Consider the following 56,290-nt stretch of genomic DNA (forward strand, 5'->3'; position numbering starts at 1 on the left):
GGTCGGGGGAGTGGTACGGCTGGCGTCGACGGCAGGTGCGTCCTCCTTGTGCTGCGGCCGTACGAGGCTCGTTGCCGTGGCGGTGCGATCCTGTCCGGATCTGCGGGTCCTGGCGGCTCCGTCGCTGTGTGGGTCCGGTGGGCCGGCGGGAGCCGGTCGGGGGAGTGGTACGGCTGGCGTCGACGGCAGGTGCGTCCTCCTTGTGCTGCGGCCGTACGAGGCTCGTTGCCGTGGCGGTGCGATCCTGTCCGGGATCTGCGGGTCCTGGCGGCTCCGTCGCTGTGTGGGTCCGGTGGGCCAGTGGGAAACGGTCGGGGGAGTGGCATGCCTGGTGCCGACAGCGCGGCACTCTCCCTGCGCCCGGCCGGACAGGGCTGGCGTGCCGGAGGTAGGCCCTGTCCGGGACCTGGCGGTCCGCGTGAGGGGAACTTCACGGGCCGGGACGCCGAGCCGAGGTCGTCGGCGCACTGGGCACCGGGGCCTTCCGGGACCGAGGATGTCAGCGCGCGCCGTCCCCGGTCCCGCCTCAGGGGAGACCGCCGCGGGCCGGGGACGTCAGCCGGGGAAGCGGCCCGTCGATCGCAGATGCCAGCGGCGCTCGGCGTAGGCCAGGTCGTCGCGCCACAGGCGTCCGGCGGCCGTCCGCATGACCAGCCGCAGCAACGGCGCCGCCGTACGGGCCACGACGAATCCCGGACGGTCCGAGGCGGCCACGATCGCCTCCACGACCGCCGTCCGCGGCCGGCCCCGGTCGTCGGGGCCGAGAGGGGTCGCGTGCGTCTCGACGACCGACCCGCGGCCCTCGCCCTCCACGATGCGCATGACGACGGTGCGCGGTTCTGGCGCGGTGAACACCGCCCGAACCGGCACGACCAGCCGCCCGGCGAGCCGGAAGGAGACATCCACGGTGAATCCGTCCGCGTCCGCCGACGCACCCGCACCCTCGTTCGCCGACGCACCCGCAGTCATACCCGCGCCCGCGTCCGCCGACGCACCCACCCCCGCACCCGCCGACGCGCCCGCGCCCTCGTCGACCACGGTCAGGTCGACGAACGAGTACGGGTGGAACCAGGCCCCGTGCCACGGGTCCAGCCGGTTGGCGACGACGTCCTCCGGCTCGCAGGTGCCGACGCCCACGTAGACCGCCGACACCGCGCCCGACAAGGCCGGCCTGACCGGCACCACCGGCTCCGCCAGCGGCGGTTCGCCGCCCACGTCGTCCAGCCGCACCCACACCAGCACGCCGTCGTCGTGCACGGGCAGCGGTTCCCAGCCGGCGAACGGGCCGCCCCGCAGGGAGAGCCCGTGCCAGTGGCAGACCAGGGTGCCGCAGCGCACCGGACTGTCCCGCAGGGGCGCGCCCAGGTGGGGGCAGACGCCGGGCCCGGCGACCGGCCGGCCCTCGGCGTCGCGCCAGACGACCACCTCCGCTCCGGCGACCGTGCGCGCGAGGGGGCGGTCGTCGCGGAGGTCCCGGGTGGCGCCCACGACGAACCAGTTGCCGGACGGGCGGGCCTGCGCGCGCTTCAGCGCCCGCGCGATCACGGCGGGCCGAGCCTCGCGCCACGTCGGGCGCTGCCGCTCCCAGGACACCGGGTTCCTGCGCAGTGACAGCGGATACCGTCCGCGTCGGCCGGAACGGGCGGGATTCATGCGACCTCCTCGTGCTCGCGTTCGCGTGGGGCGGGCGTACCGGGCGGGCCGGGCGGCACGGCGGGCGACCGCGGGGGACCGGGCCGACCCTTCCGCCGGGCGGCGGCACGGCAGGCGGCCAGGCGGGCCAGACCGTCGAGGGCCACCGCGGCACGCCGGCGGCGGGGCACCACGGCACGGCGGTGGACGACCGCGTACCCGTCGTCGGCGATGGCGTCCAGGATCCCCCCGTACAGGACGAACGCCGTGCGGATGCACGGACGGGCCAGCGGATCGAGCATCGCGAGTCCCGGCGCCGCCTCGCGGTACACGCCACGGGTCAGATCCTCGGCCGCCCTGAGCGCCTTCGTGATCCGGCGGTCCCGCAACCCGGTGCGCCGGCTCCAGCGGAGCAGGTCCCGGTCGACGCCGTGCGCCCGCAGCAGGTCGGCGGGCAGGTAGACGCGCCCCCGGTCCAGGTCCTCACCCACGTCGCGCAGGAAGTTGGTCAGCTGGAAGGCCACGCCGAGAGCGGCCGCGTGCGGGGCCGCCTCCTCGCGCGGGGCGACGGTTCCCAGCACCGGCAGCATCTGCAGCCCGATCACGGCGGCCGATCCGTGCATGTACGCGCGCAGGTCGTCGTAGGCCGGATAGTCGGTGACCGTGAGGTCGCTGCGCATGGCGGCCATGAAGTCGCGGAAGTGCTGGTGGGGGATGCCGTACCGGCGTGCCGTGTCGGCCAGGGCGACCACCACCGGATCGCTGCCGCCGCCGCGCAGGCCCCGCTCCAGCTGCTCCTGGAGAGCGGCGAGAGCGGTCGCGCGGCGGTGCGGCGGTACGCCGGCCTCCGTGGAGTCGACGATGTCGTCCGCCCAGCGGGCGAAGCCGTACAGGGCGTGGACGGCCGGACGCCGCTCCACCGGGAGCAGCCGGGTGGCCAGGAAGTACGTCCTGCCGTGCCGGGCGTTGAGCCGTCGGCACCGTGTGTAGGCGGCGCGCAGACCCAGCTCGGTGATGCCGGCCGCATCCAGTTCGCGGGCGGTCACGACGGAGTTCCTTCCGGGGTGACGCGCGCGGCGCGCCCGCGCCGGGAGGGCGCGGTCGCAGCCACGCGCCCTGTGATGCGGGCCGCGGCGAGCTTGCCCGAGAGCAGGACGGTCGGCACGCCGACGCCCGGCGTGGTGCCGCAGCCCGCGAGCACGACGTTCTCGGCGGAGCGGACGAGGTTGCGCGGGCGGAACGGGCCGGTCTGCGCGAAGGTGTGGGCGGCCGAGAAGGGGGTGCCGGCCGCGTGCCCCTGGGCGTGCCAGTCGGCCGGCGTCACGAGGGTCTCCTCCTCGACGGCCGCCGCGATGCCGTCGAACCCGCGCCGCTCCAGCTCCCGCAGCAGGCTGTCGCGGTAGCGCGGGGCCAGCTCCCCCCAGGACGCGGCGTCCGGTCCGACGTCCGTGTTCGGGCACGGGGCGAGGACGTAGTGCAGGTGGCGGCCCGGCGGGGCGAGCGCCGGGTCGGTGGCGGTGGGCCGGGTGATCAGCAGCGACGGGTCGCTCATCAGCCTGCCCGCTCGGGTGAGTTCGTCGAAGGTGCGGTGCCACGCGGCTCCGAAGGAGAGCGTGTGGTGGGCGAGCACCGGCCAGGTCCGGTCGGTCCCGGCGTGCAGCACGACGGCCGACGGCGCGTGCCTGAGCCGCAGGGCGCGGCGCGGCGCGCGGCCGAGGAGGCGGTGGGCGACCGGCAGGTCCGGGGTGAGGACCACGGCGTCGCAGGCGATGCGCTCCCCGGCGGTGACGACGGCGCTGACGCGGTCGCCGCGACGCTCCAGCCGGGTGACCTCCTGTCCGAACCGCAGGTCGGCGCCCGCCCGCGCGGCGGCGTCCGCCATGGCGCGCGGCAGCGCGTGCATGCCGCCGCGCGGGAAGTACACGCCGGCGACGGTGTCCATGTAGGCGATGACCGCGTACGCGGCGAGAGCGCGGGCCGGCGGGACGCCCGCGTACAGCGCCTGGAAGGAGAAGACCCGGCGCAGGCGTTCGTCGCGCAGATGGCGGCCGATCCGCGCGTCCAGCCGCCCGAAACCGCCGAGGGCGGCGAGGCGGGCCAGGTCGGGCGTCAGCAGCTGGAGGGGCGAGTCGAAGTTGGTGTCGATGAACCGGCGCATCTGCGCCCGGTAGAGCTGCTCCAGCCAGTGGCGCAGCCGGCGGTATCCCGCTGCCTCCTCGGCACCGGCGAAGCGCTCGACCTCCGCTTCCATCGCGTCCGCGTCGGTGTGTACGTCGATCCTGCTGCCGTCGGCGAAGAGGGCGCGGTACGCGGGGTGCAGCGGGACGAGGTCGACGTGGTCGCGCAGGTTCTCGCCGACCGCCGCGAAGGCCTCGTCGGCCAGGTGGGGCATGGTCAGGACGGTCGGACCGGTGTCGATGCGGTAGCCGCCGCGTACCAGCAGCCCCGCCCGCCCGCCCGGCACCGCGTCGCGTTCGACGATCGTGACCCGGCGGCCGGCGCCCAGCAGATGCAGCGCGGCGGACAGGCCGGACAGGCCGGCTCCGACCACGACCACATGGTCGGTGCGCCCGGGTACGGTTCTCATCGCGGCGCCCCTTCGGTCAGCAGCAGCGGGACGGGCCCGGCGCCGTCCGGGGGAGGCGGGACCTCGCTCGCCGGAGCGGGCAGACCGTCCCGCGGCCCCGCCGCACCGCCCGTGGCGTCCGGCTCCCACGCGACGCCGGCGGTGGCGTGGAACAGCCGCACCAGGGGTAGTCGGCCCGCGGTGTCCAGGACGACCGAGTCCAGATGGCGCATGCCCTGGGCCACCAGCCGTTCGATCTTCGCCTCGACGACGGCGCGTGCCCCGGTGGTGACGAGGACGTCGCGCACCTCGGCCAGACCGCTGTCGGACAGGTCCGCCCGGCCGAGGGAGCGCCGCAGCACCGTGAGGGCACGCCGGTCGCCGGTCGCCTCGGCCCTGGCCCGGGCCACGGCCGCGAGATAGGTGGGCCGGCCGGTCCGGATGTCGCCGCCGGTCGGCTTGCCGGTCGGTCGGTGGCCGCCGAACACGTCGACGAGGTCGTCGCGCAGTTGGAAGGCGATGCCGACGCAGCGGCCCGCCGAGCACAGCGCCTCGGTCCGGGCGGCGTCGGCGCCCGCCAAAGCGGCGCCGAGGGCCAGCGGACGCTCGACCGAGTACAGGGCGCTCTTGAGACACGCGGCGCGGACCGCGTGGGCCGGAGAACGCGAGGACGTCGCCTGTCCGTGCACGTCGAGGTACTGGCCGGCCACCATCTCGGTCCGCATGGCACTCCACAGTCCACGCACCGCGCGGGCGGTCGCCGGGGACATCTCGGTGGCCGCGACGATGTCGTCCGCCCATGCCAGGGCCAGGTCCCCCGCGAGGATCGCGGCGGCCTCGCCGAACCGGGGGCCGTGCGCCGAGGGCACGGTGCCGGCGTACTGGGCGGTCACGTCCGTGTGCAGGGCGGGCCGCCCGCGGCGCAGGGCCGAACCGTCCATCACGTCGTCGTGGACCAGTGCGCAGGTCTGGATCAGTTCGAGTGCGGCACCGACGCGCAGGGCGGTCTCCGCCACGCCGGGCCCTCCCCCGCAGGCGCGCAGCGCCCACCACACGAACCGGGGCCGCGTCCGTTTGCCGCCGTCCAGGGTGAAGTGCCTGACGCGTTCGGCCAGGTCCCGGGCGAACACGGGGTCCAGCGCGGCGGCGTCCTGCGCGCGCTGGGCCAGGAGGTGGTCCAGGAGCCGCTGCACGGCTCCGGGTACGTCGTCGTCGAGGGCGGACAGGTCGCTGACGTCCAGCGGGATGGGGGCGGGCATGGCGCCTTCCGGTCGGCTGTCGGGGGAGGGGCCGGTAACGGCCGGGGACGGGGACGGCGGGTGGGGCCCCGCCGGACCCGGTCGGGGCGGGCGGGGGGAGCCGGGCGGCGTGTCCGCCGCGGGCCGTCTCTCGCCGCGCTGGGGCGCATACCGGTTCCTCCCGTCGTGATCGAGATGGGGCCCTGACTTCAAGGCATTCCGCGCCGGGGGCGGTCCTGGATGCGCCGGACGAGTGACGGGTCCGCCATGCCTCGCGGCCGGGTGTCCGGGGGGACGGCGGGCCGGCGGCCCGTCCGGGGGAATCGACGCGCGTTCGACGCGAGTTGTTCGAGGACGCGCCGCGCCGCAAGGTGAGGGATCCCGTTTCGCCCGGGCGACTCGGGCAACCGGCTTCCGCGGGCACGGACGGCCACGACCCGCCGTGCCCCGGGACGAGAGGCGAACGACCGCGCGCGCGAGGAGCAGCCACCATGACGGCACCGCAGGTCACCGAGCGGACCCTCCCGAGCACCGCGGCGAGTCCTTCCGGGGAACCACTCGCCGACGACGAACTGGCCACGGGTTTCGTCAGGGGTGACGAAGTTTGTCTGGCCGCCGCCTACCACCGCTGGGGAGCGCTGGTCCACACGCTGGCGTCCCGCGGCCTGGGTGACGCCCGGGAGGCGGAGGACGTGACGCAGACGGTGTTTCTGGCCGCCTGGCGGGGCCGGTCCGGGTATCGGCCCGAACGGGGCCCCCTGTCCGCCTGGTTGGTCGGAATCACCCGGCGCAAGATCGCCGACGCCCTGTCGGCGCGGACCCGGCGGGCCGACCTCGTCGCGGCGGTCGGAGCGCGTCTGTCCGTCGCCGCCGACGACCGGCACGCGCGGCCGGACGCCGTGCTGGACCGCGTCGTGCTCACCCACGAACTCGCGAGGCTGCCCGCCCCGCAGCGCCACGTCCTCACCCTCGCCTTCTACGCCGACCTCACCCAGAACCAGATCGCCGAACTGACGGGCTGGCCCCTGGGCACCGTCAAGAGCCACGCGCGCCGGGGACTGCACCGGCTGAGCAGGCGCGTGCGGGACGAAGGCCCGCGGGCACCCGTCGTCGAGTGACGCGTCGCGCAAGCGACGCGACCGGGCCCGCGTGGCGGGGGACATGCGGATGATCGGGTGCTATCACCCGAGGAGGCGGGTGGTTCGGATCACCCTGACGGGACTGTGCCTGCGTGCCGGGTGAGCACGCGGATCGGGTGCTATCACCCGAGGACGCGGTGGTTCGGATCACCCTGACGGGACTGTGCCTGCGTGCCGGGTGAGCACGCGGATCGGGTGCAATCGCCCCGGGGCCGCCGAAGGTCCGGGCCACCCACGCGATCGTGCCCCCGTGCCGGGCGGGCACGTGGACCGTGCGCCACCGCGCCGGGCCCCCGATGATCCGGGCTCCGATGATCCGCAGTGCGCCGCACGGCTGCGGATCCCGGCCCAGCCTGCATCTCCGGGGCCGCCCGGAGGGGAGTGTTTCCCACGGCCGCACGGCCGACTCCCCGGCCCAGCCTGCACCTCGCGGGCCGCCCGGTGGGGATTGCTTCCCACGGCCGCACGGCCGCACGGCCGACTCCCCGGCCCAGCCTGCACCTCGCGGGCCGCCCGGAGGGGATTGCTTCCCACGGCCGCACGGCCGACTTCCCGGCCCAGCCTGCATCCCCCGAGCCTCCCGGAGGGGAATGCTTCCCACGGCCGCACGGCCGACCTCCCGGCCCAGCCTGCACCTCGCGGGCCGCCCGGAGGGGATTGCTTCCCACGGCCGCACGGCCGCACGGCCGACTCCCCGGCCCAGCCTGCATCCCCCGAGCCTCCCGGAGGGGAATGCTTCCCACGGCCGCACGGCCGACCTCCCGGCCCAGCCTGCACCTCGCGGGCGGCCGGGAGCGGAGTGTTTCTCACGGCCGCCCGCGCGACCTCCCGGCCCAGCCCGCACCTCGCGGCCGGCCGGAGGGGATCGCTTCCCACGGCCGCACGGCCGCACGGCCGCACGGCCGACTCCCCGGCCCAGCCTGCATCCCCCGAGCCCCCCGGAGGGGAATGCTTCCCACAGGGCCGAGCCGGACGGACAGGGAGGGGTGTGACTCGTGCGGGACGTGGACGTCGTCATCGTGGGCGCCGGAGCTGCCGGGCTGTCCCTCGCCCACCGGCTGGCCCGCACCGCCTCGGCCCGCCGGCCGTCGGTGCTGCTGCTCGACGCGCCACCGGGCCCGTTGCGCCCGCCGAGCCGCACCTGGTGCTTCTGGGAGCCGGGGCCGGGCCCCTACGACGCCGCCCTGACCGCCGTATGGCAGCGCCTGCGGGTGCACACCCCCGAAGGGCGGTCCGTCGAGGACGGCATGGCGCCGCTGCGCTACAAGATGATCCGCTCCGAGGACTTCGAGGCGTTCGTCGCGCGCGAACTGAGCCACAGCGGCCATGTGCGCCGCCTGGAGGCGACCGTCGAGTCGGTGGACGGCATCCCCGACGGAGCGGAGATCCGGGCCCGCACGGCGGGAGGGCGCCCCCTGACGGTGCGTGCCCGCTGGGTGTTCGACTCCCGGCCGCTGGGGAGTCTGCCGGCGGCCCGCACCACCCTGTTGCAGCATTTCCACGGCTGGTTCGTCCGCGCGGCACGGCCGGTGTTCGATCCCGATGTCATCGACCTCATGGACTTCCGGATTCCGCAGCCGCCGCACGGACTGGCGTTCGGCTACGTCCTGCCGACCGGTCCTCAGGAGGCCCTCGTCGAGTACACCGAGTTCTCCGGCGCGGCCCTCTCCCGGACGGACTACGAGGCCGCGCTGCACCACTACACCCGGAACGTGCTCGGGCTCGGCCCGTTCGAGGTGACCTCGACGGAGACGGGTGTGATCCCCATGACGGACGCGCCGTTCGCGCGCCGCACCGCGCCCTCGGTCTTCCGGATCGGCGCCGCGGGCGGAGCCACCCGTCCGTCCACCGGCTACACCTTCGCCGCCGTCCAGCGCCAGACACGGGCCGTCGCGGCAGCGCTGGCCGCCGGCCGCCACCCTCTGCCGCCGCCCGCCCATTCGGCCCGCTCCCGTGTCATGGACGCGGTGCTGCTGCGGGCCCTGGACAGCGGACGCGTCGACGGTGCCGCGGTCTTCTCGAGGCTGTTCTCCCACGTGCCGGCGGAGCGGCTGCTGCGCTTCCTGGACGGCCGCACCCGCCTCCACGAGGACCTCTCCATCGGCGTGCGCACCCCCGTGCTGCCGATGCTCCGTTCCGCCGTCGACCTCGCCCGCCTGCCGCGCAGGCCCTTCCCCCGCTGACCGCCGGCCCGCCCGCCGTTCCGTGCCACCGCCCGCCCCAGCCACCGAGGAGACCTCATGACCCTGCTGCGCGACGCGGACCTGGCCGCCGCGTTCGACCACGCCGCCCGCAGCTACGACACGCTGGTGGCCGCCAACCCCGGCTACCACGCCCATCTGCGGCGCTCCGCGCGGCGGCTGGGCCTGCCGCACGGTGGAGCCGGTCTGCGCGTCCTGGACCTGGGCTGCGGCACCGGCGCCTCCACGGCCGCCCTGGCCGCCGTACTCCCGGAGGCCCGGATCACCGCGGTGGACGCCTCCGCCGGCATGCTGGAACGGGCGGCCCGCAAACGGTGGCCCCGCAGCGTGAACTTCGTGCACGCCCCGGCGGAACGTCTGACGGAGGCAGGTGTCCGAGGGCCCTTCGACGCCGTCTTCGCCGCCTACCTCCTGCGCAACGCCACCGACCCGGACGCGGTGCTCGCGGCGGTGCTCCAGGCGCTCGCGCCGCGGGGCCGGCTCGCCGTGCACGAGTACACCCTCAGCGGCCGCACCGCCCACCGCGCGGTCTGGACGGCGGTCTGCCGGGGCATCGTGCTGCCCGTCGCCACCGTCCTCGGCGACGGCGAGCTGTACCGCCACCTCTGGCGCAGCGTCGTCCGGTTCGACACGGCGGACGCCTTCACGGCGAGGCTCCGCTCGGCCGGCTTCGCGCACGTACGGGCCCTGCCCCTGCCCGGATGGCAGACCGGCATCACCCATACCGTCGTCGCCCGCCGACCGGGGCCGGACGCGGGGGCCGGGCGATGACGGCGCCCCGGCGGCCCGAGGCGGCCCGCCGCGGCAGGGACCGCCGGGCCCGGACGATCCGTCCGCGACCCGGCGCACCCGCGCTCACCGGTGACCACCGGCCGACGACCGCCGTCGTGGGCGGCGGCATCGCCGGTCTGGCGGCGGCCACGGCCCTGGCCGAACGAGGCGTACGCGTCACCCTCCACGAGCGCGAACCCGTCCTGGGTGGACGCCTGGCCGGATGGCCGACCGTGCTGGCCGACGGCAGCACCGTCACCATGAGCCGCGGCTTCCACGCCTTCTTCCGTCAGTACTACAACCTGCGCGGGCTGTTGCGGCGCACCGATCCCGGGCTCCACCGTCTGAAGGGGCTCCCCGACTACCCGCTGCGCCACAGCGGCGGGCTGCACGACAGCTTCCGTCACGTGCCTCGCACCCCGCCGTGGAGCGCGCTGGGGTTCGTCGCCCTGAGCCCCACTTTCCGTCCGCGCGACCTGGTCCGCATGAACCCGGCCGCCGCCCTGCCCCTGCTGGACGTGCGGGTCCCGGACGTGTACGCGCACCTCGACCGCGTCAGCGCCCACGACTTCCTGCGGTCGGTCCGCTTCCCCGCCGCCGCGCACCACCTCGCGTTCGAGGTGTTCTCCAGGAGCTTCTTCGCCGATCCCCGTGCCCTGTCCGCGGCGGAGATGGTGCTGATGTTCCACATCTACTTCCTCGGCTCCGCCGAAGGACTGCTGTTCGACGTCCCCGACGAGCCCTTCCCCGCCGCGCTCTGGGATCCCCTGGCCGGTTACCTGGAGAGCCACCGGGCCGAGCTGCGGACCGGCACACCCGTCGACACGGTCGAACCCGCACGGGACGGCGGATTCCTGGTGACGGCGGCGGGTGCGGAGCGGCGGTACGACACCGTGGTCCTGGCACTGGACACAGCCGGTCTGCGTTCCCTCGTCGCCCGTTCCCCGCGGCTGGCCGACGCCGGATGGCGCGAGCGCGTGGCCGGGCTCCGTAACGCCCCGCCGTTCCTGGTCTCACGCCTGTGGCTGGACCGTCCCGTCGCCGCGGACCGGCCCGGCTTCCTCGGCACCAGCGGCTTCGGCCCGCTCGACAACGTCAGCGTGCTGGAGCGCTGGGAGGGCGAGGCGGCGCGCTGGGCCGCCCGCAGCGGGGGCTCCGTGGTGGAGCTGCACGCCTACGCCCTGCCCGAGCGGGCGGCCCGCGAGGCGGAACAGAGCCGCCTGGTCGAGCAGTTGCACCGGGTCTATCCGGAGACGCGGGCGGCGACGGTGGTCGACGCACGCCACGAGTGGCGGGCCGACTGCCCGCTGTTTCCCGTCGGGGGGTACGACGACCGGCCGGCCGTGCGCACCACCGACCCCGGGCTGGTGATCGCCGGTGACCTGGTCCGCACGGATCTGCCGGTGGCCCTCATGGAACGCGCGGCCACGAGCGGCTTCCTCGCCGCCAACGCCCTGCTGGAGCGCTGGGGAGTCGCGGGTCAGACCCTGTGGACGGTGCCCGACCGCGGCCGCGGGGCGCTGCTGCGGGGGCTGGCCCGTGCGGGCGGTGACCGGCGGCGGCAGGCCGAGCGGGCCGTGCCGGCCACGGGACGGTTCGAGAGGGAGGACGTCCTGGAGTTGTAGGGAAGGACCGTGGGCCGCCGCGCACCGGCCGGCCCCCGAGGGCGACGTCCGGCCCGCAGGCGCCGCCGCGAACCCCACCGCCGCCCGGCCGCCTGCCGGGCGGCGCCTGGGGACCACTCGGGCCGGGACCACTCGGGCCGGGACCACTCGGGCCGGGACCGCCGGAAACGACGCGGCGCGGGCATCGCGGCTGCGGGTGACCTCCCGGGCGGCGGCGGGTCACCTCCCAGGACGGGCGGCGGACCGCGCCCCGCCTCCTACGGCACCGCCCCGCCTCCCCGCCTCCTACGGCACCGCCCCGGGGCCGTACGAGCGATCCCGCCGTCCGCGGCTCAGTCCAGTGCGGCGCCCCGCGCCGCGGCCTCCCGCTCGGTTCCGGCCTCGGCCGTCGCCAGCGTGCCGTTCGCGGTCTCGAGGTGGGCCCGGACGAACCACTGGAACTGCTCCAGATCACGCAACTGTTCGATCAACAGGTCCTCGGTGGCGGGATCGAGGTCGCCGACCTCCTTGATGGCGCCTCGCACTCCCTCGATCAGGCCCGTGTAGACCACGTCCAGGGCCCCGAGGTGCGCGATCGCGCTGTCCCGTCCGATGGAGTAGTCCTGCCACTTCCGCTCCTCGACCAGCGCACCCGGCGTCCCCTGCGCGACGCCGCCCAGGGCCGCGATGCGCTCGGCCACGTCGTCGGCCATGTCCCGGACCCGGTCGACCTGGGGGTCGATCATCTCGTGCACGGCGATGAAGTGGGGGCCCACCACGTTCCAGTGCACGTGCTTGAGGGTGAGGTGCAGGTCGTTGAGGGCGTGCAGCCGCAGGCGCAGTACGCCGATGAGACGGCCCGCGGCCTCACGATCGAGGCCCGGAACGGTGTACTTGGGGGTCAGGTCCTTCGCCATCTGCGCAGCTCCTTCAGCTCAGGGGTGTCCGGTGCCCTGATGCCCCGCACCCGGTGCGACAGGCCTGTGATCCGCGTCGCTCAACGATCGGACCACCGGATCGGCCGCGGCGCGGTCCGGAGACCGCCGTACGGGTGGCGGCGCCAGGGGTGTCGGATCCGCCCGGCCCGGTACCCCACCGGATGACCGGCGGGGGCACCGACACCGGTCGGTAAGCTGGAGGGGTGACTGGAGGGAGCTTCGGTGAGAGCGGCGCGTAGCCTGGCGACGCTGGACGAGGTGGAGAGTGGCGACCACGTCTGCCAGCTTCTGGAGCCGGCCGAGAACGCCGTGGAGCGCAGTCGTGCCTTCGTGGCCGACGGCGCGCTGTTCGGCGACAAGCTGGTGATCGTCGGCTCGGACGGCCGGCCCGCTCCGGAGTTCGCCGACGCGCCGGCCCTCGTCGTCCTGGATCCGGCACGGCTGGAGGGCTCATCCCTGCTGGCGGCCGTCCGCCGGGAGGCCGCGAGCGCCGGGCGCGAGGGCTTCCGGTCACTGCGGATCCTGCGGCACGTCACGGCCGACCACCGCGGCCCCCGGCCCGACACCATGCTGCAGAGCGAGCTGGATCTGGAGGAGTTCGCCGCGGACAGCGGTGCGACGGTCCTGTGCACGTATCGGCCCGGAGACTGGGATCCGCCCATTCTCGACCAGGTCAGGTGTGTGCATCCGCACCACGTGGGCAGCCGTCCCGAAGCGCCTGGGTTCCGGGTGTTCAGAACCGGAGAGGGCCGCTGGACGGTGAGCGGAGTGATCGACGCGGAAGGCGCCGCGGCGTTCGGCGCTGTGCTGCGCAGCCTGGTCGCCCACGCCAGGATCCTCCGCCTGACCTGTCACGACCTGGAATTCTTCGACGCGGCGGGCATGAGCGTCCTGGCCGACGCCGCCCGGCTCCTGCCGGAGCGCGTGGTAATCATCGAGGGGGCCAACGACACCGTGCGCCTGTGCTGGGGGCTCTCGGGATTCGCCGTACCGGAGGTGCCGGTGGTGATGGTGCCATGACCATTTCGTCTCCGCGGGGATCCGCGGACACCCTGACGGGATACCGGCACGAGCTGTATCCCTACCGGGGCCGGCAGGAGTTCCTGGACGGCACCCTGGGCTTCATCAAGGAGGCGCTCGACGGCGACGAGGCCGTCGTCGTGGCCGTGCCTCACGACAAGGTGACGCTGCTGCGCGCGGAGCTTCCGGAGCTGTCGGCAGTCCGCTTCGTCGACACCGGGTCCGTCGCTCACCATCCCGGACGTCTCATCGCCGCCTGGCAGCAGTGGATAGGCGAGCACACCGCCAAGGGCCGCCCCGTGCGGGGCATCGGCGAGTCGCCCTGGGACGCCGCCCGCAGCCGCGCCGAGGTGCGCGAGTTGCAGTACTACGAGTGGCTGCTCAACAAGGCCTTCGCCCGGAGTCCGGCCTGGTGGTTGCTGTGCCCGTACGACGCCGACGCCGTGTACGCCGACCTCAAGGCGATGGCACGCTGCCACCCCGAGGTGCGCCGGGACGGCCGCTCGCAGGCGAGCGACGCCTACGACGCGGCAGCCGCCTACCAGTTCGAGCCCCTGGACGATCCCTGCAACCCGTACGAGGAGACGCGCTATGCCGCCGGAGACCTGGCCGCGGTGCGCGGGAGGATCGCCGAGTGCGCCCGTCGGCACGGCATCGGCGGCTCACGGCTGAGGGAACTGACCCTCGCCGCCACGGAGATCGCCGGGAACAGCATCAAGCACGGTGGCGGACACGGGGTGCTCCGGACCTGGGCGGAGGAGGACCGCATGATCTGCGAGTTCCACGACCGCGGCTATCTGGACGACCCCCTCGTGGGACGGACCGGGCCCGACGCCACACAGGTCGGTGGCCGCGGACTCTGGCTGGCTCACCATCTCTGCGACCTCGTGGAGATCCGCTCCACCCGCGAGGAGGGAACGACCGTCCGCCTGCACACCGCGCTGCCCGACTGAGAGCCGCCCCGCCCGCACGCCGCACCCCGCACTCATCGGAGCGGCGGCAGCCGCCCGCGCACCGGGCCCGCCCGACTGAGAGCCGGCCGCGGCCGGTGCGCGTCGGCGGACGACACGGGCGGGGGCCGACCGACGGGGCCGGACCCGAGCGGCACCGGCCGGCCCCGTCGGTCCGTCCCCACGCCGACGCTCACGGCAGGGGTGTGCCGCCGGTCGCGTTGAGGATCTCGGCGGTGATGAAACTGGCTTCCTGCGAGGCCAGATAGACGTAGGCGGGCGCCAGCTCGGCCGGCTGCGCCGGACGTCCCAGCGGGGTCTGCTTGCCGAACTCCGTCGTGTCGGGCATCGTCGCCGGGATCAGCGGCGTCCACACCGGGCCCGGCGCGACCGCGTTGACGCGGATGCCGCGCTCCGCGACCATCTGCGCCAGCCCCTGCGTGAAGGTGACGATCGCGCCCTTCGTCATGGCGTAGTCCAGCAGGTGCGGGCTGGGCTTGTAGGCCTGCACGGACGTGGAGTTGATGACGCAGGCGCCCTGCGGCATGTGCGGCAGGGCGAACTTCGTCAGCCAGAACATGCCGTAGAGGTTGGTCCGCAGGACCCGGTCGAACTGCTCGGTGGTGATCGCCTCGATGCCGTCCGGCTGGGACATCTGATAGGCCGCGTTGTTGACCAGGATGTCGATCGATCCGAACTCCGCGACCGCCCGGTCGATCAGCGCCCGGCACTGGCTCTCCTCGCGGATGTCGCAGGAGACGGCGACGGCCTTGCGCCCGGCGTCCTCGACCAGTCGGCAGGTCTCGCGTGCCTCGTCCTCCTCCTCGGCGAGGTGGGTGAGGAGGACGTCGGCACCCTCGCGGGCGTAGGCGAGGGCCACCGCCCGCCCGATGCCCGAGTCCCCGCCCGTGATGACCGCCTTGCGGCCCTCCAGCCGGCCGGAGCCGCGGTAGGACTCCTCGCCGTGGTCGGGCGGCGGATCCATCGGCCCGGTCCAGCCGGGGTGGGGCTGTTCCTGGGAGGGGAAGTCGGGCCGCGGATGCTGGGTGGTGGGGTCCTGCTGCCTGCTGTGCTCGTCCGTCACGTGGACCTCCTCGGCTCGGGGGCGATGCTCGCAGGGGCGGGTTCCCCACGGTGACCGACCGAAAAGCACCATCCGTCCACCATCCGGAAACACGCCGAATGTTTCGAGAGCAGACAACCACCCTCACGGACCCGTAGGACGATCTTCGCGCGCCACCTCTGCGTGACGAGTCACCAGGTGAGCGCCCCTGGACTGGCACAACCACCCATCACTCGACTCCGTAAAGCATCCGAACGTTTCGAAATGAGTACCGAAACTGTTGACTGTTGACGGGGACAGCTCAACACTTTCGCCATTCCCCGTCCCCGAAGGAGGAGGCGCGAACATGACCGCGTTCGTCCATCCCGCGAGCCGCGGCCGCAGGCGGTTCCGCACGCTCGTCGGCGGTGCCTGGGCCGTCGCCCTGGCGACCGTGCTGGCGATGCTGCTGCCGGGCGCCGCCCACGCCGACACCGTCGTCACCACCAACCAGACCGGCACCAACAACGGCTACCACTACTCGTTCTGGACCGACAGCGCGGGCACCGTGTCCATGAACATGGGCTCCGGCGGCAACTACAGCACCTCATGGCGCAACACCGGCAACTTCGTCGCCGGCAAGGGCTGGAGCACCGGCGGCCGCAGGGCCGTGACGTACTCCGGCACCTTCAACCCGTCCGGCAACGCCTACCTCGCGCTCTACGGGTGGTCGACCAACCCGCTAGTGGAGTACTACATCGTCGACAACTGGGGCACCTACCGGCCCACCGGAACGTTCAAGGGCACCGTCACCAGCGACGGCGGCACGTACGACATCTACCAGACCACGCGGTACAACGCCCCCTCCATCGAGGGCACCCGCACCTTCAACCAGTACTGGAGCGTGCGGCAGTCCAGGCGGACCGGCGGAACCATCACCACCGGCAACCACTTCGACGCCTGGGCCCGTGCCGGAATGAGCCTCGGTACCTTCAACTACATGATCCTCGCCACCGAGGGATACCAGAGCAGCGGCAACTCCAACATCACGCTGGGTGACGCCGGTTCCGGTGGTGGTGGCGGTGGCGGTGGCGGTGGCACCGGCTGTACGGCGACCTTGTCGGCGGGTCAGCAGTGGGGTGACCGGTACAACCTGAACGTGTCGGTGAGCGGGTCGAGCAACTGGACGGTGACGATGAACGTCCCGTCCCCGGCGAAGATCCTCTCCACCTGGAACGTCAGTGCCGGCTATCCCAGCAGTCAGGTGATGACGGCGAAGCCCAACGGCAGCGGCAACAACTGGGGCGTCACCGTGCAACCCAACGGCAACTGGACCTGGCCCACGGTCTCCTGCACACCGAGCTGACGCCGAACCCCCAAGGGGAGGACCGATCCGCATGAGCACCAGACCGCGTCTCTCGACGCGCCGGCCGGGCACCGCTCTGGCAGTCCTCGCACTGGCCGCCGCCGGCACCCTCACCGTCCGGGCCGCCCCGGCGGAGGCCGCCACCTGCAACGGGTACGTGGGACTCACCTTCGACGACGGCCCGTCCGGCAGCACACCGAGCCTGCTCAACGCCCTGAAGCAGAACGGGCTGCGGGCCACCATGTTCAACCAGGGCCAGTACGCCGCCGCCAACCCGGCACAGGTGCGCGCCCAGGTCGACGCCGGTATGTGGGTGGGCAACCACAGCTACACCCACCCGCATCTGCCGCAGCTCTCCCCGTCGCAGATCGACTCGGAGATCTCCCGCACCCAGCAGGCCATCGCGGCCTCGGGCGGCGGCACCCCGAAGCTGTTCCGTCCGCCGTACGGCGAGACCAACGCGACGGTGAAGTCGGTCGAGGCCAGGTACGGCCTCACCGAGATCATCTGGGACGTCGACTCCCAGGACTGGAACGGCGCGAGCACCGACGCGATCGTCCAGGCCGCCGCGCGGCTCACCAACGGCCAGACCATCCTCATGCACGACTGGTCCGCCAACACCCTCGCCGCCATCCCTCGCATCGCGCAGGGACTGGCGGGCCGGGGCCTGTGCGCCGGCATGATCTCCCCCCAGACCGGCCGGGCGGTGGCTCCCGACGGCGGTGGTGGTGGCGGAGGTGGCGGTGGCGGTGGCGGTGGCGGTGGCACCGGCTGTACGGCGACCTTGTCGGCGGGTCAGCAGTGGGGTGACCGGTACAACCTGAACGTGTCGGTGAGCGGGTCGAGCAGCTGGACGGTGACGATGAACGTCCCGTCCCCGGCGAAGATCCTCTCCACCTGGAACGTCAGTGCCGGCTATCCCAGCAGTCAGGTGATGACGGCGAAGCCCAACGGCAGCGGCAACAACTGGGGCGTCACCGTGCAACCCAACGGCAACTGGACCTGGCCGACGGTCTCCTGCGCCACCGGCTGACCGCCCGGCGGACAGGGCGGGCGGCGGGGGCGTCCGGCACACCCGGTGCCGGACGCCCCCGCCGCGGCGCCCGTCCGCCACCGGCTCGCCCCCCGGACTCCGGCGCGCCACCACGGACGGGGGCCGGCCGGTCCGACACCCGGTCGGCGGGAGGCGCCCCTCGCGCGGGGGCACCCGTGGCGTGGGGCGGGGCAGCCGACGTACGGATCGCGGACGCCGGCGCGGGCCCGAGGGCCGCGGCCGCACCCCGTCGACGCGCGGTTCGCTGCCGCGCGTCACCCGGCTCCCGGCCTGCCCGCCCCGTGCGAAGCGACCGGCGTCCAGCAGCGCACCCGCCGGGAGCCGACCCGTACGGCCCGGCGGGGACCCGGCCCGGCGATCGCGCCCCCGACCCTGCCGGGCTCACCCCGCCCGCGGCCGCCCGCCACTGCGCCCGCCCGACATCCCGCGAAGCGCACGGACCCCGTGGCGGCCATGCGGTGCCCAATGCGGTGCCCAATGCGGTGCCTAGTGCGGCGCCGACCCGGCCCGACTCGCCGAGACCGCCGAGAAGGCGGGCGCCGACGGCACCCCTTCCGGCCCGTCGTACGCCGCCGTCCACACCCGCGGGCCGGCGCCCGTCCCGAACTCCGCCGGGGCCGCGACACCACGGCATCGCGACACCGCGACCGAGGCAGCCCGTCCCACCACCCGGACGACCGACCGGCTTCGTCGTCCGCCCCGACGACCGGCTCGGCCTGGCGTGAGCGCACGCCCTCCGCTCCTCCCACGAGAGCGTCACGACGCGCGGACCGCCTCACGACGCTCCCCACCGCATTGGCCCCACGCCACCACCGCCGTCCGGCTCAGCCCGTCGGGCCGGGGGGTTCCGGCGGTTCCCCCCACGGCATCTCCAGCACGGTCCGCAACTCCGCGACCGACCGCGCGCCGATCCGCTGCGTCAGGGTGTGTTCGAGCGCGTCGAGGGCGTCCGTCGCCCGGTCGTGCGCGCGTCGGCCCGCCGGGGTGCGGCGGATGAGCAGCTGCCGTGCCGAGGTGGGATGCGGCACCTGCTCCAGCAGGCCCACGTCCACCAGGGCGTGTACGGCCTTGTGCGCGGTCTGCCGGGTGACGCCCATGCGGCGGGCCAGCTCGGACACCGTCGTGCCCCGCTCGTCGAGAACCGCGAACAACTGGAGCTGGGTCGACGACACCTGCTCGGCGCCGTCCGCCTCGAGAGCCGCCAGCAGGGCGTCGTCGAACCAGCGGCGGGCCTCGCCCAGCAGCTGCGGCAGGCTGCGGCGTCCGGCGTCCATGCGCTCCCCAGGGTCGGGCGGGAAAAAGGTCAGCGAAGTCTTGCACGTTCCGGAACCACTATGTCAGCCTGGCTGACATAACGCCCCGTCGTGATCGCCGTACGATCGCGGACCGGCCGCCGCGACGGGCGGCCGACCGGCCGCCGCACCACCGAGGAGAGCCGTGACCATCGAGTACGCCACCCAGTACCGCCGTGCCTCGCAGATCCCGCCCGACCCGGGCAAGCCGTACTTCATCGAGCGGGGCATGGGGGACCGCGCCCTGCTGTTCACCGACCTGTTCACCGTGTACGCCGGCGGCGAGCAGACGGAGGGCACGTTCAACTTCTTCACCTGCGAGGGCCCCAAGGGCGACACCATCCCGGCCCACCTCCACCCGGACACCTACGAGGTCTTCTTCGTGACGGACGGCGCGGTGCGGCTGTTCGTCGAGGACACCGCGGGGGAGCAGTACGAGAAGCTCCTCACCGGCGGGGACTTCGGCTTCGTCCCGAAGAACTGCCCCCATGCCTACCGCATCGAGCGGCACGGCAGCCGGATCGTCGGGGTGGCCGCCGGCCCCGGCGGCACGTTCGAGCGGTTCTTCGAGAACCTCGGCACGCCCGTCGAGGGCCCCGACCTGCCCCCGTCGCCGTACGTCCCGGAACGCGCCAAGTTCGCCACCGTGCCCCAGCAGTACGACGTACGGTTCCTGCCCGCCCACCAGTGGCGCACCTCGTGAACGCCGACCTGCTCAGCGTCATCGCGGCACCCCACCCGGACCGGGCCCCGCTGCCGCCCGCCGCACACCTGGGCGCCGGGGTCCGCCTCCTGCGAGGCGTCCCCTACACGGACGTACCGGGGACGCGGCCGCCCGAACTCGACCTGTGGCTCCCGGAGCGCCGTCCCGGCGCACCGGCCGTCCCCGTGGTGCTGTTCGCGCACGGCGGGGCCTGGCGGCGCGGCAGGCGCGAGGACATGGGGTACCGGATGCGGGGCTGGGAGCCCGGCCCCTTCGCCCGGCTCGCCGCCGCCGGACTGGCCGTCGCCTCCGTCGACTACCGGCTCTCCGGCGAGGCCGTCTTCCCCGCCCCGCTGGACGACCTGCGTGCCGCCCTGCGCTGGCTCGCCCTGCGCGCGCCCGAACTCGGCACGGACACCGGACGGACTGTCGTATGGGGTGAATCGGCCGGCGGGCATCTCGCCGCCCTGCTCGCGCTCTCCGAAGGGGCCTCCCGCCTCAGGGGCGCGGTCGCCTGGTACGCGCCCAGCGACCTGACCCGGCAGCCCGACGGCCCGGACACCCCGGAGGCGCTGCTCCTCGGAGCGGCGCCCTCGCGCGTGCCCGGACTGGCCCGCGAGGCCAGCCCCGTGGCCCAGGTCCGGCCCGGAGCGCCGCCCTTCCTCCTGGTCCACGGCGAGGACGACTCCATGGTCGACTGCGACCACAGCCGTGCCCTGGCCGCCCGTCTCGACGAGGCCGGTGTCCCGGTCGACCTGTGGACGGTCCCCGGCGCCGACCACGTCTGGCACGGCCTGCCCGAGGAACAGGTCGAGCGCCTCTTCGAGCGGATCCTGGACTGGATCCGGCGGATCACCGGGTAGCGCTCCGGCGCGCGTCTGTGTCCGGGACCTCCCCGTCGGAACTCGTGGCCTGGTCCGAACGCCGGGTCAGGCGCTGTTCACCGGCGAGGGCCTCGTCGTCCGGGCGAGCGCACGCGGCACGTACACCACCCGGCCCGGCCGGGGGCGGACGGTCACCACGACGGTCCCCGCCGTCCCCGCCGCCCCCGCGGGGAGCGTCCCGAGCCGGTGGCGGCTCGACGGCCCGGACCGGCGGCCCGGCACCGGCGCGACCCGCACCCAACACGTCGAGGTCGCCGTGGCCCTGGACGGGCTGCTGCCCTGGTCGTGCGTCCCGGAGCCGGCGGACGGCGCGGGGAGGGCCGCCACCGCACCACCGCGGACCTCCCGCCGGGTGGAACGCCCGCCATGGAGTCCGCCTGGAACTCGGCCGGGTCGGCGACACCGCCGGGTGACGGTCAATGGCCGTCGGCTCCCGCCGGTCGACCGCCCGCGTCCCGTCGTCGATCTCGGCCCCGCCCTGCTGCGGCGCGGTCCCGACGTCGTGCGGGTGGAGGTGGCGACCCCGCTGATCAACCGTCTGCGGGTGGCGCGGCCCGGCGTGTTCGGCGGCGTCAGCCCGCCAGGACCACGGACTGGTGGGACCGGTACGCCTGGTGCCGTACGCGCAGGTGCGCGTGGGCCGACGGCGGCCGGCCTCAGTCGGAGCCGGGCAGCCGGACCAGGTGCACGGCCGTGCTCGACCAGTCGCCCCGCGGCAGGTCGAGCCGGAGGCCGTACTCGGCGAGGACGGTGGCGTGGTGCACGGTGCCGGTGCGGGTGTCCCGGTAGCGGGCGCCGGGCGTGAGCGCCGGCAGCCGCACGGGCAGCCGGGGCGCGCCGTGCCGGGGCCCGCGCTGCCAGGCCAGTACCAGCAGCTCGGCGGCGTCCTCGGCGACGTACTGCACCACCGTCGGACGGTCGCCGAGCGGCTCGGACAGCCGGTACAGCGCACCGTGCTGCACGAGGTGGCGCACCTTCTTGTACTCGGCCACCAGCGCCGCGCCCTCGGCCAGTTCCTCCTCCGACCAGCGGGTGAGGTCGCCGCCGATGCCCAGCAGGCCGGCCATGGCGGAGTGGAAGCGGAACCGCAGCGGAACCGTGCGGCCGGTGAGCTGGTTGGGCACGTCGGTCACCCACGCGGACATCGTGCGGGCCGGATAGATCTGGCCGAAGCCGTGCTGGATGGCCAGGCGGTCGACGGCGTCGGTGTTGTCCGAGGCCCAGGCCTGGTCGGTGCGCGCGAGGATGCCCAGGTCGACGCGCCCGCCGCCCCCGCTGCACGTCTCGATCCGCAGACCGTGATGGTCGACGCGCAGCCGGTCCAGGACGCCGTACAGGTTGGTGACGTACGCGCTCCACAGCCGGTCGCCGCCCTGGCCGGCACCGGGCCAGCCCGCCTCGCTGAAGGCGCGGTTCATGTCCCACTTGAGGAAGTCGACGTCGTGGTCGCCGACCAGCCGGGTGAGCCACCCGTACGCCCAGTCGGCCACGTCCGCGCGGGCGAAGTTGAGGACGAGCTGGTTGCGCAGCTCGCTGCGGGTCCGGCCGGGGATGTGCAGGACCCAGTCCGGGTGTTCGCGGTACAGGTCGCTGTCCGGGTTGACCATCTCCGGCTCCACCCAGATGCCGAACCGCATGCCCAGCCCGTGCACGGCGTCGGACAGCGGACCCAGGCCGTGGGGGAAGCGGTCGGTGGCCGGCGTCCAGTCGCCGAGCCCGGAACGGTCGCTGCGGCGCGAACCGAACCAGCCGTCGTCGACGACGTACAACTCGACGCCCAGTGCGGCGGCCCGCTCGGCGAGGGCCGTCTGGCCGGCCTCGTCGACGTCGAAGCCGGTGGCCTCCCACGAGTTGTAGAGCACCGGCGCCGTCTCGCGGCCGCGCGGCAGGACATGGGCGAGCGTGTACGCGTGCCAGGCGCGGCTCGCCGCGCCGAACCCGCCGTCGGTGCACAGCCCGGCGAACACCGGCGTCGCGTGTTCCTCGCCCGGCTCGAGCGGCACGGTCGTTCCCTCGTGCCCCGCCCCGCCGGTCCACCCGGCCCGCCCGTCGGGCGTGCGCTGCACGGTGACCCGCCAGGTTCCCGACCAGGCGAGGGCGGCGCTCCACACCCGCCCGTGCTCCTCGGTGGCGTCGCCCGCGTCGAGCATCACCCACGGGTTGGCGTGGTGGCTGGTGATGCCGCGCCTGCTGGTCAGCACGGTCTCGCCGTAGGGGAGGGCGTCCCGGCACAGCTGGCTCTCGGCGGACCACTGGCCGGTCGCGTGGCTGAGCCGGTAGTCGGGCAGCGCGGGCAGCGTCCAGGCGGCGGAGTCGGCCCTCAGGAGTTCGACGCGCCGGTCCCCGGCGTTGCGCAGCACGGTCCGGCGCTCGATGACGTCCGTGTCCTCGCGCACCCGGTAGTGGAGCGCCACCCGCAGGGGGTAGAGGCGGTCGCGGAACTCCAGGACGAGTTCGGCGCTGCCGGGCACGGGTTCGTGCACCCGGTGCCCGACCGGCTCCCATTCGAAGGCGCGGGAGCCGTCGGCGTGGCGCACCTGGAGGGAGGGCGGGCCGAAACGGGTGCCTCCGTCGACCGGGAGTTCCTCACCGACCGCGGGCCGTCCCTCGAAGCTGTCGCCCGCCGACTCGACCGGCGCGAGCAGGCTCTCCGCCTCCGGGAGGGTCAGCCTCGGCCCCCACGCCAGGTGACAGGGAGCGCCCGTGTCGTCGATCCGCAGGGCGTACGAGGTGTGCGGCGTGGTCAGCAGCCAGATCCCGGTGTCCGGGGAGAAGGAGATCATCGGTATCGGGCCTCACGGGACGAAAGGAGGAGGGAGTGACGGAGTGACGCAAAGCCAAGCCTGACCTTCGATCGCATGTCAAGCCCCCTCTTGTGTCGATGCATCGAAAGTTGAGAGCGGCCACCGGCGATTCTTCGGGGTTCACGGGTTTCTTTCATTGACAGCGGAAAATAAGAAACCGTAGGTTTCCGGCCATGCCCTCGCCCACCGGCGCCGAGACGTTCCCCGCCGCCACCGCCGCCGCCGCGCACATCTTCACCGCCGTCCTGTCGCACGGCCCGCTCACCCGGCTGGCGGTGGCCCGGCGGACCGGCCTGTCCCCGGCCGCCGTCACCAAGGCCGTCCGCCCCCTCATCGAAGCGGGATACCTGGTGGAGCAGGCGGGCGCGGACCCGGAGACCCGTCCGGCGCTCGGACGGCCCGCGGCGCTGGTCCGGGTCGACGGCGGACGAGCGCTGTTCCTCGGCGTCAAGCTGACCGGCGACGAGATCATCGGCGTGCTCACCGATCTGCGCTGCCGGATCCTCCTCTCCCGGCGGGTGCCGATGGGCGACCGCGCCCCCCGGACGGTGCTCGCCGCGACCGCGGACCTCGTGCGGGAGCTGCTGGCCGAGGCGGACGGTTACGGCGTCCGGGTGGCCGGCCTGGGCATCGCCGTCTCCGGTGACGTGGACCGCGCCGAGGGCGTGGTGCGGTACTCGCCGTTCCTCGACTGGCACGACGTGCCGCTGGCCGGACTCGCCGCCGCCGCCACCGGGCTGCCGGTGACCGTCGACAACGACGTGCGGGCCCTCACCGTCGCCGAGCAGTGGTTCGGCGCGGGCGTGGGCCTGTCGGACTTCGCCGTCGTCACCGTCGGCGCGGGCATCGGCTGCGGCCTGGTCGTGCACGGCCGGGTGGTCGCCGGAGCCCACGGTGTGGCGGGCGAGATCGGCCACGTGACCGTCGACCCGAACGGCCCGCCCTGCCACTGCGGCAACCGCGGCTGCGTGGAGGCCATCGCGGCGGACGCGGCGATCCTCGCCCGCATCCGCGAGACCGGCGGAACCGAGGTCGCCGACACCGCCGAGGCCGTGGAGCGGGCGCGGCGGGGCGACACCGACGCATGCGAGGCGTACGCCAGGGCCGGGGCCGCCATCGGCCGCGGCATCGCCACCGTCGCCAACCTGCTCGGACCCGCCCGCGTGATCATCTCCGGCGAGGGCCTGGCCGCCTACGACCTGTTCGCCGAGCAGATCCGCGAGGCGTTCGCGGCCGCCGCGTTCGGCTCGGCCGCGCGGTGCGACGTACGGACCAGGCCGCTGCCCTTCGAGGAGTGGGCGCGCGGGGCCGCGGCCACCGCCATCCAGTCCTTCATCAGCGCACCGGACTGAGCACCCGAGCGGGTCCGGCCGTGGACCGCGAATACTGCACATGGCAGCCCCAGCCGTCCCCCGAAGCCGCTAAACCCTGCGGTTTCCGGCATCTCTTCACACGTCACGGGCAAAGCCTCGCGTCATCCGCCCCTGACCCGAGGAGACACCCCGCATGGTTGCCAGACCTGCCGCCGGCCGACGCCGCGCCGCCCTGACCGCTGTCAGCACCCTCGTCCTGGCGGCCGTCCCCGCGGTGGCGGCCGCCGGGCCGCCGCACCCCGCGCCGCCCGGCCCCGCCGCCGCCCGCACCGTCGGCGCCGAGGAAGCCCCGCAGGCGGTGCTCAGCGCCCTCCAGCGCGACCTGCGCCTGACGGCCGAGCAGGCCAGGACGCGCCTGGCCAACGAGGCGGAGGCGGGCCCCCGGGCCGGCCGGCTGCACAACGCACTGGGCGAACGCTTCGCCGGGGCGTGGGTGACCGGCAGGACCTCCGCCGGCCTCACGGTCGCCACCACCGACGCGGCCGACGTGCCCGCCATCCGCGCCGAGGGCGCCCAGGCCGCCGTCGTCACCACATCCCTCAGCGGCCTGCGCGCCCTCAAGGAGGACCTCGACGAGGCGGCCGGCCGCATCCGGACCGCGCAGACACCCGTCTGGTACGTCGACGTCAGGGCGAACCGCGTCGTGGTCCAGGCGACCAGCCGGTCGGCCGCCGACGCCTTCATCGAGGCGGCCGGCGCCCAGGGCAAGGGGCTGGGCGTTCGGGTGTCGGCCGAGCGCCCGCTCCTGAAGGCGGACATCGTCGGCGGGGACGCCTACTACATCGACGGCACCGCCCGCTGCTCCGTGGGCTTCTCCGTCACCAAGGCCGAGCAGCAGGGGTTCGCCACGGCCGGCCACTGCGGCAAGGCGGGGGCCACGACGGCCGGCTTCGACGAGACCGACCAGGGATCGTTCCAGGCGTCCGTCTTCCCGGGCAAGGACATGGCCTGGGTGGGCGTCAACGACAACTGGACCGCCACCGCCGACGTGAAGGGGGAGGGAGACACCAAGGTCCAGGTCTCCGGCTCGGTCCAGGCGCTCGTGGGCGCGTCGGTGTGCCGCTCCGGTTCGACGAGCGGCTGGCACTGCGGCACGGTCGAGCAGTACGACGTGAGCGTCACCTACGCCGAGGGCACCGTCGACGGCCTGTCCCGTACGACGGTGTGCGCCGAACCCGGCGACTCCGGAGGGCCGTTCGTGGCCGGGACGCAGGCCCAGGGCGTCACCTCGGGCGGCTCGGGGGACTGCACCAGCGGCGGCACCACCTTCTTCCAGCCGGTCAACGCGCTCCTCGACGAGTTCGGGCTGACCCTGAAGACCGCGGGCGAAACCGTCACCCCCGCCCCGCCGCAGGGGACCAGCACCGACACCTGGGCGCCCGGACGGGTCTACGAGGTGGGGGAGTCCGTCTCCTTCGCCGGCGTCGACTACCTGTGCCTCCAGAACCACCAGGCGCAGGGCGCGGGGTCGCCGGAGGCGGCCCCGGCCCTCTGGCAGCGCTCCTGACCGCTGGAGTACGCGGGCCCCGGCGGCGGAACGGTTTCCGTTCCGCCGCCGGGGCCCGCCCGTCTCATCCCTCCGCGAGGAGCGCGTAGGCGGTGGCCATGAACGGGTCGCGGGCCCGGAACCGGCGGGTGCACAGCGCCACCAGCGCCGTGCCCGTGTCGGGCCGGAACCCCAGGAACGCCTGCTGGCCCAGTGTCGCCCCGCTGTGGAAGTACATCGGCCCCCGCTCCGTGGGGTGCCGGAACCAGCCCACCGTGTGCACATGCCGGTGGTCCAGGCCGCGTCGCAGGACGGGAGTGCGCACCGACAGCAGCGCGTCGGCGATCGGGGCCCGCAGCGGGTCGAGATGGGCTTCCAGGAAGGTGAGCAGGTCGTGCGGAGTGGCCCGGACGGCACCGGCCGACCGGAAGCCGCCCGCGTCGAAGGGCGGCACGGGTGCGCGGCCGTCCCCGGCGTGCCCGACGGCGTCGCCGCCGGCGCGCGGCCACGCACCCGTCGAGGCCAGCGCCAGCGGATCCAGGACGTGTTCGGCGAGGAGTTCCTCCCACGGCGTACGGGTGACCGCGCCGACCGCGTGGCCCAGCACCGCCACACCGAAGTTGGAGTAGCGCCAACGGGTGCCGGGCCGGTGCCGTGGCCGGTGCCGCAGGAAGGTGTCGACCACGCGTGGACCCGGGTACCGGGCGTAGGGGTTGGTGCGCCAGGCCGGCAGCGCCCGGACGAAGAAGTCGGCGGGCAGGGCGGGCAGTCCCGAGGTGTGGGTGATGAGATGCGCCAGCGTCACGGGAGCCGTGCCCGGCGCGCGGTCCGGACGCAGGCAGGTGAGGGCCGGTTCGCCGCCGGTCAGCGGCCCGCGCCGGATCAGCCGGGCGAGCATGAGTGCCGTGAACGTCTTGGTGGCCGAGCCCAGTTCGTAGCGCAGTTCGGCGCGGGGCACGGCGGGCGCCGGTGCCGTGCCCCCGCAGAGCAGGATGCGGCGGCCGTACCGGGAGACCGCGAGGACGACGTCGGGCGCGTCCGCGCTCTCCACCGCCTCGGCCAGCCGCTCCGACCAGTCCGGGCCGTCCGACCGGCCGCGCGCAGACGGCTCCCCGGGCGCGTGGACGACGTCGTCCTCGGGGACGCCCGGCCAGAGCGCGGTGCCGGCGGTCATGACGCGGCGGTGTGCGCCAGCTCGGACAGGGCGCGCGAGGTGGCCAGCGCCGAGGCGAAGGCGGCGACCAGCGTCGGGTGGTAGACGGCGTCGAAGACCTGGTCGCGGTCGCCGTCGGGCATCGAACGCAGTGCGGGCATCGCGCCGTCGGCCTGCTGTGCCGCCGCGAACCCCGCCCAGGCCCGCTCGTCGAGGGTGGGCCGCGGCAGGCAGGCGTCGACGACCAGCAGTTCGCCCAGCAGGTCCCAGCGTCGCAGGTCCAGCCAGTCGTCGAGCCACACCGGCAGCCAGTCGCCCAGGTAGTCGGCGATGCGGGGCGGCAGTCCGGCGGGGTTCTCGCCCCAGTCGGTCAGATGGAACACCGCGTGCGTGATGTCGTAGGCGATGTGCCCGTCCACCGTCCACGGTTCCGGGGTGCGGGCCAGCCAGGTCCCGGCGAAGGCGTCGGCCTCGGGCGGGCGGGGGGACAGCCCGAAGCGCCGCTGGAACGCGGACAGGCCCAGCTGCCGGGTCGGGGTCCTCTCGGACGCCGACCAGCTGTCGATGCGGTGGTTCAGGACGGCGGCGCGCTCGATGTCGGGCCGGCTGTGGCCCAGTTCCCTGAACGGCAGGTACACCTCGAACGGGATGGGCGAGATCGGTTCGATGCGCTGGGCCCGCACCAGCATGGCACCGCCGTCGAGCGTCTCCCGCCAGGCGTGGTCGAGCAGCCTGCGCACCAGGTCGGCCTGGCGTGCCCCGGCCACGCCCTCGCGGAACAACACCTTGCAGACCACGGCGAGTTCGCCGACCGGCTTGAGCCGCTCCAGGAAGCCCACCTCGGGATCCACGTCCGGTTCCAGACGGAAGCCCTCGCGATGGGACCACAGCCACTCCAGGGCGCGGACACCGACGGTGTGGATCAGTCGGGTGTCGGTCATCGCAGGGCTCCTTCCAGGCCGTCGTACGGGCCGGTCGTGCCGTCGTCCGCCCGGTGCTGTGCGGCGGTCAGGGCCGCGGCGAAGGCGGCCATCAGCGTGGAGTGGTAGCAGTGGGCGAAGTCCGGCTCGTACTCGGTCGCCGTGGCCGATGCCGGGCCGGGCGGACGTTCCTCGCGGAGCGCGCCGGTGGCGTGCCGGGCCGCCGCGATCCGGTCCCAGGCGTCGCCCGCCGAGACCGGGTCGAGGGGCTGCGGCAGATTCGCCGCCACCGCGAGCAACTCGCAGCTCAGGTCCCACATCCCGGCTTCGAGGCAGGTGTCCAGCCAGGCCGGGAGCCAGTCGGCCAGATACGTCCTCAGCTCCGCCGGGAGGCCGGCCGGGTCCCGGCCCCAGTCGGTCAGGTGGAACACCACGTGGGTGAGCGCGTATCCGGAGAACCGCTCGAACGTCCAGGGTTCCGGGAGCCCGCCCAGCCAGGTGCGGCCCAGCGACCCGGGGACGTCCTCGGGGCGGAGGACGCCGATGCGCCGCTCCGCGGCGAGCACGCCGAGGCGCCGGGTCGGGTCCTGTTCGGCGAGCCGCCAGCCGCGCGAGCGGGCCACCGTGGCGGCCGCCGCCTCGTACTCCGCGTGTCGCAGACCCGCCGAGGCGAACGCGGCGTACACCTCCAGGGGGTAGGTGGCGAAGGGCTCCAACCGCTGTAGGCGCGCGAGGAGTTCGCCCTGCCCAGTCTGGCGCCAGGCGTAGTCGAGGAGGTCGCGCACGGGCGCGTGCAGAGGATCGGAGGGCGGGGTGCACCGGGAGACGCTCGTGCAGACCAGGGCCAGTTCGCCCAGGGGTTTCCAACTGCCGTTCACGGTCCCGTCCGGTGCCAGGGCGTCCGCGCCGAGCGCGAAGCCCTCGCGGTGCGCGGACAACCAGGCGAAGGCGTCCTCCTGCACGCGCCGGGCGGTACGGACATGGGCGCCCACCTGCCGCATGGCCACGCTCCCGTCGTCCGGCCTCACACGAACACCCCGGTCCGCATCGTCCGGGCCGCCTGCACCTGGAGCGTGACGCGCGGATCGGTGTCGCCCATCAACTCCACGAAGTCCAGCCCGGCTTCCAGTCCGAGGGCCGGGGGCACCCCGTCCAGCAGCGTCAGCCAACGCCCCGCTCCGGCGGCCTGCTGCCAGTCCCTGCGGCGTACCGCCCGGACGAATCCCCGGGCGACGTCCACGGGCCGGCGGCGGGCGGCGCGGGTCACGGCGCAGTCCACGTCGGGCACCGCGAGCGGGGCCAGGACCGCGAGTCGATGGGTCAGGGTCTGCCAGGGCGCGTCGTCGAGCCAGGTGGCGTCCGGTTCCGGCGGGCCGTCACCGCCGTACCCCTGCGGGCCGGGCGGTTCGAATCCGCGCAGCGTGCGGGTCATGGCCCAGTGGCTCCAGCGGATGGCCGGGGCGGTGTCCGGGCGGGGCGGGAAGGCGGCCACGGCCTTGCGGAACACGGTGAGTTCCGCTTCGTCGGGCCGGGTGCGCAGCAGCACGTTCGGCAGGAGCAGGTCGGCTCCCGTCACGCGCACTGCCGCCAGCAGGAGTTGCTCGGCGCCGTCGTCGACGGCCGCGCGGCCCGCCGACGGGGTGTGGTCCCCGCCACGAAGGGCGGAGACCACACCGGCAGCGAGGTCCTGCACCGTACCCAGCAGAAGGGGTGAAGTGCCTGACTGCTCCATTGCCTGCTCCTGTCGCTCCCGGGTCAGGGCTTCTTGGGACGCGGGGTCGGCGGGGACAGCAGCAGCGTGCCCGATCCGGAGTTGAGCGCAAGGGTGCCGCACTCCCTGCTGTCGCGGAAGATCCCGTCCGCCTCGGCGGGGTCGAGCACTGCTTCGAGTTCGTCGGCACGCAGGCCGGTCAGCTCGTCGATACGGTTCTCGGTGGATGCCATGCCCACCATCTCCTCTGGTTCTGGAACCGAATGGCTTCCTCGGTCGAGTTGACCGAATGGGGCGAATGATGCAAAAAATCCCATAAGTACCAAAAGTAACTTCTTCAATATCTTGTGCCTTGAGGCGACGGGTGGTTGAGCGCGGCTCGAAGGGCCTGCCCAAACGGCCTGGTCTACCCATCCGTCATATGCCATCGATCGGCGAGTGAAGGCCGCTGGAGGCCGCCTGACCACGCCTCACCTACACGGTCCGGGCGACGAGAAGGGCGACGTCGTCGTGGTCCTCCGGGTGGCGCAGCCCGTACAGCAGGAGGTCGCAGATCTCCTCCAAGGGCCGCTGCGGCTCGTCGAGGAAGCCGAGCAGTACGTTCAGCCGGTCGTCGATGGAGTGGTGGCGGGTCTCCACGAGGCCGTCCGTGTAGAGCACCAGCAGGTCGCCGGCGACCAGGTCGGTCGTGGTGGTCTCGAAGGGGACGCCGCCGACACCCAGCGGGGCGCCGGTGGGCAGTTCGAGCAGCCGGGGCTCGTGGCCCGGACCGGCCAGCGCGGGCGGCATGTGGCCCGCGTTGGCGATCCGGAGCCGGCGCGTACGCGGGTCGTACACGGCGTACAGACAGGTGACGATGTAGTGCTCCAGACCGCGGGTGATCTTGTCGAGGTGCTGGAGGACGGAGCCGGGATCGAGTTCGAGGTCCGCGTAGGCGCAGGTGGCGGTGCGCAGCCGGCCCATGGTGGCGGCGGCGTCGATGCCGTTGCCCATCACGTCGCCGACGACCAGCGCGGTCTTGTCGTCGGTCAGCGGGATGACGTCGTACCAGTCGCCGCCCACCTCGCTGGTGGCCTGGGCGGGCTGGTAGCGCGAGGCCAGCTCCAGGCCGGGATGCCGGGGCGGATGATCGGGCAGCAGGCTGCGCTGGAGGGTGAGGGCGGTGTTGCGCACGCTCTGGAACCAGCGGGCGTTGTCGATCGCCACGGCGGCGCGGCCGGCCAGCTCACCGGCGAGGATGACGTCGTCCTCGTCGAACGGGAGCGGATTGCGGGTGCGCTTCAGGTCCAGCGCGCCCAGCACCTCCCCGTGCGCGATCAGCGGCACGGCCAGGTAGGAGTGCACACCAGCGCGGGCGAGGAGCGCGGCGGCCTCGGGGCTGCGGGCGATGCGCGGCAGGTCGCGCTCGCCGACGTGGCGCACCAGGACCGGCCGCGCGCTGTGCACGCACAGGGTGACCAGTCGGTCGCCCTCGTACGTGCTGAGGTCACCGGGAGGGTCGGCGGCGCGCTCCGCCACGGTCGGGTGGGAGGCCTTGAGCGCGAGGGCGCGGAAGAGTTCCGGCCCGTTGTCCGGCCGGCGTCTGCGGCGGCAGGCCAGCGCCGAGTCGAGGATGTCGACGGCGACCACGTCGGCGAGCTGCGGGGTGGCGATCTCGGCCAGCTCCCGGGCGGTCTGCTCCACCTCCAGCGTGGTGCCCACCCGCGTGGAGGCCTCGGCGATGAGGGCCAGACGCCTGCGGGCCCGGTCGGCCTCGGCGGCCGCACGGTGGCGCTCGGTGACGTCGACGAGCGAGAGGGCCGCGCCGAGGACCCTGCCGCCCGGGTCCTCCAGCCGGTAGAACGACAGCGACCAGGCATGCTCCTGGTCCGGGTCGGCCGGAGTACGGCCCACGTGGAACTGGTCGAGCAACGGTGTGCCGGTGGCGATCACCTGGCGCAGCGCGGACTCGATCGTGTCGATGTCGGGCAGGGGCAGCGCCTCCCGCAGCCGACGGTCGACGTGATCCTCGGCGGGGATGCCGTCGATGCGCTCCAGCGCCGGGTTGACGAGCAGATACCGCAGGTCGGTGTCCACGAGGGCCAGACCGATCGGGGACTGGTTGATGAGCCGCTCGCACAGCGCGAGGTCCGTCTCCACCCGCTGGAGCAGGTGGTGGTCGGCCACGATGCCCAGGGCGTAGACGTCCCCCAGGTCGTCCTGGAGCCGGATGTTGCGGAACTCCACCAGGCGACTGCTGCCGTCCTTGTGCCGCACGGGGAACGCGCCCGCCCAGCCGCGCCCGGTCTCCAGCACCTCCGTGAACAGCCGGACGACGGCCTGGAGGTTCGCCGGGTCGACGAACAGCCGCGCCGCGTACGACCCCAGGGCCTCCGCCGGGGTGTAGCCGAACAGCTCCTCGGCCTGCGGCGTCCAGAAGACGATGCGTCCCTCGGCGTCGAGTACCACCGCGGCCACGCTCAGCATGTCCAGCAGGCCGGTGGTGCGGGGCTGCTCGGAACCGTACGGGTCGCTGTCGGACCGGAAGGACTCGGTCGTCATCCCTGGGCCTCCTCCACCGGTCGGCTGAACGCAGCGGCGACGGCCGGTACCGCCGCAGATCCGATCGCGGGCACCGGCACTTCCATGCTGCCTCCCCGCGGCAGATCCCGGAAGCCGGGCCGCCGAGGCCGAGGCCGAGGCCGAGGCTGCCGCCGATGCCGGCACCCGGTCCGGCCGGTGCCGTGCGTATCGGGCGGACAAGCAGGACCATGGTCGTGAAGAGGATGGCTGCCATGGAACCTGCTGGACGTACTCCCGACGGTCCGACGCCCGACGCCCCCGACGCCCCCGACGCGCTCGGAGGGCCGGTGCCCGGCGAAGTGGCTGACGCGTCCGGTGGGCGGGCGCCCGGCGAAGTGGGTGACGCGTCCGGCGGGCCGGTGCCCGGCAGGTCCGGTGACGCGCCTTGCGGACCGGTGCCCGGCCAATCCGACGACCGCCCTGGCGGGCCGGCGCCCGGCCGGCTCGACGGTGTTCCTCGTGGTCCGGTGCTCGGTGGGTCGGGGGATGTCCCGAGGGGGTTGCCGCGCCGGGCGTCGGACGGCGTCTCCGGCGAGTCGGTGTCCGGCGGTCCGGGGGAGAAACCGGGGGAGGGCCTCGGCGACCCGGTGTCCGGTGCGTCCGGTGCGTCCGGTGCGTCCGGTGGGGCCAGTGGGTCCGGTGGGTCCGGTGATCGTCTCGGGCGGCCGGCATCGGAGGGGCCTGGTGTACGTCCGGGTGGGCCGGTGACCAGGGAAACTGACGACCGTTTCGAGGGGACGGTGTCCGATGGGTCCGGTGATCGTTCCGAGGGGCCGGTGTCCAGTGGGTCCGGTGATCGTCCCGAGGGATCGGTGTCCGGTGGGTCCGGTGGGTCCGGTGACCGTTCGGGTGGGCGGGCGTCCGGGGGAGCCGAGAGCCTTCTCGACGCGTCCACCGACGCCGCGGCCGTCGTCACCGCCGGTGGCGTCGTCGTGGGCTGGACGCGGGGTGCCGAAGCGCTGCTCGGCCGGTCGGCGGGCGAGGTGGTCGGGGGCTCCGCCGCGCGGTTGGTGGCGATGCCCGCGGACCCGGCGCGGGTGGCCGGCGTCGCCGAGCGCTGCCGTGCCGGAATGGGCTGGAGCGGACGCATCCGCGCACGTCACCGTGACGGCCGGTCGATCGACGTCGATCTGCGCGTCTCCGCCTCCTTCCGCGTCGGCCAGGACGAGTGCTTCCTGCTCTCGGCCCGCGAGCGACGGCAGCACTGGACGGTCGACCAGTCCGTCGTCGACGGTTTCCTGACCCGCTCACCGATCGGCATGGCGGTGATGGACCTGGACCTGCGCTACACGTGGCTGAACGACACCCTGGAGCGCCTCGGCGGAGTGCCCCGCGAGCAGCGGCTGGGGCGCCGGCTGAGCGAACTGCTCCCCGGACTCCAGGCGGAGACCCTCGAGGGCCTGATGCGCAAGGTCCTGGAGACCGGCGTCCCGGTCACCGACTACGAGTACATGGGGTGGAGCTGGGCCGATCCCCACCGGCAGCACGCCTACTCGACCTCGTTCTTCCCACTGGTGGGCTCCGACGACTGCGTCACGGGCCTCTGCTACATGGTCCTGGACGTCACCGAGAGGTGGAACGCGCGCCGGCTGCTGTCGATGGTCAACGAGGCCGGAACCAGCGTCGGCACCACCCTGGACGTGGTGCGGACGGCCCAGGAACTCGCCGACTTCGCCGTACCCCGCCTCGCGGACTTCGTCATCGTCGACCTCCTGGAGCCCGTCCTCAGCACCGAGGGCCACGGTGCGTGGCTGACCGACGCGGGCCCGGCGCCCGCCAGGCCGGTGATGCGCCGTGCCGCCCTGCGATCGGTGCGCGAGGGCTGCCCGGAGGCGGTGGCGCGGATCGGTGACCGGGTGGGCTTCCTCCCGCCGCCGCACGACATGGGCCTGCTCATCGGAGGGGAGCCGATCCTCATCCCGGTCCTCGATCCCTCCGACGGCCTGTGGATGGCCCAGGAACCCGCGCGGGCCGAGCGCATCCGGGAGTTCGGACTGCACTCGCTGATCTCGGTGCCGATGCGGGCGCGCGACACCGCCCTCGGACTCACCACGTTCATCCGCTCGCTCAACCCCGTCTCCTTCCAGTCGGACGACGTGCTGCTGGCCCGGGAACTGGTCGCGCGGGCAGCCCTGTGCGTCGACAACGCGCGCCGCTACACCCGCGAACACACGGCCGCGGTGACCTTGCAGCGCAGCCTGCTGCCGGACGTCCTGACCGGAGGTTCGGCGCTGGAGGTCGCCTCCGGCTATCTGCCGGCCGACCCGACGGACGGCGTGGGCGGCGACTGGTTCGACGTGATCCCCCTGTCCGGGGCCCGGGTGGGCCTGGTGGTCGGGGACGTGGTGGGGCACGGCATCACCGCCGCGGCGACGATGGGCCGGCTGCGCACCGCCGTACAGACCCTCGCCGACATGGAGATGCCGCCCGACGAACTGCTGGCGCACCTGGACGACCTCGTGCTCCGGCTGAGCGCGGAGCGAGGCGACGACGAGGCGGCCCGCGCGACCGCGGCCACGTTCCTCGGCGCCACCTGCCTCTACGCCGTCTACGACCCCGTCACCCGCCGGTGCTCGCTCGCCCGGGCCGGGCATCCGCCCCCCGTCGTCGTCTCGTCCGACGGACAGGTCACCTTCCCGGAGGTCTGCGCCGGACCGCCGCTCGGGCTGGGCGGCATGGGCTTCGAGACCACCGAGATCGAACTCGCCGAGAACAGCCTCCTGGGCCTGTACACCGACGGTCTCGTCGAGGGAACCGACCGCGACATGGAACAGGGCATGACGCGACTCGGCGAGCTGCTGGCCCACCCCGAGGCCGACCTGCGCACGCTGTGCGAGACGGCCGTACGACAACTGGTGTCCGTGCCCCGCCCCGACGACGTCGCCCTGCTGCTGGTCCGCACCCACGCGCTCGGTGCCGACCGCGTCGCCTCCTGGGAAGTACCGGTGGATCCGGCGGCCGTCGCCGACGTACGGGCCCGAGCGACCCGCCAGGTGGAGGCGTGGGGCCTGGCGGACCTCGTGATGACGACCGAACTCGTGGTGAGCGAACTGGTCACCAACGCGATCCGGTACGCCGCCCCACCCATCCGCCTGCGCCTCCTCCGGGACGCCCGGCTGACCTGCGAGGTCTCCGACGCCAGCAGCACGGCTCCCCGGCTGAGGCATGCCCGCAGCACGGACGAGGGGGGCCGGGGCCTCTTCCTCGTCGCCCAGCTCGCCCATCGCTGGGGGGCGCGCTACACGGCCGAAGGAAAGATCATCTGGGCTGAGCTGGAACTCCCGCCACCCCCGTAGCGGGAGCGGCGGGAGGCCTACGCGCACGCCCAGGCGTTCATGCCCTGCATCGCCGCGAGCCGGCGGGCCACGGCGATCTGCGACTTCCTGCTCGCCAGGTCGGCGCGCGGCGCGTGTCTGAGTCCACCGGCGGCCACCCAGCTGCGCTGCGAGAACTGGAGCCCGCCGTAGTGGCCGTTGCCGGTGTTGGCCCGCCAGTTGCCGCCGGATTCACAGCGTGCGATGGCATCCCAGTCGGCCTCCGCCGGGATGCTCGGGGCCGCCCCGGCGGAGGGGGCCATGACGGCGAGGAGGGCGGCGACGGGCAGGCCGAGCCACAGGGCCGAGCGGCCCGACCGGAGCGATCCGCGCCCGTGACGCGGCATCATGTGCTTCTGAAATGAAAACATGACAAGTGACATTAAACGGATGATGTGGTCGTCGCCCCGCGTCACGCCCGTTCGCGGTCCCTTCTGCGGCCGTCCGGGTGACGCGCTGTCAGTCGTATCGGCCCGCCCGCCCTCCCTGTGGGCGGAGCAGCGGCGCTCCTCCGGCTCCGCGGGCGGGCGCCGGATGCTGGGGTGGAGGGGGGCGGGTCGGGAGATTCCGCACGCTGCGGCTGGACGCGGACCGTCCACCGCGCGAGCGGCACGGGAAACACGAGTAGCCGTCAGGCCGCCTGCTACGGCGGGCGATCCGCCGTCCGCCACCGCGGCAGTCCGGCCGTCCGCTACTTGCGGTCCGGCCGTCCCCGCTGCCTCGGCGGTCCGGCCGTCCGCTACCTCGGCCACCTCGGCCGGCCATCGGCACGCCGAGGTGGGCCGTCGGCCTCGGCGATGTCATGGAACGGCCGTTCGGTCGCCGTAGGGAGGCAGCCGTGCGGACACGCCGGACCGCGCACACCGCGGGAGCGCCGGACCGGGAGGCGAGCGCACCCCTCCCCCGGCCTGCGCCGCCGGCGCTTCGCGGCCGCCTGCGCAGGCCGGGACGGCGCCGAGGCGACCACCTCGCCGTACGCCGACAAGCCGTCCGCGCCGCGCGCGGCGACGACCGCCGACCGGGGGAGGGCGGCGGAAGGTCCCCCCTTGCTCCCGTCTACGATGTCCAGGCCCCTGCCCGACCGGCGTGGGAGCGAGTCGGCGTCCGGTGACCCGGTCCGACTCGGTGGACAGGGGTCGACACCGGCGTCGACCCGCCTCATCGACCGTGCCTGTCCACCGGCCCAACCGGCCCTGTCGTGACCGCCGTCTGCCGAAAGTGACGTCCCTACGTGTTCCAGGAAACGCCGATCTTCCATCGTCTCGTCGCCGAACGGGGCGACATCCCGACCCAGGTGCGGGGCGAGGCCGAGCGCATCCAGCGCGATCTCGCCTCGGTCATCCCCTCCCCGTCCGCCGCCGGCAACCTGCCCGCGCAGCACTTCCTCGCCGTGCGACCCCGCCACGAGTGACCCGCCTTCCCCGGTCACCGCACCGGTTCGGCCGACAGGAGTTGCAGGGGTCCTGCCCGCGATGAGCAGCGGCTTCGCTTCATAGTTGAACGACGTCTGAAAATGGCTTCATCTCTTTGCGCAAGAGGTGAGGAGTCGTGAGGATGGCGCCTCAGTGCGCCCCACCGCCATCCGTCCGCACCCCCTCACCTCTTGAGGAACAGTCATGCCGCATCTTCTCGCGCAAGCCGCGGCCACGGCCGCCGCCACCCTGACCGCCCTGCTGACGAGCCCCGTGGCCTCCCATGCCGCGGACGCCGCCCCGCCCGGGACATCCGCGCCCGACTGCGTGCACCACTACGCCGACCGCCGCTACACCATCGTCGTCAACGACTGCGACACCACCGTGAGCGTGACCGTCGAGTACGCCGACGGCCGGTGGGCCCCGTGCCGCACCCTCGCACCTCGCGACGTGGCCACCTTCGCCGGATACGGCTTCGGCGGGAACGACGTCCTGGGCCTCGGCAGCTGCCTGCCCGCGACCGCCTGACCGCACCGGGCGGGCGCGCTCAGCCCGTGGATCGCGCCCCGCCCGGCTTCCGGCCGGCTCCCGGCGTCGTCCGCCGCCGAGAGCGAGGCCGAGGAGTGCCGTGCCCCCGCCGACCACGGCCGGCCGGGCCGTCCACTCACCCGGAGTTCAGTGTCCGGCGTCGGCCGGCACGGGCAGTCGCAGCAGCGCGCCGCCGAGGGGGGGAGGCGGCCGGGCAGACCAGCAGCACCGTCCAGAACGGCGGCTCACGGCGCACCCTCAGCACCGAGGCACCGAGGCACCGAGGCACCGCGATGAGGCACCGAGGATGACGGCGACGCCCAGGGCGATGACGAGCGGTGCGGAGATCATGTGCGCCGGACTGCCGCCGGACCCGCGCGTGGACGTCGGCCGACGGAACGATCGGAGCCTCTGCCCCAGAGTCGAGCGGACCTGGTCGGAGTGGGTGTGTGTGCGTTGCGGGCATCGGGTACTCGGCTCGCGATCTGTTCGACGGCCCTGGAAAGGACGACTGTGATGACGGTGCCGGAGGAGAACCGGAAGAAGACCGACACGACCGACGAGGTGATCGGCGAGGGCGCCGACACCGGGGCCGCTTCCCGTCCGGGTGAGGCGACGGGCCGCACCATGCGCGAGGCGATGGAAGAGGCCGGGGTCCGCTCCGAGGACTACAAGGGTTCCGAGGGGTCGGAGGGCTCGTAGCGTCGCGTGCCCGGTGGGACCGGGCGCGGCGCCCGACGGAGAGGCCCGGCGCCGAGCAGAGCGGAAGGAGAGCCGTCATGGACCACACCGACGTACCCGAAGTGCCGCACTCGCTGAAGGGCGCCCGCTTCCCGGCGGGGAAGGACCGGCTGGTCGGGGCCGCCCGCGGGGCCGGTGCCCCGGAGGAAGTGGTCAGGGCGCTGCGCGCGGTGCCGCAGGAGGAGTACACGTCACCGCGGGACGTGGCGCGGTCGGTCCGCACGGACCGGGAGTCCGATCCCGGGCGCACCACGACCCGGCGCGCCGATCAGGCCCGCGAGGGCGGCAGGCGGGGCTTGTCGCGGCATCTCCGGAGCGTTCCCCGGACGCCGATCCAGGAAGAACTCGACGAGGGCTGACCCGCCTTGTCCGGTCCCCGGCCGGTGGACGAGCCGGTGCGGGGACCACCGCGGCCGGGCCGGGCCCACCGCGGCCCGGCCGACGAACCGGCCAGGACGGCTGACCCGACGGGCCGTGGGCCGTACGCTCCCCAGCACGCGGCCGACGGCCCCCTTCCTCCGCGAGGGACGGCCCATGCAGACCTTCCTCCCGCACGCAGACTTCGCCGCGTCCGCCGCGGCCCTCGATCCGCGCCGGCTCGGCAAGCAGCGTGTGGAGACCCTCCAGGTGCTGCGCGGACTGACCGTCCCCGGCTACGGGTGGCGGCACCATCCGGCGGTCCGCATGTGGACCGGCTACCAGGAGGCGCTGGTCCGTTACGGCCTGGAGATCTGCGGGGTGTGGACCGCGACCGGACGCGCCGACACCTGCGCCGCCTCCCTGATGACCGACTTCACCGGGGGCCGTGGGGCAGCCGGCGTCCGCACACAGCGGGAGCTGGCCGCCGCCGGTGAACTGCCGCCGTGGCTGGGTGACCGGGAGTTCCACCGCAGCCACCGGTCGGCGCTCGTGCGCAAGGACCCGGTCTTCTACGCCCACCTCTTCCCGGACGTTCCCGACGACCTGCCCTATGTGTGGCCGACCTCGGACCGCACGTCCTGACCTGAGGTGAGGCGCCGCCGCCCACCGGCCGCCGGGCCGGTCGGGTCAGTTGTCGACGTCCTGGTCGTAGTCCTTCGCGCACTGCTCGCGTTCGGCCTGGGTGTCGGCGTGCTGGACGCAGTCCGAGTAGTTCTTGAACTCGTCGGAGTTGAGCAGCGACACGCCCGCGGCGAGGATGACCGACGAGCCGATCAGGCCGAGGGCGCCCACCACCGCGCCGATGATGGCCATGACGCCGTTGGTGGCGATGCCACGCCTGGCGCGGCGGTGTCCGAGGATGCCGAAGACGAGGGCGAGCAGTCCGAGGACGATGCCGCCGACGACGGTCCAGAAGAGCACGACGGCGACGATGCCCAGCACGAGTGCGGCGATCCCGAATCCGTTGCGGTGCTCGGGCGCCGTGCCGTGGCCGGCCTGAGGGTAGGCGTACGGGTCGTGGGCCGAGGTCATGGTGGTGACTCCCTCCGGTGCGTGGATCGCGGGTGCCGTGCGTGGCCGTCCGCGGAGCCGCGGACGGTGGTGCAGCTCGGTTGCCCTCCGCGTCCCGGCCCATGCCCGCGAGGACGTACGGCGCCTCGCCGACGGCCCGGCCGACCCGCGCGAGGCACCCGCCACCGAGCAGGGCTCGGCCGCACCCCTCGGCCGCTCCCCTCGGCCGACGAGTGCGCGCCGGCACCGCTCGGGCGGTTTCCGGACGTCCCGGTGCCCCGGACGTCCCAAATCCGCAGAAACCTCCGCGCACCTCCGCGCGACCTCCGGGCGCACCGCAGGCGTTCGGGGCGCGTCGGCCTGATCGGTCCCCGGCGGGGTAGGCGGACGAGGAACCGACACCGATCCGACCGGAGGACCACGATGGCCACTGTCATCCAGCGCATCAAGGAGTTCACCCGGAGCCCCCAGGGCCGCCGCACCGTGGAGCAGGTGCGCCGGACCGCCTCCGACCCGCGCCGGCGTTCCCAGGCACGCGGGCTGCTGAGCAGGCTGCGCACGCGACGGTAGGCGGCCTGACACGCCGGTGACCGACTGTTCTAAAGTGACTGCCGTCAGTCAGTTCCCGATGACCTGGGACGGAGAGGTAGTCACCCATCATGCCGACCGAAACGTTTGAGTTCCGGGTAGAGGCCCGTCAGCTGCTCCAGCTGATGATCCACTCGATCTACTCGAACAAGGATGTCTTCCTGCGTGAACTCGTCTCCAACGCCTCGGACGCGTTGGACAAGCTGCGCCTGGAGGCGCTGCGCGACGACACGTTGGACGCCGACGTGTCCGATCTGCACATCGACATCGAGGCCGACGGCGAGGCCCGCACCCTGACCGTGCGGGACAACGGCATCGGCATGTCGTACGACGAGGTGGCGGAGCTGATCGGCACGATCGCCAACTCCGGCACGGCGAAGTTCCTCGAACAGCTGCGGCAGGCCGACGACGCGGCCGGCGCCGAAGGCCTCATCGGACAGTTCGGCGTCGGCTTCTACTCCAGCTTCATGGTGGCCGACGAGGTCACCCTGGTGACCCGACGGGCCGGCGAGGCCCAGGGCACGCGCTGGTCGTCGCGCGGTGAGGGCACCTACACGCTGGAGACGGTCGACGGGGCGCCGCAGGGCACCACGATCACCCTCCACCTCAAGCCCGCCGACCCCGAGAACCAGCTCCACGACTACACCTCGCCCTGGAAGCTGCGGGAGATCGTCAAGCGGTACTCGGACTTCATCACCTGGCCGATCCGGATGGCCCCGCAGGCCCCGGTGGGCGACGACGACGGCGCCGCGCGCGAGCCCGAGACGCTGAACTCGATGAAGGCCCTCTGGGCCCGGTCGCGCGACGAGGTGAAGGACGAGGAATACCACGAGCTGTACAAGCACATCAGCCACGACTGGCAGGACCCCCTGGAGACCGTCCGGCTCCAGGCGGAGGGCACCTTCGAGTACCAGGCGCTGCTGTTCATCCCCTCGCACGCCCCGCACGACCTGTTCACCCAGGGCTACAAGCGCGGCGTCCAGCTGTACGTCAAGCGCGTGTTCATCATGGACGACTGCGAGGCGCTCCTCCCGCCGTACCTGCGGTTCGTGAAGGGCGTGGTCGACGCCCAGGACCTCTCGCTCAACGTGTCCCGCGAGATCCTCCAGCAGGACCGCCACATCCAGCTGATGCATCGGCGGCTGGCCAAGAAGGTCCTGTCCTGCGTGAAGGACATGATGACCGCCGCCCCGGACCGGTACGCCACGTTCTGGCGGGAGTTCGGCGCCGTCCTGAAGGAGGGGCTGGTGACCGACGCCGAGAACCGCGACGCCCTCCTCGCCGTCTCCTCGTTCGCCACCACCCACGACGCCTCCGAGCCGACCACGCTCAAGCAGTACGTGGAGCGGATGAAGGACGGGCAGGACGCCGTCTACTACATGACCGGGGACTCGCGCGACAGCATCGAGAACTCGCCGCACATGGAGGCCTTCCGGGACCGCGGCATCGAGGTGCTGCTGCTGACCGACCCGGTCGACGAGGTGTGGACCGACGCGGTCGCCGAGTTCGACGGCAAGCCGCTGCGGTCCGTCGCCAAGGGGGAGATCGCCCTCGACGGCGACGGCGAGGAGAAGCCCGAGGAGAGCAGGGAGAAGCAGAACGAGGAGTACGCCGAACTGCTCACCTGGATGAAGGAGCAGCTCGGGGAGGACATCAAGGAGGTCCGGCTGTCCTCCCGGCTCACGGTCTCCCCGGCCTGCCTGGTCTCCGACACCAACGACCTGACGCCGGCCCTGGAGAACCTCTACCGGGCGATGGGCCAGGACGTCCCCCGCGCCCAGCGCATCCTCGAACTCAACCCCGGTCACACGCTCGTGAAGAGCCTCAACCGGGCCCTGCGCGAGCGGACGGACCGGGACGCGCTCGCCGAGAACGCCGAACTCCTGCACGGTCTGGCCGTACTGGCCGAAGGAGGCCGGCCCAAGGAGCCCGCCCGCTTCACGCAGCTCCTCGCGGAACGTCTGGAACGCGCCCTGTAGCAGGCCCGCCCGGTGGGCGGCGCCGCGCCCGGGGGCGCCGCCCATGACGAATTGTCAGCGGTGTACTGAAGAATGCGCGGAAGCGAGATCAACTCCGGGCCTGACGGGGTAGGCGGTCTCGAGTCCCTGCCCTGAAAGAGGTCACCGCTGATGCCGCTCACCGCGATCCGGCCGCAGTCCACCGACGCGCCACGCACCCCGGCCACGGCCGACATCCTGCGCATCGTCTCGGACGCCCGCACCCCGGTCTTCGTCACCGTGCACGCCAACGGCCGCCGCAGGTACAGCTACTGGCGACCGCTGGACTCCACCACCGGCAGAGGCGGCTGCTATGTGGCCCTTCCCACGGCCGAGTGCGACGAACTCCAGGCCGCCGGCCGTATCACCCTCGGCGACCCCCTCACCGACCCCACGAAGACCACCTACCGGGTCCGGCCGCTGCGCGCCGCCCAGACCCCCACCCGCATATCCTCCAGGTCCGCCCGCCCGGTCCCGGTCCGGGACCGCATACGAGCGGCGTGAGGCGGCTCGGGGTGCGCGCGCCCCGAGCCGCTCCGAGCCCCCGGCACCGCGACTCCCCGTCCCCGCACGGGTGGTTCACGACCGCGCCGCGACGACGCCGTCCGCACGGCCGCGTCGACCGCGGCTGCCCCGGCACCCCCGCGACTCCGACGCCCCGCGACTCCGACGCCCCGCGACTCCGACGCCCCGCGACCGCGACGCCCCGCGACCGCGACGAGCCCCGCGACCCCGACCGAGACGGCCGTCACGCCTCCCGGCGGCAGGCGACCGCGCGATGCGCGCCCGGATTTCCGCCGCCGGGACCGCGATCGAGGGCCTACCGGTGACCTGCCCGGCCGTCGAGGGCGACGACTCCCGGTCCTGAGCGGCGGTGGCGGCGGCGCGTCCGGCACGCTCCCGTCAGACCGGCGGCGCGAGCACCGCGCGCCGGGTCGGCACCATCGCCCAGCGGATCGCCGCCGTCATGGCGGCGCCGAGCGGCCGTACGCACAGACTGTCGACCACGGCGAACCGGGGCAGGCGCAGCTCGCCGGCGGCCCAGTCGGGGAGCAGGGACACGGCATTGGCGGCCAGTACGCCGTAGGGCAGGCGGGCGACGAGGGGGACGGGCGGGTTCAGCAGCAGGAAACGGGCGGTGTCGCGTGCCTCGGGCGTGGCGCGCAACTCCGGGCGGTACGCCGACAGCCGCGCGGCGAGCGCCTCCCTGCTGCGCGGCGGATCGGGGATGCCGAGGGCGACGGCGATCCGCGCCGTGTCCTCGACGTACCCGTCGCACTCCTCGTCCGACAGCGGGCGCAGCCCGTAGCGCTGATGGGCGCGGAGGAAGCTGTCGACCTCGGCGACGTGCACCCAGGCCAACAGGTGCGGGTCCGACGCACGGTACGGCTCGCCGCTCGGCGTGACTCCCCGCACGCGTTCATGGACGGCCCGGACCTGGTCGCAGGCCCGCTGGGCGTGCTCGGCGGTGCCGTACGTCGTCGTGGCGAGGAAGGTGCTGGTGCGCTGGAGGCGGCCCCACGGGTCGCCGCGGAAACCCGAGTGGGCGGCCACGGCCGCCATGGCGAGCGGATGCAACGACTGGAGCAGCAGGGCGGACAGCCCGCCGACGAACATCGAGGCGTCGCCGTGCACCCGGCGGACGGGACGCTCGGGTCCGAACCAACGCGGGCCGGGCGTGCCGTGTATGCGGGCCCGGTTCCGCACGCCGTCCGGTCCGGCGACGCGCGCGAAGAGGCCCTGTCCCAGCCACTCGCGCGGGTTCGGGCCACCCGTTCCGATCGTCCTCATGGCTGCCGCGGCCTCCTCTCGCACGACGGGAAGCGCAGTCCTGCGACGTCCGTTCCTTTCTACCTCCAGGAGGGCGTGCGAGGCGATGGGCCGGCGGCACCGGACGGTGATCAGGAGCAGTCGTAGGCGAACCGGACCTCGGCCGAACGCCGCTCGGGCGACAGCAGCCGCAGCTCCGCCACCGCCGCGTGACGACCGGGCCCCTGGAAGGTCCACAGCAACCGCAGCCGCACCTGCCGCTGCCCCCGAGCGACCGCGGTGTGCCGTACGGCGGAGGTGGTGCCGTCGCTGCGGACCCACCGGTAGGCGAGCGTGCCGGGCCGGCCGTCGGTGCGGACGACTCCCACGACGTCGGCGGTCGTGTCACAGCCCAGGGTCCGGCGCGCGGCCGTCACGGAGACGTCGCGGACGCCCACCGCGGCTGCCGCGTCCTGCCGCCAGAGCAGGAACAGGACGGCGGCGACCAGCACGAGCACGGGCAGCGCGTGCCGCCGGGGCGGCCGGCGCCGAGGTGCCGGCGCGGCCACGAGCGTGGGGGGCGTCGGACGGGGGTGCCGGGCCAGGGCCGCCGGCACGCCGGGACCGAAGCGCAGGACGGTCCCGTCGGGGGGAGCGGCCGCCGTGTCGATCACGACGGTCGGGCCGGGGGTGGGCCCCGGGTCGGGGTCGGGCCGCTGAACCCAGTGACTGGCCAGCACGGTCGCGCTGTACGCGTCGGCGTCGGGCCTCGCCGGTGGGAGCGCGTCGGGTGCGGGCGGGCCGCTCTCGGGGGTCCTCATCGGAGGTCGCACCGCCGGGTCAGGAGCTGCTGGGAGGCGCCGCCGCCGTCGGCGGCCGGGCCGGTGTCGGCCTGGACCGTCCAGTAGCAGCCGGTGCCCCGGAAGGGGTGGTCGACGGTGAACGAGTACCGCGTGGCGCCGTCGAGCCGCCGCGTCGTCGGTGTCCCGTCGCCGGTCCCCGGCTGACCGCGGTTGTCCCCCGTGAACCAGCCGACGGTGACGGACACCGGACCGGTGCCGTCGGTCGTGACCGTGATCGTCGCCGTCGCGGTGCCGGGCCCGGTCTGCCGGAAGCCGGTCACGGCGACCTCCTCGACCGCGGGCGGGCCCGGGGGAGCGGAGGTGACGGCGGTTCCGGTGGGGGTGGCCGGCACCGTGGGCTCCCCGCTGGTCGTTCCCGTGCCGGGTGCGGTCTCCGGGGCGGAGGGCGAGGCGGAGGGCAAAGGGGCGAGCGACGCGGGCGAGGGACCGGGGCCACCGGACGAGGCGGGGGCTGCGGGGGGCGTGGAAGGAGCCGTCGCCGACGGCGTCGCGGCGCTCGGCGGGGCCGTGCCGGTGGGCGGGGCCGGCACGGCGGTCGTCGTTGCCAGCACGTCGGCCGCCCGGCCGGAGCCGGCCACGGTGTCCGCGCCGCCGCCTCGCGCCGCGAGGATCGCCACGAGCACGGCCGCCACCGACACCGCGACCCCCGGCCAGGTGGGTTGCCACGGACGGCGCCCGGCGTGACCGGCACCCCGCGTGAACACCGTACGAGCCGTGTCCGCGCCGGCGTCCGGCGCCTGCCGGGCGGTCGGCAGCAGGAACAGGAGCAGTGCGACGAGCGCGGCCAGCCGACCACGCCCGCGCTCCTCCCACTCCGTCCCGTACGCCGCTACGGCGATCCCCTCCAGTTCCGCGACGAACGCCGCCGCGTCCGAGGGCCGGTGCTCCGGCGACTTGGCCAGCCCCCGCCCGACCAGCGGACGTACCGCCTCGGGCACCTCCTCGACCGGGATCGGGCCCTCGACGTGTCGCAGGGCCAGTTCGCCCAGGTTGTCGCCCGCGTAGGGACGGCGTCCCGTCAGGCACTCGAAGAACGTGGCCGTGGCGGCGTACACGTCCCCGGCGGGCGAGGCCGGCGCGCCGGTCCACTGCTCCGGGGCCATGTAGGCGGGCGTCCCCGCCACACCGGCTCGCACACCGGCGTCCACCGCGATGCCGAAGTCGACCAGCTTGGACACGCCCTCGGGGGAGACCAGCACGTTCTCCGGCTTGTAGTCCCGGTGGACCACGCCGACCCGGTGGGCGTCGGCGAGACCGAGCAGCGAGCCCTTGAGGACGACCAGCGCGGCCTCCGGCGACAAGGGGCCCTGCCGGGCCAGCGCGGTCCGCAGGGACACGCCGTCGACCAGCTCCATCACGATGGCGGCGCCGTTCGTCGCCTCGACGTACTCGTAGAGACCGGCCACGTGCGGGCTGCGCAGCCCGGCGAGCAGCTCCGCCTCGGCACGGAACCCGTGCACGAACCCCGGCCGCGTCCGCAGCGACTCGCTGAGGTACTTCACGGCGACCGGCACGCCCGTGGGTTCGTGGACGGCCAGGACGACCCGCCCACTCGCCCCGGTCCCGAGTTCCAGCGACTCGGAGTACCCCGGTACAGCCCATGCGTCCATCGCCGTCCCCCAGCCCGCAGTACGCCCTCGGTGCCGTGGCCCGGCACATCGGGCCACGCGGACGAAGACACGTTCTCGGCCACAGCGGTTGCAGGCGGGCCGTGGACGTCACCCCTGGGCGGCCGGCTGCCAGAAGTCACGCATCACGGCGGGCGGGGCGGGCCGGGCCGGCCATCGCCATCCGGGTGAGCAGGACGGTCACCGTCGTCGACGGGGCGCCGCAGGAGCTCGTCCAGGCTGCTCATGGTGGTCCGCCGTCCGCCGTCCGCCGTCCGCCGTCCGCCGTCCGGCCTCCGCCTTCCGTCCGCCGGGCCGCCGGTGCGCGGGGTGGTTCGTACAAGGGCGGACCGGACCCCCTGCCGGAACGCATCGGTCGCCGCCGAAGCGATGCGGGCGGGGGTACGCCGACCGCGATGACGCGGCAAGCGCTCGGTCACGGGCGCGGGAGAGCGTCCGGTCGGTGTCGGCTCTCCCCGACCCCGACCCCGGCCCCTACCCCGTCGTCGTCCTGTCGGGGTGTTCCGCGGTGGGCGGCGGCGAGCCCGCCGGCGGTGAGCAGGGCGGCCAGCGCGGTGAGGATCGTGCCCCGCCAGCCGAGCGTGTCGAGGAGCGGCGCGGTGGCGGCCGTGCCCAGCGCGCCGACGGCGAAGTAGAGCACGAGGTAGACACCGGTCAGACCGCCGGAGCGGTGGGGGTCCACGGCGACGACGGCACTCTGGTTGGCGGCCTGCGCGGCGAAGCAGCCGGCGTCGAACAGGGCCAGCCCCAGCACGGTCGGGACGGGGTGCGGGAAACCGGCGGCCAGGACGGCCGTGCCGAGCGCGGCGGCCGCCATGGCCCCGCCGGTGACCCTGCCCGGCGTGTACCGGTCGATCAGCCGGCCGGTGAACGGCAGCGCGGCGAACCCGAGGAGCCCGGCCAGGCCGTACAGGCCGACCCCGGTGGCGTCGAGGGAGTACGGCGGACGCGCCAGCGTCAGCGAGAGGGCCACCCAGACGACGTTGAAGGCGAAGTACCACAGGCCTCCCAGCACCACGGCGCGGCGCAGCGGACGGTGCCGGCGCAGCAGTGGCAGCAGGGCCGCGAGCGCGGCGGGGTAGCCGCCCTCGGGCCGCGGGCGGTCGCGGGGCAGGAGCCGGCCGGTGGCGAGCGCGCCGAGGAGGGCGACACCGGCGAGGACGAGCAGCATGCGGCGCCAGCCGAGCAGGTCGGCCAGGCTTCCGCCGGCCCAGCGGCTGAGCAGGATGCCGGCCGACAACCCGGTGGCGACCGTGGCCATGGCCCTGCCGCGCCGGCCGGGTGCGGCGTACCGGCCGGCGATGGCACCGGCCTGGGCGGCGACCCCGGCCATCGCGCCGATGAGCAGGTGGGCGGCCAGCAGGACCGGGGCGTTCGGCGCGGCGGCGGCCAGCGTGAGCGCCGCCGCCAGGACGCACAGCTGGACGCCGACCAGCCGGTGCGGGGCGACCCGGTCGGTGAGGGGCAGCAGCAGCGCGAATCCCGCAGTGCAGCCCACGAGGGTGGCCGTCGGGATGAGCCCCGTCGTGGTCGCGGACAGTCCGAGGTCGTCGGCCACGTCGGCGAGGGCGGGCTGGAGGGCGTAGTTGTTGGCGATCGCCGTCGCCGCCGTGGCCGCGAGCAGCGCGGTGCCGTACCGGGGGAGGGCCGGGCCGGTCACGGCCGGTCGGCCTGGGCGCGGATGACCACGTACCGGCATTCCGCGTCGCCGTCGTTGGCGAAGGTGCAGGGCGCGGGCTCGCCGAGTTCCACGGTGTCGCCGGGGCCGAGATCGTGGCCGGTGGCGCCCTCGTGGAAGGTCAGCCGACCGTCCAGCACCCACACCACCTGCCGGGCGAACGCGAAGGACGCCGCCGGGTAGGACACCGCCGCTCCGGCGGGCAGTCGGATCTCGGCGGTCTCCACGGGGAAGCCGGGGCCGGTGATCTGCCGGCGGCGGTAACCGGTCTCGGGATCGCGCCACTCGGTCGCCTCGCCGTGCCGGCGCACCCCGGTCGTGCTCCCGGGCCCGTGCGCCTCGCCCTCGGCGAGGGCCAGCAGCGAGGAGACGCTGAGCCGGAAGGCGGCGGACAGCTTGCCGAGCACGACGGCCGTCGGGCTGCTCTCGCCCCGTTCGATCCGGTGGATCATCGCACGGGAGACGCCGGAGGCCTCGGCCAGCTGGTTGAGGGTCCAGCCGAGCCGCTCGCGCTCCGTGCGGACGCGGACGGCGATCCGCCCCACCAGGGGATCTACTATGTTGGACATGGTGACAATATATGAGAAGCGCGAGGTGGTGCGGGTCCGTCCGGCAACCGCGGCCGACGGCGAGGCCGTCCGCGCCATCCGCAATCACGCCGTAGCCACCTCGACGGCCCTGTGGACCGACACCCGGCAGTCACCGGCCGACGCGGCTGCCTGGCTCGCCGCGCACCTCGCCCGGGGTTCGGCGCTCGTCGCGGAGCTGGGCGGCGAGGTCGTCGGGTTCGCGGTCTACGGCCCCTGGCGCGACCTCGACGGCTACCGCCACACCGTGGAGAACTCCGTCTACGTCCGTGAGGACAGCCAGGGGCTGGGCATCGGCCGCGCGCTGCTGGGCGCCCTCGTCGACGCGGCACGCGGGGCCGGGCATCACAGCATGATCGCCGGAATCGAGTCGGGCAACGCCACGTCGATCCGGCTGCACCGGCGGTTCGGGTTCACCGAGGTCGGCACGGTGCCCGAGGCGGGGTTGAAGTTCGGGCGCTGGTTCGACCTCACGATCATGCGGCTGGCGCTGGAGGACTGACCTCGCGGCGATCGGCGTGATGGCGCCGTCGTGCGGACCCGGGGGCGCGGCCCCGCTGCCGGCCGAGGCCCCCGGGTCCGCCGCGGGTCAGGCCGTGTGCAGGGTCAGCCCGTAGCGGTTGAGTATCTCGTTGACCGGCTGGAACCAGGTCTCCCCGCCGCTGCCGCAGTTCCCCCAGCCGCCCGAGGTGACGCCCTGGGCCTGGTCCCCGCTGAGGAACGAGCCGCCGGAGTCGCCGGGCTCGGCGCACACGCTGGTCTTCGTCATCTGGTGCACCGCGCCCTGGCTGTAGTTCACCGTCTCGTTCCTGGCCAGCACGCTGCCGCAGTGCCAGTGCGTCGTGGAACCCGACCGGCAGATCGAACTGCCGACCGGCGCCTCGGCCGAGCCGCGCACGAGCTGGTCGGGGATGGTCCCCCAGCCGAGCACGACGGGTACGGTCCACCAGCCGCTGCCCACGTTCACCCAGGCGTAGTCGTTGTCCGGGAACGACGAGCCCTGGAACGCGCCGACGTAGGAGCCGTCCCAGCCGCTGACACCGGCGCCCGGCCGGCCGCAGTGCCCGGCGGTGACGAACCCGCCGTGCACCGAGAAGCCTATGGAGCAGCGGACGTTGCCGGTGTAGTACGGGTCACCGCCGACCGTGCCCGCCGCGAAGGTCCGCGGCGCGGCGGCGACCGTCTCGACGCTGACGGGCCCGGCCTCGCGCGCCCGGGACACGAACCGGCGGACATCGTTGTCGGAGACCCTGTCCCGGACCACCTCGACCACCAGCGTGTTGGCCTCGGGGTCCACATGCCAACTGCTCACGCCCTGTGGGGCGGTCAGCCGGTCGACGCGTGCCTTGGCGGCGTCGAGTTCGCGCGCGCTGTGTTCGACGGTGCGTACGGCGGCGCCGGTGGAGCGGACCGCGCGCAGCGTGGCGGGGGAGGCGTCGGAGGTGACCGCCACGGTCAGCAGCCCTTCCTCCGCGTCGAACCACGCGCCGCCGTAGGAGGTTCCGGCGGCCCGGCGGGCGCGCGGCTCCACGGCGGTGGCGGTGCGCTCGGCGGCGAGCCGTTCGCGCGCCTGACGCTCCGACAGGCCGAGGTCGCGGCGCATCGCGGTGAGCAGTCCGGGGGAGACCGGCCTGGAGTCCGCCGCGGTCGGCGCGGGGGAGTCCGTCGCCGCCGCGGGCAGGGTGGAGCCGGTGGTCCAGCCGCCGGCCATCAGCAGGACGGCGAGTCCGGCGTACTTGAGTCTGCGGTGTCTCACGGGAGTTGCCCCTTCGTCGTTCCGACAAGGTGGGGGTGGAACAACCGGTTCTGAGAGCGCTCTCGTACGGATGGGTAGAGCGTAGCCATGCACCATGGGCAGGTCCATGCCAATGGCACGACTTCGCTTCTCGGGGACTCCCCGCGTGCGCCAACGCCTCGGCGCACGCGGGGGAGGCGTGCGCCGAGGCGCTGGGTCGGCTGGGCCGGTTCGTTCCGGGCGCCGCCGGTCCGGTCCGGGCTTTGCCGGTGCCGCTGGTTCGGTCCGGGTTTTGCCGGGCTCCGGGTGCCGCTGGTTCGGTCCGGGTCTTGGTGGGCGACGGTGGCTCAGCGGCTGCGGATGGCGCTGGTGGCGAAGAATCCGGTGGCGGCGGCGGTGATCAGGGCGCAGACGGCGAGAAGGAGCGTACGGCGCATCGAAGTGCCTTTCCCGAGGTGATGGTTGGGCCCTGCACAACGCCGGCCACCGCCGAGCCGCTTCGCCGCCCGGCCGATGCCACCCGTACGGACGCGCCCGGAGGAGCGTGCGCGGGACGCGCCGCCCCGCGAGTCACCGGGCGGACACCGCGATCCGGGCCGGCCCGGTCCGGGACGCGGCCGTCGGCGCCGCAGGTGGGGGCGGGGCGGTCCCGGACGTGACCGACTCGCGCACCGTGCGCAAGGTGATGCCGGTGTGACCGTCCCCATTGCGGCTACGGGGCGGTGCGGTGAACATCGCCTCACACGTATTTCCGAATAACTGTTATCCGAGGCTGCCTCAGAGATCTCCCTTGTCACGGACAGCAAACGTTCGGCATCGACGACAGGGAAGCGGCAATGAGTACTCAGCACACGGTGGAGTCGGCGGCACTGGTGACCGCTGCCCGAGGGGGCGACCCGGCGGCACAGGACGCTCTGGTCGGCGCGTACCTTCCGCTGGTCTACAACATCGTGGGCCGGGCGCTGAACGGCTCGGTGGACGTGGACGACGTGGTGCAGGAGACCATGCTGCGCGCCCTGGACTCGCTGGCCGCGCTGCGCGACCCCGAGGCCTTCCGGTCCTGGCTGGTGGCGATCACCATGAACCAGATCCGCGCGCACTGGCAGCAACGCCAGTCCGCCCAGGAACCCGTGGAGGAGGCCGGCGACCTCGCCGACCCGGGCGCCGACTTCGTCGACCTCACCATGATGCGGCTCCAGTTGTCGGGCCAGCGTCAGGAGACCGCGCGCGCCACCCGCTGGCTCGAGCCCGACGACCGGAGCCTGCTGTCCCTGTGGTGGCTGGAGTGCGCCGGTGCGCTGACCCGTGCCGAGGTGGCCGAGGCCCTGGAACTCTCCCCGCAGCACGCCGCCGTCCGCGTGCAGCGGATGAAGGCGCAGTTGGAGGCCGCCCGCGTGGTGGTGCGGGCGCTCGACGCCCAGCCGCCCTGCGGAGAACTGCGGGGCGTGCTGGCGGGCTGGGACGGACGGCCCTCGGCGCTGTGGCGCAAGCGCATAGCCCGGCACGCGCGCGGCTGCACCGGCTGCTCGGGCCTGTGGAGCGGACTGCTGCCCGCAGAGGGGCTGCTCGCCGGCCTGGCGCTGGTGGCGGTGGGGCCCGCGCTGGCGGGGAGGATCCGCGCCGCCTACGACCCCTCGGCCGTGGCCGCGGCCGGATCGGCCTCGCCGTTCGGCACCGGCGGCGACGCTGTCTCCGGCGGCCACGCTGTCACCGGCGAAGGCCCCGGTACCGGTGAGGGCCCCGTCACCGGCGGGACGTCCCCGGCGTCCGTACCGCCCGTCGGCAGGCACCGCTCCGGGGGCGCGCAGACCACCGCCCGCGGCGCGGCACGTCGCAGGCGCCGCTTCCGGCGGCGTGCCGTCGGCGGGGCGATCGTGGCCGCCTGTGTGGCGGGTGGCGGTCTCTACCACTTCGGCGGCGGGCCGGGCGACGAGCCCGGCGGGCGGACCGCGGCACGGACCGCCGAGGAGGTGCTCCTCACGGATCTCGCCACGCCCCGCACCAGCCCCGACAGTTCCCCGTCGGTCTCATCCTCATCCTCAGCCTCTCCGTCGCCGTCCGCGTCCGCCTCGAAGTCCCCCGGCCCGCGTGCCTCCGCGAGTCCGCGGGCGTCCAAGAGCGCGCCGTCCACGGCGAAGGCGCCCGCGCCGAGGCCGGGCGCGTCGCGCGCCCCGGTCGCGCAGTCGGCTCCGTCCGGCACCGCGGCACGGGTGATCGCCCTGGTCAACAAGGAGCGGGCGGCGGCCGGTTGCGGCCCGCTGACCGATGACGCCAAGCTGCGGAACGCCGCGCAGGGCCACTCCGCGGACATGGCCGCCCGCGACTTCTTCGACCACACCAACCCGGACGGCGCCGACCCCGGCAAGCGGATCACCGCCGCCGGCTACCGCTGGTCCACCTACGGCGAGAACATAGCCAAGGGCCAGCAGACCGCCGAGTCGGTGATGACGTCGTGGATGAACAGCCCCGGACACCGGGCCAACATCCTCAACTGCGCCTTCAAGAACATCGGCGTGGGCATCCACGACGGCGCCGGCGGGCCGTGGTGGACGCAGAACTTCGGCGCCAAGCTGTGAGCGGGCGCCGTCCCGCCGGGCGGACCGGGCGCCCGCCCGCCGCCGGCAAACGGTATGGCGCGGGTACGGCCCCCGGCCGTTCCTGAGGCGTCCGGCACCGACCACGGCCGTGTCGCTCCCGCCGGCTCAGCCGGCCGGCTCGCTCCCGATCAGGAAGACCTGGGCCGTGTCCGCGCCGGTGGCGCACCGCTCCGCCACGGCCACGGTTCCGGGCTCCGTGGCCGCCCCGCGCATCCCCAGGCACAGCCCGCCGTCCAGGGTCGGACGCAGCCGCCACTGTCCCGGCCCGCCCGCCCGCTCGATGCGGAACAGCTGGGCCGACCCGCCGGCCCGGCAGTCGTCCCACGGTTCCAGGGTGCCGCGGTACGCCCCGGCGGTGAGGACGGTGAGACACCCGGTGCCCAGCTGCGGATGGCGCCACTGGATGCGGTAGAGCCCGTCGTCCTGCCGCTGGAGGTACGTCCGGGGCGGCACCGCCTGGTCGCAGGGCCGCTGGACCGCGACCGTCTTCGACCGGTCGGCGCCGGTCATCCGGACGTCCCCCTCCGTCAGGCACAGCCCCGGCGCGCGCACGGGACGGATGCGGGAGTACCCCGCGGCCGGGCCGGGGCCCGCCGCGGCGGGCGTCGGCTCCACGGACGACCGGCTCCCCGTCCTCTCACCGGCGGGCGCGTCGTCGTCCCTCGGCAGCAGCACGATCGCGGCCACGACCAGCAGGGCGACCGTGCAGAGCGACGCCAGGGCGACGAGCGCCGCCGTCTCCACCCGGCTGCTGTCGGCCGGAGCGCGCCGACGACGACGTACGGCATCGTCGTCGGGTGAGTCGAGTAAGGCTGAGTCCGGTGAGTCGTCCGCCCCGGCCGCCGTCGCCGGCTCCCGCTCGTCCCGCGCCGCCTCGTCCTGCGTCGAGGCGAGCCGCTCACGGGCCGCGAGCCATCGGGGGAGGTCCGCCTCGGCGCCGCAGGCCCGCACCAGCGCGGTGACCAGCTCCGCGCGGGGCAGCGCCGACCGCCGCAGCACGTCGGCCACGGTGCTGCGCGCCAGCACGTCACCGCGCGCGGCGGCCCGCTGTTCGAGCTGCCGGTACGTCAGGCCGCTGCCGTCCTTCAACCGCCGCAGCAGCGTGACGAATTCGGACGCGGTACGTGCCTCACACGGGTCCGATCCCCCCGAGATCGTCATCCCGTCATTCTCGTCACGTGTGTCGCAGCCGGCAACGACGCTCCCGGCCACATGCAGGCTGTCCGGACCGGCCGCCCGTCCCCTGCCCGACCAGCCCGGACAGGCGCGCGGCTGTCCCGGACAGGCCCGGCCCTTGCCGGACAAGATCCGTCCGCCCAGGCTCGGTTGCAGTCGCCGCGACCGGGCCCACGGGGGTGGGCCGGCCGACGGCACTTCCACCCACGTACAGCCTGACGACAAGGAGTTCGGCATGCGCACGAACAGCCTGCGTGCCCGCGTCACCCCGCTCGCCCTCACGGCGGCCCTGCTCGGCGGTGTCACCGCGACGTCCGCCCTGACCGCGCCGGCGGCCCAGGCGGCGAGCGGCGGCTACTATCTGTACTTCAAGAAGAACTCGGCGAACCCGGTCAACTCCCGCCTCTACCTCATGAAGAGCGTGCCCCACGCGGCGGACAAGACGGTCGCCTCGTACCGCGCCGGCTCCGGCAACGGCAGCAGGAACGCGTGCGCCACCGCCCAGGGCTGGCTGCCCAACGGCAAGTACAAGGTGGAGTTCCACCGCACGAACTTCGACGGCATCATCAACGGCTACGTCATCAAGGTGTCCGACAAGCGGTGCCGGAACAACGGCGCCGGCGGCACCAAGCGCACGGAACTCTTCGTGCACAGCGAGATGAAGCCGAACGGCGGGCAGGGCCGGATCGAGTCGGAGCGCTGGGACGGCACGAGCGACTACTACTCCAACGGCTGCGTCAAACTGAAGCCGGCCGACATCAAGAACCTCTTCGCCAAGGCGGGCCGCTACGGCTGGCCGAAGACCCTCACGGTCAAGTAGGCGGACTCGCCGCCCCGCCCCGCCGCGCGGCACGCCCCCTAGACCGCTCACGCGGGCACGTCCCGCCCGGACACCCGGGCGGGACGTGCCCGCGTGCGGGTGATCCGGGGGACGTGACGAGCGCCGCACGGGCCGGCCGACCGTGGGACGGCCCATGGGGCGGCCGGATCAGAGCTGGCCGGAGGCCGCGATGGTGATCTTCGCGGAGGTGGCGCCGCTGCGCGAGCCGAGGGACTCGATCTTGCGGACCAGCTCCATGCTCGTGTCGTCGGCGACCTCGCCGAACACCACGTGCTTGCCGTCCAGCCAGTCGGTCACGACCGTGGTGACGAAGAACTGCGAGCCGTTGCTGTTCGGGCCGGCGTTGGCCATCGACAGCAGGCCGGGCCGGTCGTGCTTGAGGCTGAAGTTCTCGTCGGCGAACTTCTCGCCGTAGATGCTCTTGCCGCCCGTGCCGTCGCCGCGGGTGAAGTCGCCGCCCTGGAGCATGAAGGACGGGATCACGCGGTGGAAGGAGGAACCGGCGTAGCCGAAGCCCTTCTCGCCGGTGGCCAGCGCGCGGAAGTTCTCCGCGGTCTTCGGCACGACGTCGTCGAACAGGTTGAAGTTGATGCGCCCAGCGGGCTCGCCGTTGATGGTGATGTCGAAATAGACCTTGGTCGTCATGCCCCCATCCTGCACGTTCCGGCGACGGCTGCCGAATCCAGCCCCCCTCGTGTCGGGGACGCGGGCCCGCGGACACGCCCCTACCAGGGCGCCGGCGGCCGGTTAGCAGGTGCCCTGGGGCGGCGCAACCCGTCCGGATCCACCCGGCGCCCGGCAGGCTGTGGTGCCCACGGCCATACCGTCGCCCGCCGTACCACCCCTACGGTGCCGGACACCGGGCCGCTCAGCCGGGCCGGTGCCCCCGCAGGTCACCGAGGGAGCCGCCATGCAGTCGCCGTCATCCCGCCGAGCCGTCGCACCGCTGTCCCGTTTCCTGGCCGCCATGACCCTGGCGCTCGTCGCGGCCCTGGCCGGACCCGCGCCGCACTCCC

49 protein-coding genes (1 of these 49 running past the window's edge) are annotated in these 56,290 nt (G+C 74.1%); 25 read left to right on the plus strand and 24 right to left on the minus strand.

Going from position 1 to position 56,290, the window contains the following annotated elements; genetic code table 11:
* Positions 1–555: 555 nt before the first annotated feature.
* From ACFYO5_RS21030 to ACFYO5_RS21045, 4 genes are read right to left on the minus strand one after another with little or no spacing between them, the layout of a single operon-like run.
* Positions 556–1,653, minus strand: a complete 1,098-nt coding sequence (locus ACFYO5_RS21030; protein ID WP_388710588.1) for a DUF5914 domain-containing protein — start codon at positions 1,651–1,653, stop codon at positions 556–558.
* Positions 1,650–2,678, minus strand: coding sequence for a phytoene/squalene synthase family protein (locus tag ACFYO5_RS21035; RefSeq protein WP_388710591.1), 1,029 nt, complete (start codon positions 2,676–2,678; stop codon positions 1,650–1,652). Before ACFYO5_RS21035 ends, ACFYO5_RS21030 begins: the two co-directional genes overlap by 4 nt.
* Entirely contained in the window at positions 2,675–4,219 is a 1,545-nt protein-coding gene (gene crtI, locus ACFYO5_RS21040) for a phytoene desaturase family protein (protein ID WP_388710594.1), read from the minus strand. The genes ACFYO5_RS21035 and crtI overlap by 4 nt, the downstream gene beginning before the upstream one ends.
* Entirely contained in the window at positions 4,216–5,457 is a 1,242-nt protein-coding gene (locus ACFYO5_RS21045; protein WP_388710597.1) for a polyprenyl synthetase family protein, read from the minus strand. Before ACFYO5_RS21045 ends, crtI begins: the two co-directional genes overlap by 4 nt.
* Before the next feature lie 470 nt (positions 5,458–5,927).
* On the opposite strand from ACFYO5_RS21045, the gene ACFYO5_RS21050 reads away from it, so the two are divergent.
* The 4 genes from ACFYO5_RS21050 (at position 5,928) to ACFYO5_RS21065 (ending at position 11,172) form a co-directional block, all read left to right on the plus strand.
* Positions 5,928–6,554, plus strand: coding sequence for a sigma-70 family RNA polymerase sigma factor (locus ACFYO5_RS21050; RefSeq protein ID WP_388710600.1), 627 nt, complete (start codon positions 5,928–5,930; stop codon positions 6,552–6,554).
* 1,016 nt (positions 6,555–7,570) lie between these two features.
* Entirely contained in the window at positions 7,571–8,758 is a 1,188-nt protein-coding gene (locus ACFYO5_RS21055) for a lycopene cyclase family protein (protein ID WP_388710603.1), read from the plus strand.
* A 57-nt stretch (positions 8,759–8,815) separates the two neighbouring features.
* Complete coding sequence (locus tag ACFYO5_RS21060) at positions 8,816–9,547, plus strand: class I SAM-dependent methyltransferase (protein WP_388710606.1); 732 nt, start codon at positions 8,816–8,818, stop codon at positions 9,545–9,547.
* Positions 9,544–11,172 carry an FAD-dependent oxidoreductase gene (locus tag ACFYO5_RS21065; RefSeq protein ID WP_388710609.1) on the plus strand — a complete coding sequence of 543 codons (1,629 nt, stop codon included), beginning with the start codon at positions 9,544–9,546 and terminating at the stop codon, positions 11,170–11,172. Before ACFYO5_RS21060 ends, ACFYO5_RS21065 begins: the two co-directional genes overlap by 4 nt.
* Positions 11,173–11,504: 332 nt before the next feature.
* On the opposite strand, the gene ACFYO5_RS21070 is transcribed toward ACFYO5_RS21065, so the two are convergent.
* Positions 11,505–12,068: a Dps family protein gene (locus ACFYO5_RS21070; protein WP_388710612.1), complete on the minus strand. Its 564-nt coding sequence runs from the start codon at positions 12,066–12,068 to the stop codon at positions 11,505–11,507.
* A 243-nt stretch (positions 12,069–12,311) separates the two neighbouring features.
* On the opposite strand from ACFYO5_RS21070, the gene ACFYO5_RS21075 reads away from it, so the two are divergent.
* Together ACFYO5_RS21075 and ACFYO5_RS21080 are read left to right on the plus strand one after the other, a co-directional pair.
* The gene (locus ACFYO5_RS21075) at positions 12,312–13,109 is read left to right on the plus strand and encodes an MEDS domain-containing protein (protein WP_388710615.1); all 798 of its coding nucleotides are present in this window, start codon (positions 12,312–12,314) and stop codon (positions 13,107–13,109) included.
* Positions 13,106–14,062: an anti-sigma factor RsbA family regulatory protein gene (locus ACFYO5_RS21080; RefSeq protein WP_388710617.1), complete on the plus strand. Its 957-nt coding sequence runs from the start codon at positions 13,106–13,108 to the stop codon at positions 14,060–14,062. The genes ACFYO5_RS21075 and ACFYO5_RS21080 overlap by 4 nt, the downstream gene beginning before the upstream one ends.
* A 190-nt stretch (positions 14,063–14,252) precedes the next feature.
* On the opposite strand, the gene ACFYO5_RS21085 is transcribed toward ACFYO5_RS21080, so the two are convergent.
* Positions 14,253–15,143 (minus strand): SDR family oxidoreductase, encoded by an 891-nt coding sequence (locus tag ACFYO5_RS21085; RefSeq protein ID WP_356569429.1) that lies wholly within the window; start codon positions 15,141–15,143, stop codon positions 14,253–14,255.
* A 325-nt stretch (positions 15,144–15,468) separates the two neighbouring features.
* Here ACFYO5_RS21085 and ACFYO5_RS21090 point away from each other — a divergent pair, with 325 nt between their 5' ends.
* Both ACFYO5_RS21090 and ACFYO5_RS21095 read left to right on the plus strand, forming a co-directional pair.
* Positions 15,469–16,467 (plus strand): glycoside hydrolase family 11 protein, encoded by a 999-nt coding sequence (locus tag ACFYO5_RS21090; RefSeq protein ID WP_388710621.1) that lies wholly within the window; start codon positions 15,469–15,471, stop codon positions 16,465–16,467.
* A gap of 31 nt (positions 16,468–16,498) precedes the next feature.
* Positions 16,499–17,500 carry a polysaccharide deacetylase family protein gene (locus ACFYO5_RS21095; protein WP_388710624.1) on the plus strand — a complete coding sequence of 334 codons (1,002 nt, stop codon included), beginning with the start codon at positions 16,499–16,501 and terminating at the stop codon, positions 17,498–17,500.
* 845 nt (positions 17,501–18,345) lie between these two features.
* Here the strand turns inward: ACFYO5_RS21095 and ACFYO5_RS21100 are convergent.
* Positions 18,346–18,795, minus strand: coding sequence for a MarR family winged helix-turn-helix transcriptional regulator (locus ACFYO5_RS21100; protein ID WP_388710626.1), 450 nt, complete (start codon positions 18,793–18,795; stop codon positions 18,346–18,348).
* Positions 18,796–18,958: 163 nt separating this feature from the next.
* Here ACFYO5_RS21100 and ACFYO5_RS21105 point away from each other — a divergent pair, with 163 nt between their 5' ends.
* A complete protein-coding gene (locus tag ACFYO5_RS21105; RefSeq protein WP_356569786.1) occupies positions 18,959–19,516 on the plus strand; it encodes a quercetin 2,3-dioxygenase in 558 nt (185 codons plus the stop codon).
* Complete coding sequence (locus ACFYO5_RS21110) at positions 19,501–20,379, plus strand: alpha/beta hydrolase fold domain-containing protein (protein WP_388710631.1); 879 nt, start codon at positions 19,501–19,503, stop codon at positions 20,377–20,379. The genes ACFYO5_RS21105 and ACFYO5_RS21110 overlap by 16 nt, the downstream gene beginning before the upstream one ends.
* Positions 20,380–21,056: 677 nt before the next feature.
* On the opposite strand, the gene ACFYO5_RS21115 is transcribed toward ACFYO5_RS21110, so the two are convergent.
* A complete protein-coding gene (locus ACFYO5_RS21115; protein WP_388712265.1) occupies positions 21,057–23,189 on the minus strand; it encodes an alpha-galactosidase in 2,133 nt (710 codons plus the stop codon).
* Between the two features lie 188 nt (positions 23,190–23,377).
* Between ACFYO5_RS21115 and ACFYO5_RS21120 the strand changes: the two genes are divergently transcribed.
* Entirely contained in the window at positions 23,378–24,556 is a 1,179-nt protein-coding gene (locus ACFYO5_RS21120; RefSeq protein WP_388710634.1) for an ROK family protein, read from the plus strand.
* 154 nt (positions 24,557–24,710) lie between these two features.
* A complete protein-coding gene (locus tag ACFYO5_RS21125; protein WP_388710637.1) occupies positions 24,711–26,084 on the plus strand; it encodes an alpha-lytic protease prodomain-containing protein in 1,374 nt (457 codons plus the stop codon).
* A 64-nt stretch (positions 26,085–26,148) separates the two neighbouring features.
* On the opposite strand, the gene ACFYO5_RS21130 is transcribed toward ACFYO5_RS21125, so the two are convergent.
* From ACFYO5_RS21130 to ACFYO5_RS21155, 6 genes are all read right to left on the minus strand, one after another.
* Positions 26,149–27,237 (minus strand): serine hydrolase domain-containing protein, encoded by a 1,089-nt coding sequence (locus ACFYO5_RS21130; RefSeq protein ID WP_388710640.1) that lies wholly within the window; start codon positions 27,235–27,237, stop codon positions 26,149–26,151.
* Positions 27,234–28,157 carry a DUF6895 family protein gene (locus ACFYO5_RS21135; RefSeq protein WP_388710643.1) on the minus strand — a complete coding sequence of 308 codons (924 nt, stop codon included), beginning with the start codon at positions 28,155–28,157 and terminating at the stop codon, positions 27,234–27,236. Before ACFYO5_RS21135 ends, ACFYO5_RS21130 begins: the two co-directional genes overlap by 4 nt.
* Entirely contained in the window at positions 28,154–29,137 is a 984-nt protein-coding gene (locus ACFYO5_RS21140) for a DUF6895 family protein (protein ID WP_388710646.1), read from the minus strand. The genes ACFYO5_RS21135 and ACFYO5_RS21140 overlap by 4 nt, the downstream gene beginning before the upstream one ends.
* Positions 29,138–29,160: 23 nt before the next feature.
* The gene (locus ACFYO5_RS21145; RefSeq protein ID WP_356569796.1) at positions 29,161–29,868 is read right to left on the minus strand and encodes a hypothetical protein; all 708 of its coding nucleotides are present in this window, start codon (positions 29,866–29,868) and stop codon (positions 29,161–29,163) included.
* 23 nt (positions 29,869–29,891) lie between these two features.
* Positions 29,892–30,080 carry a hypothetical protein gene (locus ACFYO5_RS21150; RefSeq protein ID WP_356569798.1) on the minus strand — a complete coding sequence of 63 codons (189 nt, stop codon included), beginning with the start codon at positions 30,078–30,080 and terminating at the stop codon, positions 29,892–29,894.
* 241 nt (positions 30,081–30,321) lie between these two features.
* The gene (locus ACFYO5_RS21155; RefSeq protein WP_388710650.1) at positions 30,322–32,388 is read right to left on the minus strand and encodes a SpoIIE family protein phosphatase; all 2,067 of its coding nucleotides are present in this window, start codon (positions 32,386–32,388) and stop codon (positions 30,322–30,324) included.
* Between the two features lie 833 nt (positions 32,389–33,221).
* Here ACFYO5_RS21155 and ACFYO5_RS21160 point away from each other — a divergent pair.
* Positions 33,222–35,705, plus strand: coding sequence for a SpoIIE family protein phosphatase (locus tag ACFYO5_RS21160; RefSeq protein WP_388710653.1), 2,484 nt, complete (start codon positions 33,222–33,224; stop codon positions 35,703–35,705).
* A gap of 17 nt (positions 35,706–35,722) precedes the next feature.
* Here ACFYO5_RS21160 and ACFYO5_RS21165 read toward each other — a convergent pair whose 3' ends face one another.
* Positions 35,723–36,094 carry a transglycosylase family protein gene (locus tag ACFYO5_RS21165; protein WP_388710656.1) on the minus strand — a complete coding sequence of 124 codons (372 nt, stop codon included), beginning with the start codon at positions 36,092–36,094 and terminating at the stop codon, positions 35,723–35,725.
* A gap of 860 nt (positions 36,095–36,954) precedes the next feature.
* On the opposite strand from ACFYO5_RS21165, the gene ACFYO5_RS21170 reads away from it, so the two are divergent.
* The 5 genes from ACFYO5_RS21170 (at position 36,955) to ACFYO5_RS21190 (ending at position 39,406) form a co-directional block, all read left to right on the plus strand.
* A complete protein-coding gene (locus ACFYO5_RS21170; RefSeq protein ID WP_356569802.1) occupies positions 36,955–37,134 on the plus strand; it encodes a hypothetical protein in 180 nt (59 codons plus the stop codon).
* A gap of 205 nt (positions 37,135–37,339) precedes the next feature.
* Positions 37,340–37,663, plus strand: coding sequence for an alpha-amylase (locus ACFYO5_RS21175; protein WP_388710659.1), 324 nt, complete (start codon positions 37,340–37,342; stop codon positions 37,661–37,663).
* Positions 37,664–38,179: 516 nt separating this feature from the next.
* On the plus strand, positions 38,180–38,365 hold the full coding sequence (locus ACFYO5_RS21180) for a hypothetical protein (RefSeq protein ID WP_356569806.1): 186 nt from the start codon (positions 38,180–38,182) through the stop codon (positions 38,363–38,365).
* Between the two features lie 77 nt (positions 38,366–38,442).
* Entirely contained in the window at positions 38,443–38,763 is a 321-nt protein-coding gene (locus ACFYO5_RS21185) for a DUF2795 domain-containing protein (protein WP_388710662.1), read from the plus strand.
* A 175-nt stretch (positions 38,764–38,938) separates the two neighbouring features.
* Positions 38,939–39,406: an MSMEG_6728 family protein gene (locus tag ACFYO5_RS21190; protein ID WP_388710665.1), complete on the plus strand. Its 468-nt coding sequence runs from the start codon at positions 38,939–38,941 to the stop codon at positions 39,404–39,406.
* A 45-nt stretch (positions 39,407–39,451) separates the two neighbouring features.
* Here the strand turns inward: ACFYO5_RS21190 and ACFYO5_RS21195 are convergent, their stop codons facing one another.
* Positions 39,452–39,856, minus strand: a complete 405-nt coding sequence (locus ACFYO5_RS21195; protein ID WP_388710668.1) for a DUF4190 domain-containing protein — start codon at positions 39,854–39,856, stop codon at positions 39,452–39,454.
* A gap of 402 nt (positions 39,857–40,258) precedes the next feature.
* Between ACFYO5_RS21195 and ACFYO5_RS21200 the strand changes: the two genes are divergently transcribed.
* The 3 genes from ACFYO5_RS21200 (at position 40,259) to ACFYO5_RS21210 (ending at position 42,924) form a co-directional block, all read left to right on the plus strand.
* The gene (locus ACFYO5_RS21200; RefSeq protein ID WP_356569814.1) at positions 40,259–40,405 is read left to right on the plus strand and encodes a hypothetical protein; all 147 of its coding nucleotides are present in this window, start codon (positions 40,259–40,261) and stop codon (positions 40,403–40,405) included.
* An 89-nt stretch (positions 40,406–40,494) separates the two neighbouring features.
* A complete protein-coding gene (gene htpG, locus ACFYO5_RS21205) occupies positions 40,495–42,402 on the plus strand; it encodes a molecular chaperone HtpG (RefSeq protein WP_388710671.1) in 1,908 nt (635 codons plus the stop codon).
* A gap of 150 nt (positions 42,403–42,552) precedes the next feature.
* Positions 42,553–42,924 carry a hypothetical protein gene (locus ACFYO5_RS21210; protein WP_356569818.1) on the plus strand — a complete coding sequence of 124 codons (372 nt, stop codon included), beginning with the start codon at positions 42,553–42,555 and terminating at the stop codon, positions 42,922–42,924.
* A 399-nt stretch (positions 42,925–43,323) separates the two neighbouring features.
* Here the strand turns inward: ACFYO5_RS21210 and ACFYO5_RS21215 are convergent, their stop codons facing one another.
* The 5 genes from ACFYO5_RS21215 to ACFYO5_RS21235 form a co-directional block, all read right to left on the minus strand.
* On the minus strand, positions 43,324–44,211 hold the full coding sequence (locus ACFYO5_RS21215) for an oxygenase MpaB family protein (RefSeq protein WP_388710674.1): 888 nt from the start codon (positions 44,209–44,211) through the stop codon (positions 43,324–43,326).
* A 110-nt stretch (positions 44,212–44,321) separates the two neighbouring features.
* Entirely contained in the window at positions 44,322–44,990 is a 669-nt protein-coding gene (locus tag ACFYO5_RS21220) for a hypothetical protein (protein WP_388710677.1), read from the minus strand.
* A complete protein-coding gene (locus tag ACFYO5_RS21225; RefSeq protein ID WP_388710679.1) occupies positions 44,987–46,642 on the minus strand; it encodes a protein kinase in 1,656 nt (551 codons plus the stop codon). Before ACFYO5_RS21225 ends, ACFYO5_RS21220 begins: the two co-directional genes overlap by 4 nt.
* A 433-nt stretch (positions 46,643–47,075) precedes the next feature.
* Complete coding sequence (locus ACFYO5_RS21230) at positions 47,076–48,320, minus strand: MFS transporter (protein ID WP_388710682.1); 1,245 nt, start codon at positions 48,318–48,320, stop codon at positions 47,076–47,078.
* On the minus strand, positions 48,317–48,907 hold the full coding sequence (locus tag ACFYO5_RS21235) for a helix-turn-helix domain-containing protein (protein ID WP_388710684.1): 591 nt from the start codon (positions 48,905–48,907) through the stop codon (positions 48,317–48,319). The genes ACFYO5_RS21230 and ACFYO5_RS21235 overlap by 4 nt, the downstream gene beginning before the upstream one ends.
* Here ACFYO5_RS21235 and ACFYO5_RS21240 point away from each other — a divergent pair.
* Positions 48,906–49,427 carry a GNAT family N-acetyltransferase gene (locus ACFYO5_RS21240; protein WP_388710687.1) on the plus strand — a complete coding sequence of 174 codons (522 nt, stop codon included), beginning with the start codon at positions 48,906–48,908 and terminating at the stop codon, positions 49,425–49,427. The two genes, ACFYO5_RS21235 and ACFYO5_RS21240, sit on opposite strands and share 2 nt — an antisense overlap.
* 87 nt (positions 49,428–49,514) lie before the next feature.
* Here the strand turns inward: ACFYO5_RS21240 and ACFYO5_RS21245 are convergent, their stop codons facing one another.
* Positions 49,515–50,681, minus strand: coding sequence for a S1 family peptidase (locus ACFYO5_RS21245; RefSeq protein WP_388710690.1), 1,167 nt, complete (start codon positions 50,679–50,681; stop codon positions 49,515–49,517).
* An 815-nt stretch (positions 50,682–51,496) separates the two neighbouring features.
* On the opposite strand from ACFYO5_RS21245, the gene ACFYO5_RS21250 reads away from it, so the two are divergent.
* Entirely contained in the window at positions 51,497–53,236 is a 1,740-nt protein-coding gene (locus tag ACFYO5_RS21250; RefSeq protein ID WP_388710693.1) for a sigma-70 family RNA polymerase sigma factor, read from the plus strand.
* Positions 53,237–53,362: 126 nt separating this feature from the next.
* Here the strand turns inward: ACFYO5_RS21250 and ACFYO5_RS21255 are convergent, their stop codons facing one another.
* Positions 53,363–54,418 (minus strand): RICIN domain-containing protein, encoded by a 1,056-nt coding sequence (locus tag ACFYO5_RS21255; RefSeq protein ID WP_388710696.1) that lies wholly within the window; start codon positions 54,416–54,418, stop codon positions 53,363–53,365.
* A gap of 250 nt (positions 54,419–54,668) precedes the next feature.
* On the opposite strand from ACFYO5_RS21255, the gene ACFYO5_RS21260 reads away from it, so the two are divergent.
* Positions 54,669–55,253 carry a L,D-transpeptidase family protein gene (locus ACFYO5_RS21260; RefSeq protein ID WP_388710699.1) on the plus strand — a complete coding sequence of 195 codons (585 nt, stop codon included), beginning with the start codon at positions 54,669–54,671 and terminating at the stop codon, positions 55,251–55,253.
* Between the two features lie 168 nt (positions 55,254–55,421).
* Here the strand turns inward: ACFYO5_RS21260 and ACFYO5_RS21265 are convergent, their stop codons facing one another.
* Positions 55,422–55,919, minus strand: a complete 498-nt coding sequence (locus tag ACFYO5_RS21265) for a peptidylprolyl isomerase (protein WP_388710702.1) — start codon at positions 55,917–55,919, stop codon at positions 55,422–55,424.
* 265 nt (positions 55,920–56,184) lie between these two features.
* Between ACFYO5_RS21265 and ACFYO5_RS21270 the strand changes: the two genes are divergently transcribed.
* Positions 56,185–56,290, plus strand: partial view of a PHB depolymerase family esterase gene (locus ACFYO5_RS21270; RefSeq protein WP_388710705.1) — the start only. 1,358 nt of this gene lie beyond the right edge of the window; 106 of the gene's 1,464 nt are visible here — the first part of the coding sequence; its start codon is at positions 56,185–56,187; its stop codon lies off the right edge, out of view.

The sequence above is a fragment of the Streptomyces sp. NPDC006259 genome (assembly GCF_042870975.1).
Taxonomy (GTDB): Bacteria; Actinomycetota; Actinomycetes; order Streptomycetales; family Streptomycetaceae; genus Streptomyces.

What these genes read in the sequence shown, in the direction of transcription:
- ACFYO5_RS21260 (WP_388710699.1), top strand. Translation starts at nt 54,669, where the DNA reads ATGCGCACGAACAGCCTGCGTGCCCGCGTCACCCCGCTCGCCCTCACG.
- ACFYO5_RS21120 (WP_388710634.1), top strand. Translation starts at nt 23,378, where the DNA reads ATGCCCTCGCCCACCGGCGCCGAGACGTTCCCCGCCGCCACCGCCGCC.
- ACFYO5_RS21240 (WP_388710687.1), top strand. Translation starts at nt 48,906, where the DNA reads ATGGTGACAATATATGAGAAGCGCGAGGTGGTGCGGGTCCGTCCGGCA.
- ACFYO5_RS21065 (WP_388710609.1), top strand. Translation starts at nt 9,544, where the DNA reads ATGACGGCGCCCCGGCGGCCCGAGGCGGCCCGCCGCGGCAGGGACCGC.
- ACFYO5_RS21045 (WP_388710597.1), bottom strand. Translation starts at nt 5,457, where the DNA reads ATGCCCGCCCCCATCCCGCTGGACGTCAGCGACCTGTCCGCCCTCGAC.
- ACFYO5_RS21050 (WP_388710600.1), top strand. Translation starts at nt 5,928, where the DNA reads ATGACGGCACCGCAGGTCACCGAGCGGACCCTCCCGAGCACCGCGGCG.
- ACFYO5_RS21195 (WP_388710668.1), bottom strand. Translation starts at nt 39,856, where the DNA reads ATGACCTCGGCCCACGACCCGTACGCCTACCCTCAGGCCGGCCACGGC.
- ACFYO5_RS21215 (WP_388710674.1), bottom strand. Translation starts at nt 44,211, where the DNA reads ATGAGGACGATCGGAACGGGTGGCCCGAACCCGCGCGAGTGGCTGGGA.
- ACFYO5_RS21220 (WP_388710677.1), bottom strand. Translation starts at nt 44,990, where the DNA reads ATGAGGACCCCCGAGAGCGGCCCGCCCGCACCCGACGCGCTCCCACCG.
- ACFYO5_RS21200 (WP_356569814.1), top strand. Translation starts at nt 40,259, where the DNA reads ATGGCCACTGTCATCCAGCGCATCAAGGAGTTCACCCGGAGCCCCCAG.
- ACFYO5_RS21180 (WP_356569806.1), top strand. Translation starts at nt 38,180, where the DNA reads ATGACGGTGCCGGAGGAGAACCGGAAGAAGACCGACACGACCGACGAG.
- ACFYO5_RS21150 (WP_356569798.1), bottom strand. Translation starts at nt 30,080, where the DNA reads ATGGCATCCACCGAGAACCGTATCGACGAGCTGACCGGCCTGCGTGCC.
- ACFYO5_RS21255 (WP_388710696.1), bottom strand. Translation starts at nt 54,418, where the DNA reads ATGACGATCTCGGGGGGATCGGACCCGTGTGAGGCACGTACCGCGTCC.
- ACFYO5_RS21090 (WP_388710621.1), top strand. Translation starts at nt 15,469, where the DNA reads ATGACCGCGTTCGTCCATCCCGCGAGCCGCGGCCGCAGGCGGTTCCGC.
- crtI (WP_388710594.1), bottom strand. Translation starts at nt 4,219, where the DNA reads ATGAGAACCGTACCCGGGCGCACCGACCATGTGGTCGTGGTCGGAGCC.
- ACFYO5_RS21185 (WP_388710662.1), top strand. Translation starts at nt 38,443, where the DNA reads ATGGACCACACCGACGTACCCGAAGTGCCGCACTCGCTGAAGGGCGCC.
- htpG (WP_388710671.1), top strand. Translation starts at nt 40,495, where the DNA reads ATGCCGACCGAAACGTTTGAGTTCCGGGTAGAGGCCCGTCAGCTGCTC.
- ACFYO5_RS21130 (WP_388710640.1), bottom strand. Translation starts at nt 27,237, where the DNA reads ATGACCGCCGGCACCGCGCTCTGGCCGGGCGTCCCCGAGGACGACGTC.
- ACFYO5_RS21125 (WP_388710637.1), top strand. Translation starts at nt 24,711, where the DNA reads ATGGTTGCCAGACCTGCCGCCGGCCGACGCCGCGCCGCCCTGACCGCT.
- ACFYO5_RS21030 (WP_388710588.1), bottom strand. Translation starts at nt 1,653, where the DNA reads ATGAATCCCGCCCGTTCCGGCCGACGCGGACGGTATCCGCTGTCACTG.
- ACFYO5_RS21165 (WP_388710656.1), bottom strand. Translation starts at nt 36,094, where the DNA reads ATGTTTTCATTTCAGAAGCACATGATGCCGCGTCACGGGCGCGGATCG.
- ACFYO5_RS21145 (WP_356569796.1), bottom strand. Translation starts at nt 29,868, where the DNA reads ATGGAGCAGTCAGGCACTTCACCCCTTCTGCTGGGTACGGTGCAGGAC.
- ACFYO5_RS21060 (WP_388710606.1), top strand. Translation starts at nt 8,816, where the DNA reads ATGACCCTGCTGCGCGACGCGGACCTGGCCGCCGCGTTCGACCACGCC.
- ACFYO5_RS21225 (WP_388710679.1), bottom strand. Translation starts at nt 46,642, where the DNA reads ATGGACGCATGGGCTGTACCGGGGTACTCCGAGTCGCTGGAACTCGGG.
- ACFYO5_RS21210 (WP_356569818.1), top strand. Translation starts at nt 42,553, where the DNA reads ATGCCGCTCACCGCGATCCGGCCGCAGTCCACCGACGCGCCACGCACC.
- ACFYO5_RS21250 (WP_388710693.1), top strand. Translation starts at nt 51,497, where the DNA reads ATGAGTACTCAGCACACGGTGGAGTCGGCGGCACTGGTGACCGCTGCC.
- ACFYO5_RS21100 (WP_388710626.1), bottom strand. Translation starts at nt 18,795, where the DNA reads ATGGACGCCGGACGCCGCAGCCTGCCGCAGCTGCTGGGCGAGGCCCGC.
- ACFYO5_RS21135 (WP_388710643.1), bottom strand. Translation starts at nt 28,157, where the DNA reads ATGACCGACACCCGACTGATCCACACCGTCGGTGTCCGCGCCCTGGAG.
- ACFYO5_RS21265 (WP_388710702.1), bottom strand. Translation starts at nt 55,919, where the DNA reads ATGACGACCAAGGTCTATTTCGACATCACCATCAACGGCGAGCCCGCT.
- ACFYO5_RS21095 (WP_388710624.1), top strand. Translation starts at nt 16,499, where the DNA reads ATGAGCACCAGACCGCGTCTCTCGACGCGCCGGCCGGGCACCGCTCTG.
- ACFYO5_RS21235 (WP_388710684.1), bottom strand. Translation starts at nt 48,907, where the DNA reads ATGTCCAACATAGTAGATCCCCTGGTGGGGCGGATCGCCGTCCGCGTC.
- ACFYO5_RS21070 (WP_388710612.1), bottom strand. Translation starts at nt 12,068, where the DNA reads ATGGCGAAGGACCTGACCCCCAAGTACACCGTTCCGGGCCTCGATCGT.
- ACFYO5_RS21155 (WP_388710650.1), bottom strand. Translation starts at nt 32,388, where the DNA reads ATGACGACCGAGTCCTTCCGGTCCGACAGCGACCCGTACGGTTCCGAG.
- ACFYO5_RS21190 (WP_388710665.1), top strand. Translation starts at nt 38,939, where the DNA reads ATGCAGACCTTCCTCCCGCACGCAGACTTCGCCGCGTCCGCCGCGGCC.
- ACFYO5_RS21140 (WP_388710646.1), bottom strand. Translation starts at nt 29,137, where the DNA reads ATGCGGCAGGTGGGCGCCCATGTCCGTACCGCCCGGCGCGTGCAGGAG.
- ACFYO5_RS21080 (WP_388710617.1), top strand. Translation starts at nt 13,106, where the DNA reads ATGACCATTTCGTCTCCGCGGGGATCCGCGGACACCCTGACGGGATAC.
- ACFYO5_RS21175 (WP_388710659.1), top strand. Translation starts at nt 37,340, where the DNA reads ATGCCGCATCTTCTCGCGCAAGCCGCGGCCACGGCCGCCGCCACCCTG.